The organism is Vibrio sp. 1641 (genome assembly GCF_033339995.1).
Lineage (GTDB): Bacteria > Pseudomonadota > Gammaproteobacteria > Enterobacterales > Vibrionaceae > Vibrio > Vibrio alginolyticus.
Genome location: NZ_JAWOVP010000002.1, coordinates 229,349 through 287,019, shown reverse-complemented (window position 1 = coordinate 287,019; position 57,671 = coordinate 229,349). Strand labels below are relative to the sequence as shown.

General features: G+C 45.0%; 54 protein-coding genes, 1 pseudogene and 1 riboswitch (2 of these 56 running past the window's edge). Of the genes and pseudogenes, 32 read left to right on the top strand and 23 right to left on the bottom strand.

Annotated features, from left to right (window positions below):
• The 9 genes from R7Z47_RS05340 to R7Z47_RS05300 form a co-directional block, all read left to right on the top strand.
• Positions 1-78: the end of a response regulator gene (locus R7Z47_RS05340; RefSeq protein ID WP_005373673.1), read on the top strand. The gene continues 636 nt to the left of window position 1, outside the view; only the last 78 of its 714 coding nucleotides appear in the window; its start codon lies off the left edge, out of view; its stop codon occupies positions 76-78.
• Complete coding sequence (locus R7Z47_RS05335) at positions 78-1,376, top strand: ATP-binding protein (RefSeq protein ID WP_017819858.1); 1,299 nt, start codon at positions 78-80, stop codon at positions 1,374-1,376. The genes R7Z47_RS05340 and R7Z47_RS05335 overlap by 1 nt, the downstream gene beginning before the upstream one ends.
• 119 nt (positions 1,377-1,495) lie before the next feature.
• Complete coding sequence (locus R7Z47_RS05330; protein ID WP_005385575.1) at positions 1,496-1,888, top strand: hypothetical protein; 393 nt, start codon at positions 1,496-1,498, stop codon at positions 1,886-1,888.
• A gap of 127 nt (positions 1,889-2,015) precedes the next feature.
• Positions 2,016-2,372, top strand: coding sequence for a diacylglycerol kinase (locus R7Z47_RS05325; RefSeq protein WP_017635149.1), 357 nt, complete (start codon positions 2,016-2,018; stop codon positions 2,370-2,372).
• Between the two features lie 21 nt (positions 2,373-2,393).
• Positions 2,394-4,049: a phosphoethanolamine transferase gene (locus R7Z47_RS05320; RefSeq protein WP_206957469.1), complete on the top strand. Its 1,656-nt coding sequence runs from the start codon at positions 2,394-2,396 to the stop codon at positions 4,047-4,049.
• 123 nt (positions 4,050-4,172) lie between these two features.
• Positions 4,173-5,105 carry a Gfo/Idh/MocA family protein gene (locus R7Z47_RS05315; RefSeq protein WP_262606693.1) on the top strand — a complete coding sequence of 311 codons (933 nt, stop codon included), beginning with the start codon at positions 4,173-4,175 and terminating at the stop codon, positions 5,103-5,105.
• A 218-nt stretch (positions 5,106-5,323) separates the two neighbouring features.
• Entirely contained in the window at positions 5,324-5,755 is a 432-nt protein-coding gene (locus tag R7Z47_RS05310) for a YccF domain-containing protein (protein ID WP_005373685.1), read from the top strand.
• Positions 5,756-6,445: 690 nt separating this feature from the next.
• Positions 6,446-6,784 (top strand): hypothetical protein, encoded by a 339-nt coding sequence (locus tag R7Z47_RS05305; protein ID WP_017635147.1) that lies wholly within the window; start codon positions 6,446-6,448, stop codon positions 6,782-6,784.
• 257 nt (positions 6,785-7,041) lie between these two features.
• Entirely contained in the window at positions 7,042-7,890 is an 849-nt protein-coding gene (locus R7Z47_RS05300; protein WP_262606694.1) for a patatin family protein, read from the top strand.
• A gap of 142 nt (positions 7,891-8,032) precedes the next feature.
• Here R7Z47_RS05300 and R7Z47_RS05295 read toward each other — a convergent pair whose 3' ends face one another.
• Entirely contained in the window at positions 8,033-8,881 is an 849-nt protein-coding gene (locus R7Z47_RS05295) for a pirin family protein (RefSeq protein ID WP_213972664.1), read from the bottom strand.
• 401 nt (positions 8,882-9,282) lie between these two features.
• Between R7Z47_RS05295 and R7Z47_RS05290 the strand changes: the two genes are divergently transcribed.
• The 5 genes from R7Z47_RS05290 (at position 9,283) to R7Z47_RS05270 (ending at position 12,176) form a co-directional block, all read left to right on the top strand.
• A complete protein-coding gene (locus tag R7Z47_RS05290; RefSeq protein ID WP_005373691.1) occupies positions 9,283-9,492 on the top strand; it encodes a cold-shock protein in 210 nt (69 codons plus the stop codon).
• Between the two features lie 240 nt (positions 9,493-9,732).
• Positions 9,733-9,942 (top strand): hypothetical protein, encoded by a 210-nt coding sequence (locus R7Z47_RS05285; RefSeq protein ID WP_005373692.1) that lies wholly within the window; start codon positions 9,733-9,735, stop codon positions 9,940-9,942.
• A gap of 50 nt (positions 9,943-9,992) precedes the next feature.
• Positions 9,993-10,133: a PA3496 family putative envelope integrity protein gene (locus tag R7Z47_RS05280; RefSeq protein WP_017633782.1), complete on the top strand. Its 141-nt coding sequence runs from the start codon at positions 9,993-9,995 to the stop codon at positions 10,131-10,133.
• A gap of 237 nt (positions 10,134-10,370) precedes the next feature.
• Positions 10,371-10,470: riboswitch (purine riboswitch) on the top strand.
• Between the two features lie 89 nt (positions 10,471-10,559).
• The gene (locus R7Z47_RS05275; protein WP_005373696.1) at positions 10,560-11,576 is read left to right on the top strand and encodes an adenosine deaminase; all 1,017 of its coding nucleotides are present in this window, start codon (positions 10,560-10,562) and stop codon (positions 11,574-11,576) included.
• A 126-nt stretch (positions 11,577-11,702) separates the two neighbouring features.
• Positions 11,703-12,176 (top strand): peroxiredoxin, encoded by a 474-nt coding sequence (locus tag R7Z47_RS05270; protein WP_005373699.1) that lies wholly within the window; start codon positions 11,703-11,705, stop codon positions 12,174-12,176.
• Between the two features lie 50 nt (positions 12,177-12,226).
• On the opposite strand, the gene R7Z47_RS05265 is transcribed toward R7Z47_RS05270, so the two are convergent.
• From R7Z47_RS05265 to yghU, 3 genes are all read right to left on the bottom strand, one after another.
• A complete protein-coding gene (locus tag R7Z47_RS05265) occupies positions 12,227-12,634 on the bottom strand; it encodes an SPOR domain-containing protein (protein ID WP_005373701.1) in 408 nt (135 codons plus the stop codon).
• A 211-nt stretch (positions 12,635-12,845) separates the two neighbouring features.
• Positions 12,846-14,015 (bottom strand): D-alanyl-D-alanine carboxypeptidase family protein, encoded by a 1,170-nt coding sequence (locus R7Z47_RS05260; protein WP_017819852.1) that lies wholly within the window; start codon positions 14,013-14,015, stop codon positions 12,846-12,848.
• A 1,183-nt stretch (positions 14,016-15,198) separates the two neighbouring features.
• The gene (gene yghU, locus R7Z47_RS05255) at positions 15,199-16,056 is read right to left on the bottom strand and encodes a glutathione-dependent disulfide-bond oxidoreductase (RefSeq protein WP_005373705.1); all 858 of its coding nucleotides are present in this window, start codon (positions 16,054-16,056) and stop codon (positions 15,199-15,201) included.
• 253 nt (positions 16,057-16,309) lie between these two features.
• On the opposite strand from yghU, the pseudogene R7Z47_RS05250 reads away from it, so the two are divergent.
• Positions 16,310-16,429, top strand: a pseudogene (locus R7Z47_RS05250) (dihydrofolate reductase); the annotation flags it as partial.
• 64 nt (positions 16,430-16,493) lie between these two features.
• Here R7Z47_RS05250 and R7Z47_RS05245 read toward each other — a convergent pair.
• The 3 genes from R7Z47_RS05245 to R7Z47_RS05235 all read right to left on the bottom strand — a co-directional run bounded on the left by R7Z47_RS05245 (position 16,494) and on the right by R7Z47_RS05235 (position 20,508).
• Positions 16,494-17,948 carry a sucrose-6-phosphate hydrolase gene (locus R7Z47_RS05245; RefSeq protein WP_042523221.1) on the bottom strand — a complete coding sequence of 485 codons (1,455 nt, stop codon included), beginning with the start codon at positions 17,946-17,948 and terminating at the stop codon, positions 16,494-16,496.
• 31 nt (positions 17,949-17,979) lie between these two features.
• Positions 17,980-18,903, bottom strand: a complete 924-nt coding sequence (locus R7Z47_RS05240) for an aminoimidazole riboside kinase (RefSeq protein WP_262606695.1) — start codon at positions 18,901-18,903, stop codon at positions 17,980-17,982.
• A 165-nt stretch (positions 18,904-19,068) separates the two neighbouring features.
• Positions 19,069-20,508, bottom strand: a complete 1,440-nt coding sequence (locus R7Z47_RS05235; protein WP_171344219.1) for a sucrose-specific PTS transporter subunit IIBC — start codon at positions 20,506-20,508, stop codon at positions 19,069-19,071.
• 235 nt (positions 20,509-20,743) lie between these two features.
• Here R7Z47_RS05235 and R7Z47_RS05230 point away from each other — a divergent pair, with 235 nt between their 5' ends.
• On the top strand, positions 20,744-21,730 hold the full coding sequence (locus R7Z47_RS05230; RefSeq protein WP_262606696.1) for a LacI family DNA-binding transcriptional regulator: 987 nt from the start codon (positions 20,744-20,746) through the stop codon (positions 21,728-21,730).
• A gap of 63 nt (positions 21,731-21,793) precedes the next feature.
• Here R7Z47_RS05230 and R7Z47_RS05225 read toward each other — a convergent pair whose 3' ends face one another.
• From R7Z47_RS05225 to R7Z47_RS05200, 6 genes are all read right to left on the bottom strand, one after another.
• Entirely contained in the window at positions 21,794-23,167 is a 1,374-nt protein-coding gene (locus R7Z47_RS05225; protein ID WP_262606734.1) for a carbohydrate porin, read from the bottom strand.
• 519 nt (positions 23,168-23,686) lie between these two features.
• A complete protein-coding gene (locus tag R7Z47_RS05220) occupies positions 23,687-24,415 on the bottom strand; it encodes a hypothetical protein (RefSeq protein WP_025767960.1) in 729 nt (242 codons plus the stop codon).
• A 312-nt stretch (positions 24,416-24,727) separates the two neighbouring features.
• Positions 24,728-25,447 (bottom strand): 3-oxoacyl-ACP reductase FabG, encoded by a 720-nt coding sequence (gene fabG, locus R7Z47_RS05215; RefSeq protein ID WP_033906346.1) that lies wholly within the window; start codon positions 25,445-25,447, stop codon positions 24,728-24,730.
• Between the two features lie 300 nt (positions 25,448-25,747).
• Positions 25,748-26,542: a metal ABC transporter permease gene (locus tag R7Z47_RS05210; RefSeq protein WP_137282790.1), complete on the bottom strand. Its 795-nt coding sequence runs from the start codon at positions 26,540-26,542 to the stop codon at positions 25,748-25,750.
• Positions 26,543-26,545: 3 nt separating this feature from the next.
• Positions 26,546-27,472, bottom strand: a complete 927-nt coding sequence (locus R7Z47_RS05205; RefSeq protein ID WP_262606697.1) for a metal ABC transporter solute-binding protein, Zn/Mn family — start codon at positions 27,470-27,472, stop codon at positions 26,546-26,548.
• Positions 27,462-28,604: a hypothetical protein gene (locus R7Z47_RS05200; RefSeq protein WP_258677753.1), complete on the bottom strand. Its 1,143-nt coding sequence runs from the start codon at positions 28,602-28,604 to the stop codon at positions 27,462-27,464. Before R7Z47_RS05200 ends, R7Z47_RS05205 begins: the two co-directional genes overlap by 11 nt.
• Positions 28,605-28,812: 208 nt before the next feature.
• Here R7Z47_RS05200 and R7Z47_RS05195 point away from each other — a divergent pair, with 208 nt between their 5' ends.
• Positions 28,813-29,484 carry a cupin domain-containing protein gene (locus R7Z47_RS05195; protein WP_137282793.1) on the top strand — a complete coding sequence of 224 codons (672 nt, stop codon included), beginning with the start codon at positions 28,813-28,815 and terminating at the stop codon, positions 29,482-29,484.
• A gap of 73 nt (positions 29,485-29,557) precedes the next feature.
• Here R7Z47_RS05195 and R7Z47_RS05190 read toward each other — a convergent pair whose 3' ends face one another.
• Positions 29,558-29,797 (bottom strand): YdcH family protein, encoded by a 240-nt coding sequence (locus R7Z47_RS05190; protein WP_005373737.1) that lies wholly within the window; start codon positions 29,795-29,797, stop codon positions 29,558-29,560.
• Between the two features lie 232 nt (positions 29,798-30,029).
• On the opposite strand from R7Z47_RS05190, the gene R7Z47_RS05185 reads away from it, so the two are divergent.
• Positions 30,030-31,067, top strand: a complete 1,038-nt coding sequence (locus R7Z47_RS05185) for a DUF4382 domain-containing protein (RefSeq protein ID WP_258677752.1) — start codon at positions 30,030-30,032, stop codon at positions 31,065-31,067.
• A gap of 80 nt (positions 31,068-31,147) precedes the next feature.
• On the opposite strand, the gene R7Z47_RS05180 is transcribed toward R7Z47_RS05185, so the two are convergent.
• Both R7Z47_RS05180 and R7Z47_RS05175 read right to left on the bottom strand, forming a co-directional pair.
• Entirely contained in the window at positions 31,148-32,044 is an 897-nt protein-coding gene (locus R7Z47_RS05180; protein WP_213867584.1) for a LysR family transcriptional regulator, read from the bottom strand.
• Between the two features lie 80 nt (positions 32,045-32,124).
• Positions 32,125-32,994: a GyrI-like domain-containing protein gene (locus tag R7Z47_RS05175; protein WP_005387011.1), complete on the bottom strand. Its 870-nt coding sequence runs from the start codon at positions 32,992-32,994 to the stop codon at positions 32,125-32,127.
• A gap of 124 nt (positions 32,995-33,118) precedes the next feature.
• On the opposite strand from R7Z47_RS05175, the gene R7Z47_RS05170 reads away from it, so the two are divergent.
• Both R7Z47_RS05170 and R7Z47_RS05165 read left to right on the top strand, forming a co-directional pair.
• Positions 33,119-34,267: a PLP-dependent aminotransferase family protein gene (locus tag R7Z47_RS05170; protein ID WP_213961041.1), complete on the top strand. Its 1,149-nt coding sequence runs from the start codon at positions 33,119-33,121 to the stop codon at positions 34,265-34,267.
• A 410-nt stretch (positions 34,268-34,677) separates the two neighbouring features.
• Positions 34,678-35,706 (top strand): hypothetical protein, encoded by a 1,029-nt coding sequence (locus tag R7Z47_RS05165; protein WP_213961040.1) that lies wholly within the window; start codon positions 34,678-34,680, stop codon positions 35,704-35,706.
• A 79-nt stretch (positions 35,707-35,785) separates the two neighbouring features.
• Here the strand turns inward: R7Z47_RS05165 and R7Z47_RS05160 are convergent, their stop codons facing one another.
• Complete coding sequence (locus R7Z47_RS05160; RefSeq protein ID WP_031778841.1) at positions 35,786-36,112, bottom strand: DUF4156 domain-containing protein; 327 nt, start codon at positions 36,110-36,112, stop codon at positions 35,786-35,788.
• A 224-nt stretch (positions 36,113-36,336) separates the two neighbouring features.
• Between R7Z47_RS05160 and R7Z47_RS05155 the strand changes: the two genes are divergently transcribed.
• Positions 36,337-37,047, top strand: coding sequence for a biotin/lipoate A/B protein ligase family protein (locus R7Z47_RS05155; protein WP_213961039.1), 711 nt, complete (start codon positions 36,337-36,339; stop codon positions 37,045-37,047).
• A gap of 285 nt (positions 37,048-37,332) precedes the next feature.
• Entirely contained in the window at positions 37,333-38,901 is a 1,569-nt protein-coding gene (locus R7Z47_RS05150) for a DEAD/DEAH box helicase (RefSeq protein ID WP_262606698.1), read from the top strand.
• Between the two features lie 103 nt (positions 38,902-39,004).
• Here R7Z47_RS05150 and R7Z47_RS05145 read toward each other — a convergent pair whose 3' ends face one another.
• Positions 39,005-41,884: an amylo-alpha-1,6-glucosidase gene (locus tag R7Z47_RS05145; RefSeq protein ID WP_262606699.1), complete on the bottom strand. Its 2,880-nt coding sequence runs from the start codon at positions 41,882-41,884 to the stop codon at positions 39,005-39,007.
• Between the two features lie 220 nt (positions 41,885-42,104).
• Between R7Z47_RS05145 and R7Z47_RS05140 the strand changes: the two genes are divergently transcribed.
• Complete coding sequence (locus R7Z47_RS05140) at positions 42,105-43,016, top strand: LysR family transcriptional regulator (protein WP_054577728.1); 912 nt, start codon at positions 42,105-42,107, stop codon at positions 43,014-43,016.
• On the opposite strand, the gene R7Z47_RS05135 is transcribed toward R7Z47_RS05140, so the two are convergent.
• Entirely contained in the window at positions 42,969-43,904 is a 936-nt protein-coding gene (locus R7Z47_RS05135) for a LysR family transcriptional regulator (protein ID WP_262606700.1), read from the bottom strand. The two genes, R7Z47_RS05140 and R7Z47_RS05135, sit on opposite strands and share 48 nt — an antisense overlap.
• A 199-nt stretch (positions 43,905-44,103) precedes the next feature.
• On the opposite strand from R7Z47_RS05135, the gene grxB reads away from it, so the two are divergent.
• A complete protein-coding gene (gene grxB / locus R7Z47_RS05130; RefSeq protein ID WP_029825713.1) occupies positions 44,104-44,733 on the top strand; it encodes a glutaredoxin 2 in 630 nt (209 codons plus the stop codon).
• A gap of 10 nt (positions 44,734-44,743) precedes the next feature.
• Positions 44,744-45,868 carry an alkene reductase gene (locus R7Z47_RS05125; protein ID WP_213901421.1) on the top strand — a complete coding sequence of 375 codons (1,125 nt, stop codon included), beginning with the start codon at positions 44,744-44,746 and terminating at the stop codon, positions 45,866-45,868.
• An 82-nt stretch (positions 45,869-45,950) separates the two neighbouring features.
• Here R7Z47_RS05125 and R7Z47_RS05120 read toward each other — a convergent pair whose 3' ends face one another.
• From R7Z47_RS05120 to R7Z47_RS05110, 3 genes are read right to left on the bottom strand one after another with little or no spacing between them, the layout of a single operon-like run.
• Complete coding sequence (locus R7Z47_RS05120; protein WP_213901420.1) at positions 45,951-47,009, bottom strand: zinc-binding dehydrogenase; 1,059 nt, start codon at positions 47,007-47,009, stop codon at positions 45,951-45,953.
• A 4-nt stretch (positions 47,010-47,013) separates the two neighbouring features.
• Positions 47,014-47,526, bottom strand: coding sequence for a 2,4'-dihydroxyacetophenone dioxygenase family protein (locus tag R7Z47_RS05115; RefSeq protein WP_132937007.1), 513 nt, complete (start codon positions 47,524-47,526; stop codon positions 47,014-47,016).
• 40 nt (positions 47,527-47,566) lie between these two features.
• A complete protein-coding gene (locus R7Z47_RS05110) occupies positions 47,567-48,328 on the bottom strand; it encodes an SDR family NAD(P)-dependent oxidoreductase (RefSeq protein ID WP_132937006.1) in 762 nt (253 codons plus the stop codon).
• A gap of 131 nt (positions 48,329-48,459) precedes the next feature.
• Here R7Z47_RS05110 and R7Z47_RS05105 point away from each other — a divergent pair, with 131 nt between their 5' ends.
• Positions 48,460-49,482, top strand: a complete 1,023-nt coding sequence (locus R7Z47_RS05105; RefSeq protein ID WP_132937005.1) for an AraC family transcriptional regulator — start codon at positions 48,460-48,462, stop codon at positions 49,480-49,482.
• Between the two features lie 20 nt (positions 49,483-49,502).
• Here the strand turns inward: R7Z47_RS05105 and R7Z47_RS05100 are convergent, their stop codons facing one another.
• Entirely contained in the window at positions 49,503-50,936 is a 1,434-nt protein-coding gene (locus R7Z47_RS05100; protein ID WP_081248204.1) for a PLP-dependent aminotransferase family protein, read from the bottom strand.
• 271 nt (positions 50,937-51,207) lie between these two features.
• On the opposite strand from R7Z47_RS05100, the gene doeA reads away from it, so the two are divergent.
• The 6 genes from doeA to R7Z47_RS05070 form a co-directional block, all read left to right on the top strand.
• Complete coding sequence (doeA, locus tag R7Z47_RS05095) at positions 51,208-52,395, top strand: ectoine hydrolase DoeA (protein WP_005373780.1); 1,188 nt, start codon at positions 51,208-51,210, stop codon at positions 52,393-52,395.
• A 54-nt stretch (positions 52,396-52,449) separates the two neighbouring features.
• Entirely contained in the window at positions 52,450-53,457 is a 1,008-nt protein-coding gene (doeB, locus tag R7Z47_RS05090) for a N(2)-acetyl-L-2,4-diaminobutanoate deacetylase DoeB (protein ID WP_005373782.1), read from the top strand.
• A 123-nt stretch (positions 53,458-53,580) separates the two neighbouring features.
• A complete protein-coding gene (locus R7Z47_RS05085; RefSeq protein ID WP_005373784.1) occupies positions 53,581-54,060 on the top strand; it encodes an Lrp/AsnC family transcriptional regulator in 480 nt (159 codons plus the stop codon).
• Positions 54,061-54,215: 155 nt separating this feature from the next.
• Positions 54,216-55,736, top strand: a complete 1,521-nt coding sequence (locus R7Z47_RS05080; protein WP_182039511.1) for an NAD-dependent succinate-semialdehyde dehydrogenase — start codon at positions 54,216-54,218, stop codon at positions 55,734-55,736.
• 41 nt (positions 55,737-55,777) lie between these two features.
• Positions 55,778-57,181, top strand: a complete 1,404-nt coding sequence (locus R7Z47_RS05075; RefSeq protein ID WP_318129878.1) for an aspartate aminotransferase family protein — start codon at positions 55,778-55,780, stop codon at positions 57,179-57,181.
• A 172-nt stretch (positions 57,182-57,353) separates the two neighbouring features.
• Positions 57,354-57,671, top strand: partial view of a DUF2058 domain-containing protein gene (locus tag R7Z47_RS05070; RefSeq protein ID WP_033906326.1) — the 5' portion only. The gene runs 204 nt beyond the window's last position; the window shows 318 of its 522 coding nt (coding positions 1-318); its start codon is at positions 57,354-57,356; its stop codon lies off the right edge, out of view.

Below are 57,671 nucleotides of genomic sequence, written 5' to 3'. Positions count from 1 at the left end.
GCTTCTTGCTCACCACAAAAAATCATTACCGTTCGCGGCAAAGGCTACCTATTTATGCCTGATGCATGGAATGAATAATGAGACGGATTTATCTGGAAAGCTTTGTTGGCCTTATCATTCTGTTTATGGCTAGCTTGTGGGGATACGAGTTCTTAGTTTATGAGATCAACACAGATTATGACTACCTATTACAAGAGCATGAGGGTCAAGCTTTTCACGATCTGATCTACCCTATCTATAAAGAACACGGATTAGAATATACTCAACAACAGTTGGAACAATTTGCCACATCAAGCCATCGTTTGTTGGTGCCTCATACGCTTGAAGAGCTTCCAACAGACATCAAAAAGGCGTTTGAAAGTGATACCTCCGTTAACGTCGCTTACGATGAAGAAAGGGATATCTGGTTCCGCCTAGATGCGAGCACGCCTATCTTTAAAATGAGCGATAATCCGAATAGTCCTGTGGTTAAAGCAGCCAACTTTGATGACAATATCGTTTGGTTGTTCTTTTTAGCTGGATTTGCTCTGTATTGCATATTGTTGATCTGGTTCTTAAGCCGTCGGATTCGAGAGCTAGAGAGAGTGACCGTTGAGTTTGCCTCAGGTAACTTCAAGGCTCGAGCTAGTACCTCAAGCGCTAAGTCTGTTGGGACGTTAAACAAAAGCTTTAACACGATGGCCGATAAAGTATCTCGCTTGATCACTAGCAATAAAATGCTAACTAACGCCGTTGCACATGAATTGCGTACCCCAATCTTCCGCTTACAATGGCAAGCAGATTTGTTATCGGATTCAACCTTAACTGAACAACAGAAAAAGTATGTTTACAGTATCGTCGAAGACATTGACGAGATGGAAGAAATGGTTGAAGAATTGCTTTACTACGCAAAGATGGAGCGTCCTGACACAGCATTACAAACTCAAGAAGAAGTCGTCCTATTCAACTTAGTCAAAGAATTACGACAGAGATGGCAAAAAGAGACTACGCTCGGTATTTCGCTTCAAGAAGTAAACTCAGAAAACGTTCTCGCGTTTGCTGACCCAAAATTGTTAAAGCGAGCCTTAGATAACTTGCTGCGCAATGCAATGCGGTACGCGGATAAGCAGATTTTAGTAGAGATAAAACACGATCAGCACCGCTGCTTCATCAATGTTCATGATGATGGCATAGGTATTGAAGAAAAGCATTGGCCTCATCTATTCGAACCATTTTACAGCGCGGATGAATCTCGCAACAAAAAGACGAGCGGGTTTGGGCTCGGTTTGGCGATTGTCAGACAGATAATGGAGCTTCAACGTGGAGAAGTTTCGATTTGCCATAGCCCACTTGGAGGAGCTTGCTTCACACTTAGCCTCAAAAAATCAGACAGTTAACTTAACCTTCCTACCCCATTTACAGAAGACGACACTTCAATACACTCAAGCGACAGAGCCCAACAATAAAACAGTGTACATTTAATCCATAAGATTCACACACTAAATGGATAGTACTCATGTATAAATCTTTTATCCTGATTATGGCGCTTACTTCTACGCTTACAGCTTGCGCCTACAACCAAAAACCTGTCGTCGACATGACCAATGTTGACCCTAGTACATATGAACAAGACTTTCTTTACTGCCAAGGCTATGCAGAAAATGTCGACAAATCAGAGGCAGCGAAATCTGAAGCCACTAATGGGGCAGTTACAGGCGCATTGATCGGCGCAGCTGCTGGTGCGCTAGAAGACGGATTAGGTGGAGCGGCTGTCGGTGCTGCTGCCGGCGGTGCTGTAGGAGCTGGAGCTGGTGCTTTGAGTGGAACAAATGATTCAACCAAAACTCAATCTCTCGTATTGCGTAAATGCCTCCAGCACAAAGGCTATACCGTCTACGATCTTGATTAAATAAGCACTTTTCTTAAATTATCGCGCGATGGATTCTATTCACAAATGTTTCACGCTGTAACGATTAATCTCGTTACCTCTCTGGGATATGTGTTCCATCCCAATGCTTAAATAGTAAGGTCATATTTTGAAGCCAGGTAAAACAGGTATACGCCGTGTCATGGATGCGACCGGCTATTCATTTCAAGGATTGAAAGCCGCATGGACACACGAAGCCGCTTTTAGACAAGAACTGATTCTCGCCTTGGTGCTTTCCGTCTGTGCTTTTTTCCTTCCTGTCACCACATACGAAAGAGTGCTGATGATCAGTAGCCTGTTCTTGGTATTGATCGTCGAACTCATTAATTCCGCCGTAGAAGCGGTTGTCGACCGTGTTAGCGATGACTGGCACGAGCTCAGTGGTAGAGCCAAAGATATTGGCTCAGCAGCAGTATTTGTTGCGTTAACTCTTGCCCTTTTTATTTGGGCTTCGTTCTTGCTCTAATTTTTATTCAAGACACTCATTATGAAGACACATGATTTACAACAGAGAGGTATCTCTTACGTTACCTTTACTTTCCTGTTGGCGCTGTATTTCGCTCTCGTCGTAAATATCCCTATTTATAAAGAACTGATCGGCATCTTTACACACTTAGATAATGTCAAGATTGGATTTATTATCACAATACCAATTTTCTTTCTTGCCGCGCTCAATTTCCTTTTTAATTTATTTAGTTGGCCTTGGATCGGCAAGCCGTTCTTTATAATTTTAATCATTGTTTCAAGTATGGTGAGCTACGCAAGCTATAACTATGGCACACTTTTCGATTCTGGAATGATTGCCAATATTGTTGAAACCGATTCGAGCGAGGCGAGTTCTTACCTGAGTGCTCACTCTGTAATTTGGACGCTGATTATGGGAGTTATCCCATCGATAATTGTCTTTAAGGTCAAGCTGCAATCTCAACGTCACCAATTACTGTACTTCTCTGTTACCAAATTAGTATCGATGCTGTCGTCGCTAGCTGTCATCGCCGTCATTGCCAGCGTGTACTATCAAGACTACGCATCTGTAGGGCGCAACAATAGCCACCTAAAAAAAATCATCATACCCACCCAGTTCGTTTACAGCGCGACCGGGTATGTGAAGGAGAAATATTTCACCACGCCAGAGCCATATCGAGAAATCGGCACAGATGCAAAGCAGTCAAATAGCGCCGTACAGCAAGCACAGAGCAAACCAACACTACTGGTTTTTGTCGTAGGAGAAACCGCTCGAACTCAGAACTACCAACTCAATGGCTATACACGAGAGACAAACCCTTATACTAGTAAATTGGATGTTATCTCATTTCAAGACGTCGCATCTTGTGGCACCGCGACTGCTGTATCTGTGCCTTGTATGTTTTCACAGCTCACGCGAAACGAGTTTGAACGCGCCAGAGCGGATAACCAGGACAATGCTCTCGATATAATGCAGCGCGCCGGGGTTGACCTCATTTGGAAAGAAAATGACGGTGGGGATAAAGAAGTAGCCCACAAGATCAAGAAAATCGAAGTGGATCGAAAGCAAGTAAGCCCTATGTGTAATGGCCAAACTTGTTACGACATGGCGCTATTAGATCATTTTGATCAGGAAGTCGCGGATATGCACGGTAACCGAGTGGTCGCCATGCACCTTATAGGAAGCCACGGTCCGACCTACTTTCAGCGTTACCCAAGAGACAACGCCTTCTTTAAACCAGACTGTCCACGTGCAGATATCGAAAACTGTAGCATCGAACAAATAGTGAACACATATGACAATACAATACGCTACACCGATCTTGTATTGGCAGAAACCATCAAAAAACTTAAAGCGTTAGAGTCTGAGTATAATACCGCGCTAATTTACATATCGGATCACGGTGAGTCACTAGGCGAAAACGGATTGTTCTTACATGGTATGCCTTATGGCCTTGCACCAGATTTCCAAAAACGCGTTCCTTTGATTATGTGGCTGTCTTCGGGCTTTAAACAAGCGAAGCAGATCAATACCGACTGTTTGTATATACAAGCACAGAATGCAGGCCAATACTCACATGATAACGTGTTCCACTCTTTATTAGGCATTATGGATGTACAAACTCAAGCCTACGATAGCAAGTTAGATATATTCAAAGCCTGCCGAGCCGTTTCCTAAATCATTCAATAAAGCCTGGCTCAAAGTGTGAATCAGGCTTTTTCTAACAAGGTATTTAAACTCATCGCCGCGCCAAGCGTTATACTGACAGTCCGCGATCCATACATCGAGATAAGGACTAGGATGAAAATTGGTATTATTGGTCTAGGGGATATCGCTCAGAAAGCATACCTTCCTGTTATCACTCAGCTTCCAAATATCGAACTTGTATTTTGTACCCGCAACCCAAACACACTTGAGAGCCTGGCTAAGCAGTATCGAATCTCAGAGATCTGCCAAGACTACCAGCAACTTCTGCACTTTGGCGTCGATGCCGTCATGATTCATGCGGCAACAAGCGTACACCCTCAAATAGCGGCATTTTTTCTGCAGCATGGAATTCCAACCTTTGTCGACAAACCATTAGCGAATAGTGCTGATGACGTGGAAAAGCTGTACGACATTGCCGAAAAAGAGAGACAGCCACTCTATGTGGGCTTTAACCGTCGTCACATTCCACTTTACAACCAACATATGCCACAAGTGCAGCAAGGCAACATATCTGACTTAAAGTCGCTACGCTGGGAAAAGAACCGTCACCAACTACCGGGGGATGTTCGTACCTTTATATTTGATGATTTTATTCACCCATTAGACAGCGTTAACGTCACAGCCAAAGCCGATCTAAAAGATGCTTATGTAACTCATCAACTTGAAGGTGGTCAGTTGGCGCGTTTAGATATTCAGTGGCAACATGGAGATACTTTGCTCCACGCCTCGATGAATCGCCACTTCGGTATCACTACAGAGCGCGTTCAAGCTTGTTATGCAAACAAGGCAGTTGAGTTCGACTCCTTCGTTGAAGGCAAACTATGGCAAGCTAACCAAGAGCAAAAAATCAATTTGAAAGACTGGACGCCAATGCTAACGAGTAAAGGTTTCCATTCGATGTTGCTCGATTGGTTTGGCGTCGTTGAGTCTGGAAATATTGCTGATGAAGTAGTAACACGCAACATTGCTAGCCATCGATTGGCAGAGCAAGTTTGTCAATATCTCGAGAAAGTTGTCTCTAGATAATGCGATTCTTGGCTATATGCTTGATTGAGTATTACGCTCTATACTAAAAAGACTTGCCTTAAGGAAGGCATTCATTCTCTGTTAAGACTACGGCGATTATTCTATCAATCAGGTGAATGAGGGCACAAAAGCACACATCGACAAAACAGACGGTTTAGATTTGTTTTACGGTGCTCTCAGGTATCTGAATCATCACATTCAAGAATAAAGGAAATAGAATGAGAACACTTGGTAACATCATTTGGTTTGTATTTGGTGGCGTATTTATGGGGTTGCTATGGTGGTTTTTTGGTATTTTGGCCTTTATTAGCATCATCGGAATACCTTGGGGGCGTGCGTGTATCGTTATGGGTAATTTTTCCTTTTTCCCATTCGGTAAAGAGGCCATCTCACGCGATGAATTGACCAATGAAATGGACATTGGCACGAGTCCGCTCGGCGTTATTGGTAACGTCCTTTGGTTTGTATTTGCAGGCCTTTGGTTAGCTATCGGTCACGTACTTTCTGCCGCAGCATGCTTTGTCACCATAATCGGCATTCCGTTTGCGCTCCAACACCTCAAGCTAGCGGTTATTTCACTCGCACCAATTGGTAAAACGGTTGTATCGTCAGAAGAAGCTGCAATGGCTCGATACAACATCAATCGTTAGCAAAAAGCTAATGCGCTTTCTATCCTCTGGGCAGTCATGCTCAGAGGGTAACGCCCGTCAAAAGTAAGCCTATAATCGCTATCGCATATTCAATAATGGCTGATTGTATATTCATACCGTCACCTTTACGTTGAAGTTTATCCTAGCTCAGCACTGCTTTACTTTTATAATTAATTAATACGCCCAATCGAGTTCAAGATGCTAGACTCATAGCGTCGTCACTGACTCAAACTCCAAGAACGACGTAACGAAAAAGCGAGCTATCCTATGCTCGAAATATGGATTCTTTCCCCCTCGAAGTAGAGTTCAACAACAAAAAGACGAACTATAATCATAGCCAAAATTAATGCTTTTCGACCTAAAATATCTCACATCAATCAAAGAAAGCTTCTAAGATTTTCTCTTTTTGAGTAAATATAGAGAGTTACAGTAGCGAAATTCTTCTCGGTAAAACTCCCCACTCAATCTCATGATCAGTTTTTTTAAAAAACAACAAAAATTCGTTGTTATCTAGAGTAATTATTTTATTTGTCGCAGAGCAATTCCATCAATATCATTTGCGACATCGGAGTGCTAGAGCATTGAACTTTTTAGCATTTATCACAGGTATAGAACGTAAAAAACCTTTTATTACTTATTTTTCTTTTTACATATGTTCTAACTCAACGTCTATTCAGACAGGAATATACCGTGGATAAATATCAAGCAGCTTATGCTAAGCGTCTAGAGAAACTAAATGGGGATCCATCTCCTAAAACGATAGCCCGCCTTTCGGCTTGGGATGCGTTTTTTAACAAGGAGTACGAGCTCCAAGACTTGGAATACCAGCTATCGGACGCTGCGCACCAGCACTATGAACAGTCGCATGCGAAGAGCGACATTAGCTTCAAAGAATTCAAACGAGCGTTCTATAATGAATCCATCAAAATTTACAATTTAACTGATGGCGCTTCTATCCAGAAAGTATTCACCCCATTACTTTTGCTTACAACGCTCTGGATAGTGTTTGTATGCCTATTTAACAAGTGATCATCAAACTATTCCAACAACGATCAGTATGGGACTACAGGTATGGCTCTATGTAAGGGGGCTAATTCGCTCGGTCTCCTTCACTAAATTAGCGACTCAATTACCCGCAATTCCATAGGCTAAAAGTGACAAGGGCATCCGTTGATGCCCTTTTTATTCAAAGGAACGCAACCTAGACCTTTGGCCCACTTGGGTATAAAACCATTATGCGTTAAGCTGCACGCTATTATCCGATTGATAAAGAGTGGAGCGAAGTGATGGAAAAAGTAGGCTCTCGAGCATTGATTGTCGAAGGTGGAGCCATGCGAGGCGTATTTTCATGCGGCATACTCGATCATTTTCTTGCTAGCGAGTTCTCTCCATTTGATAGCTTTTGGGGAGTGTCTGCGGGTGCTAGCAACTTGGCTGCCTACTTAGCTAAAATGCCCGGACGTAACTTAAAAATCTACCTCGATTACAGCTTAAGAAAAGAATTTATCTCTCCATCTCAACTTCTACGTGGTGGTGATATGATGAACTTAGACTGGATGTGGAATGTCACCCTCGAAGAACTTGGCATCGATAAATCTGCGCTCAAAGCTGATTCACGACCTTTCTTTTTAGGCGTGACGCGTCAAGACAATGGGCAAGCGGAGTACCACCTTCCTGATGTCGACGACTTGGCAGAAACAATGAAAGCCAGCAGCGCACTGCCTGTACTTTACCGAAATGGCGTATCACTGAACGGAATTAGATACGTTGATGGTGGCGTCTCAGACGCACTTCCTGTTGCAGAAGCAATAAATCGAGGAGCCAAAAAGATTATGGTTTTACGCAGTCAGCCCGCAAGCTATCAAAAGCCAAGAGGAAGATTCAGCGCCCTAACTAGGAAGATGTTGAAAGAAACGCCCGGATTAATTGAACCGATGTTGACACGTGAAGTTCGCTACAATCAGACCTTAGCGCTGATCAACAACCCACCACCTGGTATCGAAATCATTCAAGTGTGTCCTCCTGAAACATTCAAGTTGAAACGGCTGAGTCGATCGCCAGCACCACTGCGTCATGCTTATGAGTTAGGAATTGAAGCAGGAAAGGAAGCCATCATACGCTGGAGTCAGAAGTAGAAAAAAGCCACGTGGATTAAACGTGGCTAACGCAAATTCGATGGCAGTGGATTATCGTATTTGCTTCTGGTCGAGCCCAATATTCAGGCTCAAAACTGTTTTAATTTGCTCGCTAACTGAGAAAGCGAGTAGACTGTCAAAACTAGTAAGTTTCAAACAACCCAGAGTTGTAGTCTTGGATGGCTTGTTCTATCTCTTCCATGCTATTCATGACAAAAGGGCCATAATGCACCACGGGTTCATTAATTGGCTCACCTATAAAGATCAGTGCACCACTCTCTTTTTCGGCCTGCAATTCAACCCATTCACCTTTCGATAAAATGGCCATTTCGCCTTGATTGATCTCACGACCTTTTAATTGAATACGACCTTTATAGACATAGAGCATCATGTTGTTGTCTTGATCCGTGTTCAAATTCAAAGCTTGACCACCCATCGCTCTCCAATCGGCTACCGTGGCAGCAACACCTGTCTCTGTTAGCGGCCCCTGAATTCGTTCGTTGTTTATAGTCATATGACCCGCAATCAAACGTACAACCCCCGTATTCGGAGTATCAAACTCAGTGATCGTTTCAGGTTGAAAGTCATGATATTGAGCTGGCTGCATCTTATTTTTCGCAGGCTGGTTAATCCAAATTTGGAAACCATGCAGTTCGCCTTCCCTCATAATAGGCATTTCGCTATGGATGACGCCTCTTCCTGCTGCCATCCACTGTGCGCCACCGGAACGAAGCTCGCCAACATTATCCATATGATCACGATGCTGGAAATGACCTTTCAACATATAAGTAAGCGTCTCGATACCGCGGTGCGGATGCGGAGGGAAACCGCCGATATAGTCAGCACGGTCTTCTGATTTGAGTTCATCCATCATCAAAAATGGAGAAAAGCTAGCATGATTGAAACCCGCTACTCGGCGAATTTTCACTCCATCACCATCAGCAGTAGGTTGCGCAGGAATAAGCTGACGAATTTCTCTGAATGTACTCATACTAGTTCTCCTAGTTTATCTTTGTGACCGCTTGCAAATCGCATGTTCAATCTATGGCTATCGATAAGGTTCTATTTTAGGTTGATGAGCTAAAATTATGAGCCATACTATTCGTTCTACTTATTCAACTTTTTCGAACAATACAATTTATCGAGTTAATAATGAGCACATTTAATTTATCTAAAATAAATGTAGCTATTTTCTAAACAAGGTGTATAGTGTGCCTTGGCTCTTAGAAGAGAGCTGTTAATGCAACATTTAGTTTAAGTTTCCTCTCAGTAAAATCTTGAATCCCCAATTCAGACACCTGCGTACAACTTCCTCTTGATTGAACATTCAATAGCTTAGAAAAGATCCACAAAACAAATCATAATTTTAATGTTTAATTCAAAGGTATTTTTATGTCTAAAGTAACTGGTTCAGTAAAATGGTTTAACGAAACTAAAGGCTTCGGTTTTCTATCTCAAGACAACGGCGGCCAAGATGTATTCGTACACTTTAACGCTATCGTTTCTGACGGTTTCAAAACACTGACTGAAGGTCAGAAAGTAAGCTTCAATGTAGAGCAAGGTAAAAAAGGTCCTCAAGCGACTGAAGTAACTCCTCTATAAGACTGCTTTTCTTGGTGTAGCATGCCCATGCTGCACCAAACCTCTCTCCTTCAAAAATATTCTTTCATCAATCACTCAGCCTAATTTTAGGCATTGCTTTGTGCTATCTAAAATAAACTGAATAGTACTGCTTAATTTATTATTTATAGGAAAAATCATGTCCTCAAAAAGAACTGGCCGTCAAAGGCATTGGTATCAATTACTTAACAAAGAGAAAATCACTAAAAAACAGGAGAATAAATGTTAGAAATTGAATTTAATTTAGAACAACCTCAAACCTCTTGGAACGCTAAAATACATCAATTAAATGGTGATATTTTACGAAGGCACGTATTACCGAAACTTCTTTCTCATAGCTTCATGATCGATTTTGAATATTGTGAGAAAACGCAATCTGGAACTATTCTCTGTGATTCAGGTTCAAAGTTAGGAAGTTTTACTGTTAACTGATTCAGTTTTCATGCATTAATGGATAATGCAACTAATTTGGAAGGTATCCAATGGCTAGAAAAAGTAAGAAGCAGTCAGAAAAAGACAAAAAAGAGTCTGAACAAAACGCGGCGGCGGTAAAGCAGAAAACTCGACGCCGCATAGAAGACATTATGGAACAAAGAGAATTTGATAAGTTATTCGATCTATAAATGCTCTCTAGTGCTTTCTCTGCCTTTATCGTTGTGCAAGGTACCGCCACCTACCTTTGCTCAAACGAATCTCCACTCTTTTAGACTACTCTTCTAATTACACGTGCCTCTCACACACGCAAAAACAACTGGCTCCTCTATACTCAAGTGACTTGCAAATAGTCGTTTCGCTCACAGGAAACCCCGTGACTAATGACAGTTAGGTTATTTGCGTATAGCCAAAGCGATATTTTTGCGTATAATCCCTCTCGTTTGCTTCGTATAACCCCAATGATATGGTTTGGGGGTCTCTACCAGTTCCCGCAAAGTGCTGATTACGAAGAGTTGAGATCATCGTGGGTCTTACTCTTTGTGATAGCGTTCGATTTATTTCTATCTATACCTATTCTTAGAGTAACTGCATCCACAATACACATAAGGTGGAATATGAACGCATTTATTCAAGGTCTTCCAAAAGTAGAGCTGCACTTACATATCGAAGGTTCACTTGAGCCGGAACTCTTATTCAAATTAGCAAAACGAAACGGCATCGAGATCCCTTACTCTTCTCCGAGTGAACTACGCAGCGCATATCAGTTCACAGACTTACAATCATTTCTCGACCTCTATTACCAAGGAGCGGGAGTTCTGCGTACGGAGCAAGATTTTTACGATCTCACTTGGGAATACTTACTGCACTGTAAAGAAGACAACGTTGTTCATACCGAAATCTTTTTTGACCCTCAAACACACACAGAACGCGGCATAGACTTTGACACTGTTATCAATGGAATCGCTCGCGCGCTAAAAGATGGTCACGAAAAACTTGGCATTACCTCGCAAATTATTGCGTGTTTTCTCCGTCACCTTTCAGAAGAGAGCGCCATAGAGACCCTACAGGCTATTCTGAAACACCGTGATAAGATCATTGGTGTTGGACTAGATTCTTCAGAACAAGGTCATCCGCCAGCTAAATTCAAGCGCGTATTTAAACAAGCAGTAGAAGAAGGCTTACTTACCGTTGCTCACGCAGGTGAAGAAGGCCCCGCACAAAATATTAGCGATGCAATTGAAATGCTTTACGTGAGCCGCGTGGATCACGGTGTTCGCTGTGTTGATGATGAAGCATTAGTTGAATCCTTAATCGAAAGCCAAATGCCACTGACAGTGTGTCCGTTATCGAATCTTAAGCTATGTGTATTCGACGATATGAAAGATCACAATATTGTGGATTTGCTACGAAAAGGTGTCGCCGTAACGATTAACTCAGACGATCCTGTGTACTTTGGTGGCTACATGACGGATAACTTTCTGGCCGTCAACAACGCACATCCAATGAGTAAGAGTGAACTTGCCCAATTTACAATGAACGCGATTGATGCCAGCTTTATCGATAACGAGTTAAAGGCGAAATATCGTCACCTTGTTAGCCAATACGTAAACCAGCACGAAGCGTTGCAATAAAGGCATCAGTACCACGCCTTAGGTCAAACGCGTAGGTATTAAAACCCTACAAAGACTCTGTGGTTAACCGCATTTATAAACGCTAGACTGAGAAAGCTAAACTAGCACACAAAAAGGAATAGAATCATGATTCAACAAGGCCAAGCTCTACCAGTTGCAACTCTAAGTGAGTTGACGGCCGATGGTATGGTTAACCACGACGTTACAGAACTGTTTGCGAACAAGAAAGTCGTACTCTTTGCTGTACCTGGCGCATTCACCCCTACCTGTTCAGAAGCCCATCTACCAGGCTATGTAGTATTAGCTGATGAGCTAAAGGCAAAAGGTGTTGATTTAATTGCGTGCGTTTCTGTAAACGATGCATTTGTGATGCAAGCGTGGGGCGAAGCTCAAAACGCTTCTGAGATTCTGATGTTGGGTGATGGCGACGCTAGCTTTACTAAAGCATTGGGTCTTGAAATGGATACAGGCGGCTTTGGTGGTATTCGCTCACAACGTTACGCAATGATCATTGAAAACGGCACAGTGACTAAGCTAAACGTTGAAGAGCCAAAAGAGTTTGAAGCAAGCAAAGCAGAAACGATTTTAGCGGCGCTTTAAGCTTACTCCTAAATACAAAAACGGAAGCCATCGCTTCCGTTTTTTGTTGGCTAACGCATTCTCACAACACTCGTTTGTTGCTTACGCTGCATTTCCGCAAAAGTCAGCACAAACGGGGATGACTGCTTTACACGGCTTGGTAATGAAGAAAGCGCATTGTAGGCATCCTGTTTCGTTTTAAAATCACCAACAGTTACCGTATACCAACGCGTGCCTCGGCTGTTTTTCCAGTTAACCCAAACCGGATGCTTAGGATCGATATAGCGAATATAATCTTTCACATCTTTTTCTTGCTTTAGCGCGAGTACCTGCATCGTGTAATGGTTTGGGTTTAAATAACCATATGCATCCTGAGAGGTCATGACTCCAACACATTGGCCGCTATCGACCTCCTGCTGGTAAGGCATAGCGCAGCCCATGAGCGATAAAATCAATGTCAAAGATAAAATCTTGTGCACGTGTCACTCCATTCTTGTTCTAGTTTCTTTTCTCTCGCACCCAAAAACACAAAACGCTCTTGGTCAGGTAAAACACACCCTTACAAGAAGGCCTGCGTTTTAACGCAACGAGTATTCCAAAAACGTAAGGCGACCACGTTGGTCGCCTTAGTAAACTGATTTAATAGAAAATTAACAAGATAGAGTGATATAGACAGAAGTTTGCTACTGTTTAGAACCAGCTAGCGACCAATTGCTTAAACCAGTCTAAAATTCGCTTGAATAAACTGCCTTCCTCCACGGACTCCAATGCAACGAGCTCGGCTTCATTTACGACCTTACCGTCGACTTTGTAAAGCACTTTACCAACCACTTGTTGCTCAGAAATTGGCGCAACTAAATCACCGTTGTATTCAACTTCCGCTTGCAGATTTTTTACATCTCCTTTTGGCAAAGTGAGATAAACATCGTTAGCTACGCCGACAGTAAGCTCGTCTTTTTCGCCCATCCAAACTCGAGCTTTCGCAAGTTCCGCACCCGCCTCAGTCGGCATTACCGTATCGTAAAAGCGGAAGCCATAACTCAACAGCTGCTTGCTTTCTGATTCACGAACATTCTCACTCTTCGCTCCCATCACTACGGCAATCAAACGCATATCACCTTGTGTTGCAGAAGTCGCTAGACTATAACCCGCGCCGCTTGTATAACCAGTTTTCATGCCATCGACATTCATACTACGATCACGAAGCAAGCCATTACGGTTGTATTGAGTGATGCCATTGTAAGTAAACGAGGTTTCGCTATACAGCGGATAGATATCAGGTAAGTCACGAATAATCGCTTGGCCCAACTTGGCAATATCATAAGGTGTCGAATATAAACCGTCACTGTCTAGGCCGTGAGGGTTGGTGAATGCCGTGTTAGACAATTCAAGCTTGGCGGCCCAACTATTCATCAAACTCACAAACCCTGATTCACTTCCCGCAACATGCTCAGCAATAGCGACACTGGCATCGTTACCAGATTGAACAATCAGACCACGGTATAAGTCAGACAAAGAAACGGAAGTATTGACTTCAATAAACATTTTTGAAGAATCTGGGAAATTTTTTGCCCAAGCATTTCGGCTGATGACAACCTCATCATTCAACGTAATATTGCCTGTATTAATTTCTTGACCAGCTACATAAGCAGTCATCAACTTCGTTAAACTCGCGGGGTTTAAACGTTTGTGGGCATCACGTTCAACCAGTACTTTCCCCGTATGGAAGTCCATCAAAACATAACCACGAGAACTGAGTTCCGGCGCATTTGGCACAACTGAAGGCGCAGCATAAGCCAACGAGGATACAGCAGCGAACCCTGTAATTAACACTGTGTGTAATATAGTACTTTTTCTCATCATGACATCTTATCTTAATAGCATTTAAGGCTTACAAACGGTACCCGAATGAATTCAAAGCGCGGGATTACCTAGTTAAAAAACGAGTATATTGAAACGGCGCTCAGTTACAGCCACCTTGTTACGATTGGTTACTTTTACTCAATGTTTGTCGAAAATAATGAGAGGTAGGTAGAGGTTTCGTCTTGAAGAATGAAACAGGAGCGAAAATAATTCCGTAACGCTATGTTTTTTGAGAGGAGAGAAAAAGCGCACAAGTCAATTCAGGGAGTAAGTTGGTATAGGAAAAGTAGTTGAGCTTTTATCCATATCTAAATAGGAAACAACAAAAACAACCAACAATAAGTCCAGTTAATTACTTACCAAGAAAACATATTGAAAACGCATCATAAAATCGCAATTAATTATCGATAAATTTAAAAACCTCAGATTATAATTTATGTAAATTTCATTTATTATTAAATCGGAGAAAAATACAGCTTTCCTTTCTTAAAACTAAGAGACGATTTTTTCGATGTTTTTAGGTTTATCTCATCAGAGAACTTGGTATAACAGTGAGGGATAAGGCATCCGGACTTAGCGCGAAAGGATAACCCACTGTTATTTAAGTTCACACGCTGCTTTTTAATTACTAGAGACTTTAAACTGCGGTTACCTTCGGTTTGTGCGGCTATTCTTTGACGTATCCCAACCCAGTACGACTCAAACGACGACATCATACATATCCTCTTTCATGATATAAGCATTAATAATTAAACATCGCTAAAAGCTAAGCTTGTCTTAAATAAAAGTACTAGAAATTAATTTTATTTCTTCAAAACAAATCAACCCGCATATTCCACATAAATTTAGTGGTTATGTCAAATATTAATTATCATTAATTTTATTTATAATGGATATAAAATCAGTTTATAATTTTTAAATAATTTAATTATTAGAAAGCAGTATGACCAGTCCATATTTAACATGGAAATATGAGCTTTGTTTTGCATCATAATATATAAATACATTAAAGATTCATCTACGAACTAAATGCTCTTCAAGAGGTGATATAAATTAGCATTTCGAGACTAAATGAGAATAAAAATAGCGCACCGTATATGGTGCGCTATAGATTTGATTAAGGTCACTGTATAAGCATAGATAAAACTAAACTCATTTGACGTAGCTAGGCCAAGATTGCTTATGGTTTAAGTTTCAATACTTTATCAATATCTTCTGCGCTGTGGCGCTCAGGTAACTGCTCCCATTCTTCACCCCATGAACGGTTCACAATTCGACCACGTTTTACCGCTTCACGCTCATCAATTACTTTTGCCCAACGCACAACGTTTTTGTAGCTTTCTACGTCTAAGAATTCAGCCGCATCGTAAGCACGACCCAACACAAGGTTGCCGTACCATGGCCATGTTGCGATATCAGCGATGCTGTACTCATCGCCACCTAGGAATTCATTGTTCGCAAGACGCTTGTCTAATACATCTAACTGACGTTTTGCTTCCATTGTAAAGCGGTTGATTGGGTACTCGAACTTCTCTGGTGCGTACGCGTAGAAGTGACCAAAACCACCGCCTAGATATGGCGCAGAACCTTGCAGCCAGAATAACCAGTTCATTACCTCAGCACGCTTAGCGCCTTCTTTTGGTAAGAAATGATCAAACTTCTCTGCTAGATAAAACAAGATGTTGCCAGATTCAAACACGTTCACTGGCTCAGAACCCGAACGGTCAACCAATGCCGGAATTTTAGAGTTTGGGTTAACAGCCACAAAGCCAGAGCCAAACTGGTCGCCATCGCCAATCTTAATCAGGTATGCATCGTATTCTGCTGCCGTTACGCCAGCCGCCAAAAGCTCTTCAAACATGATCGTCACTTTCTGACCATTTGGGGTACCCATTGAGTAAAGTTGGAATGGGTGCTCACCAACTGGAAGCTCTTGCTCATGACGTGCGCCAGAATCCGGACGGTTGATGCTCGCCCACTGACCGCCGTTTTCATTATCGTTTGTCCAAACTTTTGGTGGAATGTATTCGTTAGCCATTGTTTTCCCTTATTGTGTTTGAATGCATCTTCAAACTGACGGGTCTTACGCGCCAGCAAGCATTATTAACATCACCTCTTCGCCAACTGCGATTAGGCATACTCAAGATATTAGGTCGAATTCGCTAAATAAAAGTCCTGTAATCTCTTTTAGTTAGAACCTTTGGTTATGGGATTTTCTTTCACGCTATAAGTAAAAACGTCACGGTAATGTGAACTAGGTTCGAGATGCCAACGATGAGTAAGCTACACTCGGCGGCGCACCTCTATTTGGGGATTTAGAACAACCGCTAAACTTCAAAGTCACCAAGAATGAAGTTGTTCTGGATACCTTAGTTCAAACAACTTACGTGCGTGATAGGCAGTTAAGTTAGATAGTTAGAAAGAAAAACGCCCTTCACTAAATCAATGAAGGGCGTTTTAATGTATTCGAAACCGTTACTTAGCTGATTCAAACAAACCAGAAATACCTTTCAAAGGGAAAAGCCTTGCTTGCTCCAACCCTCTCAACGTTACCGTATTCAGGTCATCAATAAAGAAACGACTGGTCATCGTGTGTTTGCCACCATTAATGAAAATCTCGATGACAGAATTGTCGATATATATATCAATCGTCTGCTTAGCGTCCAATCTTGGTGCTTTTCGAATGCTACCAAATTCTTCTGCGTACAAATGAGACATGTGACGACGGTCCAGCATAAACTCGTGCTTTGTCGCACTAAAGACGATGTTGTCACCTTTGAGGTTACTCAGCTCAAGTTCAAAGCCATCGCCCTCAAGGTCTAATTGGATCAAACAACTTGTGCTTTCCAGTGTATGGGACTGTGCAAAGACTACCTCTTCTTTTCTTAAACTCTCCAATTCAGGGAGTGGAGTTTGAACAAGAAAACCATCTTTCAACGTTAGTTCTCTAGGAAGAGACAACATTCCTGCCCACTGGTGTGTGACCGATGGCGTGTCGATTTCTGGCAACCCTATCCATGCAATAAGAATGCGACGCCCATTCTCATCTAAATAGGTTTGTGGGGCGTAGAAATCAAACCCATAATCTGGCTGTAAAATATCTTGGTGGTTTTCTAAAGTCATCGACTCTAGGTTCAACTGATCACCCACGATATACGCGACAGAATAGATGTTTTTGAAATCATAAGGATTACTACTGCTCACGCCCTGTGGAGAAAACAGCATCACCGATTGACCATTAATCTCAAATAAATCAGGACACTCCCACATGTACCCAAGGTCAGAGAACTTGGTCTTGATAGGACCTTTATGCTGCCACGTTTTCAAATCTTTGCTTTGATAGAGCGCCATAGAACCATGCTCGGTTTTGGTTTGAGCACCCACCACCATCAAATAGTCGTCGCCTTTCTTCCAAACTTTTGGGTCACGAAAGTGCTCCGTGTAATGTTCGTTCTCAATGACTACACCGTGCTTTTCAATGCTGCCGTCTGAATCCATGGTGGCAAAACACTGTGTTGGGATTCGATTCCAGTTTTGGTCACGCTTGTTGCCAGTAAAAAACAGCAAAGCCTTGTTGTTTTCCACCAAAGCGCCGCCCGAATAGACACCATGTGAATCGTAGTCTTGGTCGGGATGAAGACCCACGCCATGATCAGTAAAATGGATGAAGTCTTTAGTAGAAAGGTGATACCAATACTTCATTCCATGGACTGGTCCCACAGGCGTCCACTGGTAAAAGATGTGGTGCTCACCATTGAAATAGCACAACCCATTTGGGTCATTTAACAGCCCAAATCTAGGGGCGATATGAAAACTAGGAAAGCCTTTATCTTGCTGACGTGAAAGTGTCATTTCTTCGATATCACACTGAGGGATTTGCTCAAGTCGACGATATCTTTGCTCTACAGTCCAACGGTTGTTTAAGCTCATAATTTTTCTCAACTGAAATTGGATCTGAAGATCATTGCCCAATAAATTGCAGCAACTCTGTCTGGGTCGGAAGCGCGGTCATTGCGCCTTTTTGCGTCGTCGCTAATGCACCACAGCCATTTGCCCATTGAATCGCAGAGCTAACAACAGGATGATTTTTCCAATCGTCATGCCGAGACAGGCATGCCAGTAGCCCTCCGACAAAAGCATCACCCGCACCTGTGGTGTCAATCGGACTAACGACTTGACCTGTGATCAGTTCACTCTGACTTTCAAAGACGCGCCAAACACCTTTCGCACCTTGTGTCACCAAGACCAAAGCAATATTCAAAGAGGCTATTTGTTGTAAACCTTGCGCCATCGACGTTGAGTCAGTTAAGAACAAAAGCTCTTCTTCAGAGAACTTAACCACATCGGCCATCGCTACAGCCTTCATCACGACAGCTTGGATTTCTGATTGATCTTGCCACACTTCATCACGCAAGTTAGGGTCAAAGCTAATGAAACCACCAGCGGCTTTTGCTCTTTTGATCGCCTCAAATGTGCTGCTTCTACTTGGCTCCTTTGCCAGTGAAATTGAGCAAACGTGTAGCCAGTCACCTTGCTTAAAGTTTGGGATGTCTTCAACAGACATAAACTGATCAGCGCTCGGTTTTACCATAAACGTAAAGCTGCGCTCACCTTGCTCGTCTAAATCCACCACCACTGTTGATGTTCTTTGCTCAGGATCTTTAACGAGAAATTCCGTGCTCACGCCCTCTTGATCGAGCGTTGATTGCATGAAGCGACCAAATGGGTCATCACCTACACGTCCAAAAAACGCACTCTTACCAGATAGACGAGCAATTGCTACGGCGACATTCGCTGGTGCACCACCGGGACATTTGAGTAAAGAAGTCTCAGATTCCGGTATTAGATCGACAACAGCATCACCAGTTACCCACACTTGATTCATCTTGCTTACCTTGAAATTAAAGCCCTGATAGTCCAACGTGTTGAACACCTTCACTACCAAGTAAAAATTGAAAAAGGCTAGCCAAGCCATTAGTGCTTGGCTAGCACCCCAAACATTTAGGAAAAGAAGTGGATTTTGGGGGACTCCACCCTTAAGGAGTTCAGATTAAGCCGCTGCTTTTCTACCAACTTTAGCGCGGTCACGCATACCAAGAACAATGGTGAGAACAAATGCGGTCAAGAACGCGATCACCATACCCGCGATGTAGTATCCAATCTTCTCTGGCGTAATAGAAATGATGCCTGGAAGACCTGCTGCACCCAATGCCTGAGCTTTCACATTAAACATTGTAATGAACGCGCTCGATAACGCCGCAGCGCAAACTGCCGCAATAAATGGGTAACGTAGTTTTAGATTAACACCAAACATGGCTGGCTCTGTAATACCCAGCAAACCCGTAACACCCGATGGAATCGCAATACCTTTCATCTTCTTATCTTTGCTCATCACGCCCACCGCCAACGCTGCCGCTCCTTGAGAAACGTTAGACATCGCCGCAATAGGAAAGATAAAGGTGCCGCCCGTCGTCGCAATATCCGCAAGAAGTTGAGTTTCAATCGCAATGAAGCTGTGATGCATACCAGTAATAACAAACGGAGCATAAATAAGACCAAATACCGCACCACCAACAAAGCCAGCAGTGTTGTATAGCCAGTTCAGACCATCACCCAATAGGAAACCGATATCACGCGTGAACGGACCGACGACAGTAAACGTCAGCAAACCCGCTATGAAAATCGCCAGTAATGGCGTTAAAAGGTTGTCTAAAACAGAAGGTATGACTTTACGTAAGCCTAGCTCAACCTTCGCAAGAATGAATGCCGATACCAAAACCGGTAACACCGAACCTTGGTAACCCACTTTTTGGATTTCAAAGCCAAGAATATTCCAAACCGGAATGTTGCCAGACACAGATGCGCCGCCGAATCCCCAACCATTCAGCAAGTCAGGGTGAACCATCAACATACCTAGCGCCGCCCCTAAATATGGGTTACCGCCAAACTTCTTACTGGCTGAAAATGCCAGCAGAATAGGCAGGTAAACAAACGGCGCGTTCGCAAACGTGTTGATCATGTTCGCCAAGTCTGTCAGTCCTGGGTTGGCATCAATCAAAGATTTGCCATCAATGAACAAGCCTTGAGCAGTCAATAGGTTATAGATACCCATCAACAAACCACCAGCGACGATTGCGGGAATGATTGGGACGAAAATATCAGACAGCCCTTTCACCGCGCGCTGAACAATGTTTTGTTTCTCTGCGCCAGCAGACGCAACGTCGTTGGTGGACATTTCATTCATCCCCGTCAACTTCGCCATTTCTGCATAAACTTGGTTTACGATGCCTGATCCAAAAATGATTTGGTACTGACCCGCAACTTTGAACTGCCCTTTTACTCCTTCAAGGTTATCAATCGCTTGTTCATCTATTTTTTGCTCATCTGCAACGGCAAGGCGTAAGCGTGTCGCACAATGCGCAAGTGCGGTGATGTTGCTTTTACCACCTAATAGAGTTAACAACTCTTTTGCTACTGCCGGATAATTCATTTCATACCCCATTGGATTATTATCTGAGCTTGCGAAATTTTCGGGAACGTTTGCAAAACAGATTTTTGCTCAATAAAACCAAATGATCAAAGATAAAGCAGAGAGAATGTGAGAATGATCGTCAAATTCTCTCCCTAAGAGCAGTATAGGAGGTTAGAATCGCTACTTATCAAAGAGCTTTTCATCTTCTCTTTGCAAACAATCCCAAAAACGAAAAACAGAATGGATAGGAACAATGGCGAGTCTGCATGATGTCGCCCGTCTGGCTGGCGTATCAAAATCAACAGTGTCACGGGTTATAAACGATGAGTATGGCGTAAAAGAAGCGACAAAACAGAAGGTCCGCCAAGCAGTAGCGGAGTGTGGCTATGTGCCGAACCAAGTCGCTAAAGATCTAAAATCTCAAAAGACCAATCTGGTTGGTGTCATTGTTCCTCGGGTTTCCTCTCATGCCACATCCCAAGGTGTCGATGGATTAACCGATGTCCTTGAAAAAGCCGGGAAACATGTCTTACTTGCTAGCACTCACCAAGCCCACGAAAAAGAACTGGAGTACATTCAGATCTTTAACCAAAAACGGGTTGAAGGGATCATTCTTTACGCCACCCACCTCGATTCCAAACTGGTAAAAGCAATTCAAAACTCAGCCGTTCCAGTTGTGCTCGTCGGTCAAGATGGTTCCATGTTTAATATTCCAAGCATCATTCATGATGACGCACGAGTAGGGTTTGAAGCGGGAAATAGACTGGTTGCAAAAGGTTGCCAAACTATGGGTTTTATTGGTGTGCAAGGTGACGATATCGCGGTAGATAAGCAACGCTCTGAAGGATTTGTTCAAGCGCTGCAACACCATGGTTTTGAGATCGCCTTCCATGCTCGTGGTGACTTTACAATCGATTCTGGCTATTCATTGGCAAAACAACACTTAACAAAGAACCCTAAGCTAGATGGCTTGTTCTGTGCGACAGACCGTATTGCTATCGGTGCGATGAGAGCGATTCAAGAGCTCGGGTTAACACCGGGTAAAGACGTTTTAGTGTTAGGAGTTGGTGATGATGAGCTCGCATCAGTGTGCACCCCAACCTTATCAACGTTTAACTATGCATTTGATAAAGCAGGGGAAAATGGTGCGAAACTGTTACTAGATAGAATTGCCAACAAAAGTTTTGAAATGAGTAAGATGGTACTAACCTTCAAAACAATTGAGCGTCAGTCCTGTTAATGAAAAAGCGCCAACTGATTTCAGTTGGCGCTTTTCTTATTACTCTTTGTCGGTTAGATCCCTTTAGAACCAAGTTTCCATTTGCAGTGCAAACAGAACTTCACCACCATCACCCATCGTTGCAGCGCCCGCATCCTGGCTAATCGAGTAGCCATTTAAGTCTTCGCTCCAATCAACGTAGCTAACAGCAAAACGTAGCTCCGGACGGTCAAAGAAACCTGCTGCGGTAGACATCTTAAGCGTTGGTGCAATTGTCGCTTTGTAAAAACTGCCACTTGCTTTATCAATCGCATTGTCTAGGTCCATGTATTGGTATGAGCCTTCATAAACCATCTCAAAGTTCTGCGTAAACTCTTGCGCTAAGCGGATGTTGAACGATGCCCACGTAAATTCATCATTTTTAGCAAAGCGATCTTGGCTGTGTTCTGCTAGCAACGCAGGTGCTACACGCCAGTTGTCGCTGATGCGTGTTACACCATAGCTAAACAAGCGTACGGCTTTTGCGTCTTCTAACAAATCTCCGTTTGAACCGATGCCTTTAAGTTCCGCACCCAATCCATCACCCATCAAAATACCGGTTTTAGAGAAGCCTTCACTCATGCCAAAGAAGTTATCGCCATGGTAGGCAAACATCGCATGTAAACCTTTGTCCGCTGCTCCTTCTACGCGATCATTGTTATCAGCTGACGTCATGCCGCTCAGCATCAATTGCCAATTACCGAAGCGGTTGTTCATTGTCGCGATATAGTTTTCAACATCCGTTGACGAGCTATCAATCTCACCAAAATCACGACCATAGATCGAGAAGTTTGCTTTCCATGATTCGCTCATTTGGACGTCATACACACCAGCACCAGTGCCAGATAAGAAAACAATATCCGAGTCAAAGAAGTGAATGTCAAAGTTATCACGGTCAAATCGTTTACCAGCCCAAAACGTCGCGTCAGCAGACGCACTTGATTCAGAGAACATGCTCAACTTGTTTAGCTCAGCATATACCTGACGAACGTTTAATTGACTCTCACTCGCTGTCCATTCGTTATTGGTTTCCGTACTATCTGCCAACATGATTCGGAACAATGCGCTGGAACCATCATCTGCAAAGCGTTTGTGAATAAGGTTTGCTTCCACATAATGATCATCCTCTACCCCTAATCGCCCAACTGGAGCGCCAATAGCACCAGCTGCCGTCATGTAAGGACCAGTGCCCACTGCACCATTCAGATCGTCATTAATCAGTAGCCCGGAACGAGCGTAGCCATGAAACTCAAAGCTTGAGGCTTTCTCATTTGCTTCTGTGGATGCTTTTTCTGTCTGCTCAAGTCTCTGTTCTAATTCATTAATTCGCTTTTCAAGAGCGTCAACATCTGTTGCTGCGAATACAGGTGCAGTAACCAGTCCAAGCGCTACTGCCATCGTCAAAGTGTGTAGTTTCATTTCCATAGTCTCACGTAAATTTATACTTAGGCATATTGCAAACGTTCCCAAGAAAAATCGCAAACTTATGGTGACTTTAAATGTCCATCTAAAGCCTGAATTTGAGAGCGCTCAGACTCAGAGCGTCTCTACTACTTGTATCAATGAGGGCGATAATATATAAACTTTTCGGGAACGTTACCGTTAAAAGGCCATTTTGTTACTTCTATCACGTTCAATTGTGTTACTTACAGAAAAATCATTAACCAGCGCACATTTGAATAGTAATGAGAAAGAGGCATTGAAAGCCTTATTAACAGGTGGCATTGTGGCAAAGACGTTGGCTCAACGTCTTTTATAGATTGTCTTGTGGTTAGAGCGCACAAAAACTTCATAGAATCAGTGAGAGAATTTGGCTCCATGCATTTTAATATCTACAAAACTCATTTTTTGAACATAAATGAGTTTTGTAAAATCTAATAATCTTGCTCATGGTCACTTCGGCTTCGAAAAGCCACTCATTACCAAAAAGTAATCAAGCTAATGCATCTCAACGTTATTCTCTTCGACTAGTAAGTATTTAATTTGATGTTGAAAATCTGCCTCAATTATATCTTCTCGACCTTTGGACATAACGGTGTCGTAAACCATGTTTACATATTCATACGACAGATATTTATCAAAAACATGAACTATATCGTCGTTAATTAAAATTTCACCGTAACAAGCTAAGTCTTCATCAAACGTATTTTGGTAACAAGATATTTTAGAACTATCCCATCCAGAGTAAAATTCGACACTCTTGACATCGTCATACATCGCAATTACTAACTTTTCGATTCCAAGCTGTCCTTCAGCCTCAAACCTCGACTCAAAGTTAACATAACCGATAGCAATACCTTCATTAGAAGCTGAGTAATCTTTATTAACTCCGTAGTGGACTTGATTTTCTCTAAGTTTAGCATTGCCAATAGCTTTCCAAGTTAGGCGGTTTCCGTCAATATTTTCACCAAATGTAAGCTCTTCTTTGACCTCAATAATTTGGTTCGCTAGTTGGTAAGTTAAAGGCAGGTCAAGATCCGGAACGTTAGTGGCAAGACTTAGACCTTTCCTGCTATGTTTTTCGTAAATTACCTGATGCTTTCTTGGCTCGGAGTGAGAGCTTACAACTATCCATCCGCTTTCTTCAGTAGATGGGTTAGTTGATTCGGAGTTACAACCCAAAATAAGAAGAGTTGACGCGCTAAACAGTACAGTTTTTAAGTACATAGTGAGTATTCAAAGTTAATTATTTCTTGGCATTATCATTTAAATTAATACCATGGGCAACAAAATCATACTTTAATACCTCAACAGCTATTCTATTTCGAAGTTAATATTTTTGATTAGCTACATATCTAGGTTAATAACAGAGAACGATGTAAAAGTGAATTATGTGTACTCACTCTATACTTAATCATACAAGTCCGGCAGTGAGAAACGAATAAAGTGAAAGTGTCAAAAGCCCGAATAACATTCCTCAAACAAAAAAGCCCTTTACATAAGTAAAAGGCATTTTTATTTTAGATTTTGATTAACGAGCTATAATACCAACCCACCGTCAATCTTGAGCACTTGGCCTGTGATGTAGGCGCTCTTGTCTGAGGTTAGGAAAGAGACGCCATTGGCAATATCTTGCACTGAGCCCATGCGCCCTAAAGGGGTTTTGCCTTCCATCATTTGAATGACTTTCTCTGGCAGGTTCTTGGTCATATCGGTGGCGATAAAGCCTGGCGCGACACAGTTGACGCGTATCTGTGCACCCTTTCTTGACAGCTCTTTCGCCCAGCCTTTGCTCATTGAGATGACGCCGCCTTTACTTGCGCCATAGTTGCTCTGGCCGATGTTACCATCCGTTCCCACTATAGAAGAAATGCTGACAATACTACCTGCACCCTGCTCTAGCATGACAGGAGCAACACGTTGGGTGAGTAAGAACACCGCTTTTAGGTTCACGTCGATCACGCTGTCCCAGTCTTGCTCTAACATGTCTGGCAACAATGCATCTCGAGTGATGCCCGCGTTGTTAACCAGAGCATCGATTCTTCCGTGCTGCTCTACAACACTTTCTACTACTTCACTGACGGCTTCGGCATCACACAAGTTGACTTGATAACTGCTTAGCTGCGCCGACTGACTCCATTCCACGGGAGATATGTCTAGCCCGATTACGTGGAATCCATCCTCCAGTAATTGCTCACAAATCGCTTGGCCAATACCACGAGCCGCACCAGTGACTACTGCTACTTTTTCCGGTTTCATCTTGGTCTTCCTTAAATGTTGAGATTACAAATTAGCTTGTATCCCTAGCGTTTTTTGTTTTTATGCCTAGTCGCGTTACAGCTGCGCTTCTCATACGCAGGGTCTTTTATATCTTATAAAAACTATAGAAACAGTCTGGGAGTCGGATGTGAACTAATCAAGGCAACTTGATGACTATGGCAAGAACAACGTAAGAAAGTGTGTTGGAAGGCGCAAAGTTACACGATTGGAGGGCTTGGATAGAAAAGTATTGGTCTGATTACTCAAATACTACGTCATCAGACCAATATTACTTGTCTCTTAATCTCTTACAAAAGCTGGTTTTGTTATTTTCACCAGAAAAGGCTGAAGCAAGAGATTAAACAACATGCCAGCAATAAACAGGGTGATCACAATACTCGCACCACTCGGTAAGTCATAGCGAGCCGATGCGGCAATACCCGATAAGATCCCAATTATACCAATGCTGATACTGGCGACAAAGAATCGAGTTCCCTTCAATGCTGCCGCACATAAAGCTGGAATCACCAACAAAGCAAATTCTAAATAAATGCCGGTTAACTTGACCGTAATGGGCATCAGAATAGCAAAGATCAGATAAAAACCACTACCGCGCATAAACGCAGGTTTTAACCAAACTAATAGCAACATCGCAGCGGTAATGAGTGCCAAAGGCCAGACGTCTGCCCAAGTCGCCCATAACAGTTGCCCATTAAGAATGCCTTGAATAAAGTCTCCGCCGTGTGGGTCTTTGCTCACCAGCAGGATTGCCAGCGATGCAGACACGACAAACAAGCTGCCAATCATGGGCTCTAAATGCTGCTGGTATCGTTTCTCCATTAAGGCGATCAAACCGCAAAGCATCAAAGACATCACCCAAGGGCCAATCATTTCGCCAAAGAATGAGCCTGAGAACAGCGCGTATTGGCTCAACCAGTAGTGGCTTAGTGCTGCCCCCAATGCCGCGACTTGCGCCACCGCCAAATCTATAAAGATGATCTGACGATTAAGAACTTGTTGCCCCAGAACGATGTTGCCAACTAACGCAATTACACCACACAAAACCGCAGGTAAAAGCCATGCATAATCAGCCATGGCTTAGATCTTCACAGGAACGGGCGGCACTAACACATCCAGTAAATCATCAATGACCTGATCGTACATCTCATCCAAGTTTTCACCCTCAGAAACGGTCAATGGCAGTTGAATCACAGGTTTGTCAGTATGATCTTGCAACCAGTTCGCTGGACGCTGATCCTGATGAGAGGAGTAAACAATCGCATCAAAACTGTCAGCATCTAACTTGGTAAGTGATTGCAGGTGAGATGTGGTCGGTGAAATGCCCGGTTTAGGTTCGAGATCGGCAATCTGCTTCATTCCGAGCCAATCGTACAAATAACGATACGTCGCGTGATAACCGACAACTTGCTTACCCTTTAAAGCAGCCCCTTTCTCATTCCATTCTTTAAGCTTTTTACGCCAATGAGCACGAAACTTCATACCATTCACTTGGTAACTTGGTGCGTTCTCGGGATCAATCGCTTTTAGGCGCTCTGTGACTTTACGAGATAATGGAATCATGTCATTTGCCGCAAATTGAACATGTGGGTTACCGTGAGCGTGTATATCTCCCATGCTACGGTCAACGTGAGCATGAGTATCTAACATGCGCACGAAGTCCGTCGCGTAGATCATGCTCGGCGCACCATTTTGCACCGCCGCATTGCTGCTACGAACTTGCAGCATAGGTAACCACCCCACCTCTAGCTCTGCGCCCGAACACATTGCCATGTCCGCTTGGCGCATCTTCGCAATCAAAGAAGGACGAGCTTGTACGTAATGTGGGTCTTGCTTAGCCGTTGTCGCTGAATAAATACTGGCATCTGGCGCGTGGCTTTCAAGAAAGGCTTTCCATTCTGGCTCACAAACGAAAATGTTTAGAGCCGAAGCAGGCGAAGCAATGATGGCAGCTCCTGCCGCCATCATCACCAAACTACATTTATTTAATGTCAGCTTAGAACGCATGAGCACCGTGCGCTCCAAATGTCATCACGTATTGCAGAGTGAACACGTTGTCTGTCTCACTGTCTTGGTTATCAATGCGAGTGTATTGCGCACGGATAGTACCGAAGTGAGAAGAATCCCATGCGATCATCGCATCCATTTCTTTATCATTCAGCTCAGTAAAATGCATGTGGTCGCCATGTGCATGACCATCGTAGCTTTCTGCTTCGCCGTAACGTAGACCTGCTGACCAGCTTGGGTTGAAGCGATAAACACCCGAAACATAGTAAGCGCTTAAGTTGTCTGGTGACTCTGCATCGTTTTTATATTTGCTATCTACCACACCGTCTAACAGCATGTATTCAGCCGATAGCGTGAAGTTGCTGTATTTGTAATTACCGTCTGGTGCCCATTTCCAAACAAAATCAGCACCGTAAAGGTTCGCACCTGTCACTGCTGCGCCATGATGGTGATCGTGCTCATGCTCTTCTTCATGACCGTGGTCGTGATCTTCGAATTCTTTAACCTTGCCGTTTTCGTTGCGCAGGTAACTTAAACCAAACTGCCAACTTGAAGATTCGGAGAAGTCACTACCAAGCTTCAGCGTCGTGGTGTACACGCCAACTTCAGAACTATCTTCGACAGAAGACATTTTGCTACCACTAAGCGCTTCTACACCAAGTTTTACATAAAGGTCGGTTGGCAACACGATGTTTGCACGTACACCATCATCGTAGTAGTGCGAGCCAAGGAAAGTACGATAAGCAATTGGACGCTCAACAAAGCTATCGGTGTGCATGTGTTGGTTGTTCAGGTAACCAAAGTCAGATAGGAATCGGCCAGCGCGCACGTTTACACCATATGGCAATGCCAAAGTTTCGATGAATGCCTCTTCAAGCTCTAATTCTGTATCATCACCATGACTTTCAAGAACCGCGGTCAATGCGCCGTAAAACTTGTCGTCGATATTTGATGAGAAGTTTAATTCCGTATGACCTAGACCAAAGCCTTCTTCGCGCTCAGAATTATGACGTTGGCCATCTTGGTAGTAGCCATCAACAACAACACCAATCTGTGGGTTCGATAGTGTGTCGGCAAAAACAGGGGATGCAAAAATGCTACCGATCACGAGAGACACCAATTTCTTATTCACTACTTTTTCCTTTTTGTTATGTTATAACATTTAATTTTGCGATGTTATAATATAACAATTCTCATTACACAAGCAGAAATTTAAATTAGGCTCCGATTTCATGTTCGTACTCAATCCATGAATTGGGCTATCAACAAATGAATCAATTGATGTTTTTTATACGTATACTAATGAGAATTAGTAATTAAATAAGTAACGGAATTTCAATATGTTGAATATGGATTTTTCAAAAAGAATCGTGATAGATACTGCTCAACAGGAATGGATCGCCAGCCCTTCCAAAGGTGTGTGGCGCAAACCTTTGGAACGAGAAGCCAAAGAATCAGGGCATACCACCAGCGTCGTTAAGTACGAGCCAAATTCGCAGTTTTCGACTCATCCTCACCCTCAAGGAGAAGAAATATTGGTGCTCGAGGGGGTATTCTCTGACGAATACGGTGACTACCCTGCCGGCACTTACCTTCGTAACCCTCCAGGAAGTCAACACGCACCATTTAGCAAAGAAGGCTGTGTGATTTTAGTTAAACTAAATCAGTTCGAATCTGAGGATCTTGAAACAGTTCGCATTAATACAAACCAAGCGAGCTGGCAGAGTGGTGTCGGTGGGTTGCAAGTCATGCCTCTGCATGATTTTGAGCATGAACATGTCGCATTGGTTAAATGGCCGAAAGGCGAGAAGTTTCAACCACACCGTCACTTTGGTGGTGAAGAAATTTTTGTGTTATCGGGGGAATTTAAAGACGAGCTAGGAACCTATCCTCCCTACTCTTGGATCCGAAGCCCACATATGAGCGAGCATTTTCCTTTTGTAGAGCAAGAAACGATCATTTGGGTAAAAACTGGTCACCTGCCGCTCCAAGCTCCTGCTCAGCACTCCTAATGTTTGCACACTTGGCATCGTCCATTGGAACTAAAATCGGCCCGCTATTTACGAGCCGATGATCATTTCGTCACTAAGAACCCATTATTCGCGAGTGGAGCCAGTCTTTGAGCTCAGCCCGGTTATGTTTTAATACGTTCATTTCGTGATCATCAATCGGGCTTCCTTGAAGTTCTAGTACGCGGATTTCCTTATCTAAAGCATTGTAGTTTTTAACGGTTTCAGCAAATGATGCATCGTTTTCGGTAAGCTGAGTAATGGTATCCAAATGTTCTGGGAATTCATGAGTTAATGAGTGATTTTCACCTAACATAGAGACCTCTTGGCTAGAGTTGTTGATGTATTTACCCGCTCATTTTTTGAGCGACACATTTCTAACCATAGCACTTCAAATAGCACAATATCGTCGATTTGAGCACACTTTTACTGAACTTCTTAGTCATGGTTTATCACTCTTTTAACCGCGCGACTCCGCTCGTTATTATTCTGTGTTTTATCAATAATCGACTACATTTAATACACTTCTCATAAAAAGGTACATCTAAATGAACAGCATGAAAATTGGCTTGATCAGTGCGTCAATAACAGTTGCGTTGATTGGCTGTAATTCAGACAGTGACTCTGTCAGCACAATGACTCCGGTTACCTTGTCTGTATCAGATGCCCCTATTGATGACGTATCAGAAGTGGTTATCGCATACAACAAAGTGGCATTTCTCCCTTTGGATGGTGGTACACCACAAGTTTTCGATGTGTATAAAACCGACGAAGACGGAAATTTCGTTGACGAAAATGGTAATCCTCTGCTCGATAATGAAGATCCAATACCATTAAGCGTTAACTTACTCGACTTCCAGGGCAGTGACGCTCAAGAGTTAGTGGACGACGAGCTGATACCCACTGGCAATTACAAACTCTGCGTGTTTGCGAATGATGGCGATCATCCGGATTATCCATCCTATGTTGTTGATGAAGCGACCGGCAATCAAATACCACTGACCGTAAAAGGTAATGGGGCTTGTCCGCAGGGGGTCGGAAAAGATCCGAGTTCTGGGGTACTGTTCTTTAATAATACCTTCGCAGTCAACCCTGACAACAACGAATTTGTGGTGGAGTTTGACCTGCGCCGTGGCTTAAAAGACGGAACAGGCCAAAACGAAGGCTACAGCATTCAACGCACCTCCGTCACTTTAATTAACACGGTTACAACGGGTGAAATTCAGGGAGATATCGCAACATTAACCTACCAAAACTGCGAAACGGATACCCCAAGCGCAAATGGGTATGCACACGCGGTCTACCTATATGAAGGAAATATCGCCGAAGAGAACATGGGGCCATTTGCAGGCGCAGAAGGCCAAATAATGCCAATCGCAGCGGCGAACGTAGTGGAAGACATTGATGAAGCAAATTACGAATATGAATTTGGCTTTGTAGAGCCCGGTACGTACTCCGTCGGCTATACCTGTACCGCAAATGACGATTCTGTAGATGGTATTGTTGCAGGTGAAACCTTTAGCATTTATCAATCTACCAGCGGAATTAGCGTCTTTGTTGGTACCGATACAAACGCAAACTTTTAATCTCTCTAACACTGCAGACCCTGCATGGGTCTGCTTTTTTTGCTATTCCAACTGAGCACGGATTATGGTCTTTGTGACTTTTAAACCTCTTCCCAATAAGGTGGCGTGCCATAGTATTCAGCAAAGTAATCAATAAAGGCACGCACCTTAGGCGCAATTAAACGAGAGCTTGGGTACACAGCCCAAATCCCAGCATCCATCGCTAAAGGGTGATCTTCGAGTACTTCCACTAGCTGACCACTTTGTAATTCTTGATAAACACTCCAAACCGAGTTGATAGAAATACCTAACCCGTTTACCGTCGCGTCTCTCATCGCATCACCATTATCGGTTTTAAAACGACCAGAAGTTCTTACATTGAACATTCCATCTTTTGTATTGAATGACCAATTATTCATTCCAACTAAGTTAATACATTCATGATTCGTCAAGTCTTGGGGCTTGTTAGGTCTCCCAAATTGTTCAATATAATCTGGTGATGCAACGATAATACGACGATCTGGCGCAAGCTTTCTTGCGACCAATGAAGAATCTTTCAACTCAGCGACACGAATGGCGACATCAAAACCTCCCTCAACCAGATCAATAATGGAATCAGAAAATCGGCAGTCCACGGTTAACCCTGGGTAACGCGCCATAAAACCTTTTAATGCGGGCACAATATGCAAGCGACCAAAAGTTGCAGAGGCGGTTATACGTAATACTCCTGTTGGCGCACTCTGCCCTGATCCAACAGCTCCCCTTGCTGCCTCCACTGTTGCAAGGACCTCCTCCGCGTGAGGTAAAAAAGCCTGCCCCTCTTCAGTTAAGGAAACTTTGCGTGTGGTGCGATGAACTAAACGAACTCCTAAGCTATCCTCAAGTTTGTTGATGTGCGCACTAGCGACAGCAGGAGAAAGTCCAAGCTCCTGACCAGCCATGCTGATGTTGTGTGTCGAAGCCAAACGGACAAATAGCTTTACATGATCGATGTTCATTTAATTTTCAATTATTTGTAAAAAATCATCATATAGAGCTTAGCATTTTATTCCTTACGGATAGTAAATAAATACTCCAGTTAGAAAAAGCTGATGGGCAGATAGAAGTCCAGCTCAAACGCCTCATCATGGCTAAGGAAATGGTTTTTATGATAGTGAACATAAGCGGGAGTAGAACGCTGCTTAAAGCCTGAATTCGGCAACCACTTCTCTAACACCATACTCAATTGAGGAAGAAGCTCTCCATATACCCCTGTTAAGCGAAAAACAGCATGCAAACCACCCGGAATCGTCATTTGATTCACGACACCGCGTACTTTAAGCGGCTTATCAATCGCCATACAAGCCACATAGCGACACTTATCGAGCTCGACCCAAGCGGGGTTGGAGTGATGCAAACCGTATTGAACCGAAAAGTCCCGATTCTCAGAGCTTGCCCACGCCTTCAAAATCAGCCACGCATTGCGAATGGAACGGCTATAACCCTCATGCCGCACATAAGCCGCAAAGCGTTGTGGAACCTCCATAATTTTAGGTTCTGGCAACTCGCGTTTAGCAACCCGATGATAACCCGCAGCCACTTCCGGATCTTTTAGATACGGCTTTTCTGCGACTTGTAAATCATGCTTTCGCCACGCGCCAGGAGACATAGCGAACGTTGCTTTAAACGCTCGGCTAAAAGAAGATACCGAGCTAAAGCCGCACTTGTTAGCAATGTCTAACACCGACGAGCTGGTATCAAACATCAGTTGATTGGCGGCGTATTCCATTCTTGTGCGACGGATATATTGATGGACAGACTCCCCTACCACATCTTTAAAAATACGATGGAAGTGCTGTTCAGAATAGGCTGCTACATCTGCTAGCTCTTTAGCCGATAAATCTCTGCTAATGTCCTGGTGAATGTAAAACAGCACGTCATTGATTCTGGAAACTTGTTGATGGCTCACGGAGTAAACTTTCGCTTAAATAGCATAAATGGACATGTTTAACAGCATAAATGGACACACCAAGCTTGGCAATTTACCTATACTATTTCTGACATAAAAAAGACAATTACGAGAAGCACAGCACATGGAAATCGCACAGTCATTACAACAAACTAAGTCATCCTACATCCGAGAAATCCTCGCAGCAGCGAGCGATAAGAACGTCATTTCTCTTGCAGGTGGCTTGCCGGACGAAAAAACCTTCCCGATCGACTTAATGAAACCGACGCTCGAAAACCTCGCTAATATGCCAGAGGTGTTTCAATACGGCGCAACAGCAGGCTACGCCCCGCTACTTAACTTTTTGACCGATTATTACCAGCTGCCGGAATCTCATTTGGCTATGATCACAACGGGCTCTCAGCAAGGGCTAGATTTGATTGCGCGTGCGTACGTAAATCCGGGCGATAAAGTGGTGATGGAAGCACCGAGCTACCTTGGTGCTATGCAAGTACTCGGTCTAGTGCAAGCCAACATCGTGACCGTTTCACAAACCGAGTGTGGCCCAAACCTTGAAGAACTCGAACAATGCTTTGCCACGCAGCAACCAAAAATGTTCTACGCCGTACCCGATTTTCACAACCCAACGGGCGTATGCTGGGCGCTAGAGACTCGCCAAAAAGTTGCCGAGCTTTGTATCCAATACGACGTTGCATTCATTGAAGACGCACCATACCGTGAGCTGCGTTTTTCTGGTGAAGCACTGCCGCTAGTTTCGGATTTCTGCCCGCAGCACTCCATCGTATTGCGCTCTTTCTCCAAAATAGCTTCACCAGGCTTGCGTATTGGTGTAGTTACGGGCAAGAGTAGCTACCTTGAGCCACTCATCAAAATTAAACAAGGTGCCGATCTGCACTCTAGTATTCCTATGCAAGCTTTGCTGCATGGTCTACTGCAACATGACAACTTCGAAACGCACATTTCAACCATCTGTGCGCTTTACAAATCACGTTACGATGTCATGTTTGCTGAACTGCAAAAACAGCTGCCAGAAAGTTGCGTACTCAAACCCGTCGATGGTGGTATGTTCGTTTGGGTCGAAATTCCAGAATGTGACACCTTCGAACTGGCGAAAAACCTTCTCGCAAACTGGGTTGCTGTAGTGCCGAGCCCGGTCTTTTATCCAGAAGGTTCAAAGGTAAAAGCCGCTCTGCGTCTTAACTTTACCAATGCTACACCAGAAGAACTGACGACAGCTGTCTCTCGACTCGCGGATGTCCTCAACACGTTGTAATTGAGCGCGAGTGTAAGAACCTGCCTTTGAGATTCGAAAAAGTCTCAAAGGCAGCATCAAAAAAGTTCCCCAAAAAATTTATATTTTTCCTTCAAATCAACTCTCTACAGTAAGTGCCTGTTTTCTCTTGAACCTCTCACTCATATAAAAATGAGAACTCAATCACGTATTTGATGGTTAGAAAAGTTACGTCTATCTTTCAGTCAAAGACATCAACTTCGCAGCGTTAATGCTCTCAATTTCAGACACTTTATCAATCGTGGCTTAGCGGTTGATAAACGACTAAAAAAGCATCTGTGGGCATACCCACTACGAAGGGTTGACCAGAACCATTCTGAATGTCGCGAGCCAATCTTTTGATTGGCAATTACGTCAGTGAATCGCACCAAATGACAGAGGGGGTTATCAGGATGAATACTCAAACCACGACAGGACTCGTCACCATCGGCTGGTCCGTTACACTTTCACTTTTTACCGCATTCGCCGTGTATGCCAATACGTCGCCAAACTGTAGTGACGTATTAGCGGGCAACACAACCGCCGCATCGCAAAAAATGATGGTTTTATTGGGCGAAGACATCACCAAATCCAACCGTATAACTACGGTGATTCCAGCCGAAAACAATCCATTTGTGACCGAAGAACTGGTTTCGGTTTCTAACGACGTATCGCCAAACGGTCGTCTTTCACAAAAGAGTTTGGACGAGATTCGGAAAGTCCGCTCAAATCTAGAGAAAGCAGCACAGGAAGTAAGCCGATTACAGGGCACTTTTGAAGTGGCTTTCATCAGTTTGATTGATGGTTACTGCCAATTTTCTAATCATAAACGTACTCAACATGCCAAAATCGACTTTGACCATTTGGAAGGCCTCACTTTGTATTCAATCCCCGCTTTAATAGCAATGGTCGATCAGTCGTACTCCATGGCAAAGAATCGAATCGCTAATGAGCAGAAACAGTTAAGCAACATTGAAAAAGAGAAACAGCGGCAGAAACAACAAGCAACCGCGGCAGCAGCCGCTCGTTACCAAGACGGTAACGTACTCGTAAGAGTCGAGAACTTTGATGGCGCTAATGTGACATTTTCCGTTACTAACATTGGATCACAAGGATCATTACAACCAAATTTCAACACGTTTAATGCCTATCGCACAGAAAGTGGAGAATTAATCTACAAGTCAGAATCTTTACTACACCTGGCGGATACTGCAGGTAACACACTTGAAACAATGGGTATCGCTGAGCTCTCATCACAAGGTGGAAGTGACATATCGATCTCTCCTGGAGAAACCCGAAAATTCGTTACTAGCATTGCTTCAGAAGTCGCGCCACATACACAGTTGAGCTTAGAGTTTCCAGCCAAAGTACTTAATACCGAGCGAGACTTTACGTTGTCGTTTTCTGATACATCAGCGGTGGCGACAGCAAACGTCAATTAACGCAAAGTCTCCAGTATTTGTAGAGCGCATCAAAGACAGGCGAGCAGCGCCTGTCTTTCAATTATGATCAAGCCAATAGCTACTGTTTGCACTTGTAAGCATTTGCAAACATCGTCACTGACGTAGAAAAGCTCAACGGTTGATATAAGTACAAGGTATCTGCGCCTAAATCTGCCGCCTTGAGGCGCATTTGGTTTAACGTACCCCAAACCATGTCTTTATCGGCGTGAAGCCAATAGTCGTAAAAGTGTCCTTCTGAGCCGATCACGGTACCCATTAGCTCACAGTTTTCAATCGCATTCACATTGTCCCAAAGCACCTGTACTTGCTCAGATTCTTGAGTTGGGAACGTCACACATCCCGTTAATGATGCCGCTAACGCGAGAGTCATCACTCGCTTTTTCATACTTATATCGCCAAAAATTTTCATAGATGGCAGATTTTATGAATGGCTGATGTGATGACTAGCAAAAACTTTTTATCGCGTGTTCAAGCAAACTTAATGGACAACGGAAAAGACTCAAAAGGTGATCATGCAACTAGCGAGCAAAAACCTAATCACTCAAACCTAGCAATAAAGCTGTATCTGAGATACAACAGTAATGATTAAATAGCCGCGAGGGATAGAGTTTGGTTGCTAAAAATAAGCTAATTCGCTACACAGCTACGGAAGTCGCTGATGCATTTGACAAAGAAGATGAGCTCATTAAACAAGTTCAGTCCAACCAACTCTCGCAAGTGCTATTGCTTTGGCAAGTAAAAAGTCCAACGCTCGTGCTTCCCGCGGGTAAGAAATGGCCAGTGTCTAATGAGTTAGAACATGCGTTAAATACGTCTGGCTGGAAGCTCTTTTCTCGTAAAACCGGTGGTGCCCCAGTCCCTCAGGTGCCAGGTATTATCAATCTATCCCACATTTACCACTGGCCAGAAGGCGAGCCTTACAACATCAAAAAAGCGTATCTCGATTTATGTGCGATATTAACGGTTTTCTTTAAACAGCTCGGCGTGAAAGTGGATGTTCATGCTACGCCTTATTCCTACTGCGATGGCGAGTACAACCTCAACATTGGCGGGCAAAAAGTCGTGGGAACCGCGCAGCGTGTTTTACTTAAAAAAGGCGGCGGACAAGTGGTATTGTCACAAGCATGCATTCTGATTGATGCCGACGTCGAGAAGATTGTCGAACCAGTACGAATGTGTAATCAGTTTTGCGGTCACAGCGATGATATTCGTGGTGATGTCCACACACCGCTCTTCCATCATATATCCGGCCGTCCGTCGGTAGATTCACTCTTTCAGCAATTAACTAGCGCGTTTTTAATGCATGCAAAAGCGGAGTAATGAAAGGATCAAGCGTCCCCCTTGCTCCGAAAAGCATTCGATAAACTCAAACTGCATGCCGTGATAACGATGTAAGAATGGGCATCGCCAACGTAAAACCATTCAATCGATCGATCAAACCAGTTATCAGTTTTGCCTGCCAAAAATAAATGAGATCCAGTTCAAATATTTATCCATGACGGAATTAGTTGAAGCCTGCGCGCAAAAGCCTCAGAATGTCGCACTTTTCGCACCGATTTATTTTCGGCGCGTTGTTATCTAACTCTACAATTGAGAATCATACATATGGGTTTTACCTCGTTAGGTCTATCTGCTCCAATCCTTAAAGCTATTCAAGAGAAAGGCTACGACACCCCTTCGCTAATTCAGGCAAAAGCAATTCCTGCTATTTTGGAAGGGAAAGACGTAATGGCAGCAGCGCAGACTGGTACAGGTAAAACTGCAGGCTTTACGCTACCGATTCTTGAGCGTTTATCGAACGGCCCTCGCGTTCGTGCTAACCAAGTTCGTGCACTTATCCTGACGCCAACACGTGAGCTTGCGGCTCAGGTGCAAGAAAACGTGTTTATGTACAGCCGTCACCTTCCACTAAGCAGTGCAGTTGTTTTTGGTGGTGTGAAGATCAACCCGCAAATGCTGCGTCTTCGCAAAGGTGCGGATGTGTTGGTCGCGACACCAGGGCGCCTGATGGATTTGTACAACCAAAATGCGGTGAAGTTCGATCAACTGGAAGTGCTAGTGCTGGATGAAGCAGACCGTATGTTGGATATGGGCTTTATCCGTGACATTCGTAAGATCCTAGCTCTGCTACCAAAACAGCGTCAGAACCTACTTTTCTCGGCAACTTTCTCGGATGAAATCCGCGACCTTGCGAAAGGCTTGGTGAACAACCCGGTTGAGATTTCAGTGAACCCGGCGAACTCGACGGCGAGAACGGTTGAGCAAAGCATCTACCCTGCAGACGTGAAGAAAAAAGCACCGATGTTGGTTAAATTGATCAAAGACGGCGATTGGAAGCAAGTGCTGGTGTTTACGAAAACGAAACACGGCGCAAACCGTCTGGCGAAGTTCCTGATCGAACAAAATCTACCGGCTGCTGCCATCCACGGCAACAAGAGCCAAGGCGCGCGTACCAAAGCACTGGCGGATTTTAAATCGGGTGAAATTCGTGTATTGGTCGCGACGGACATTGCTGCGCGCGGTATCGATATTCCTCAATTACCACAAGTGGTGAACTTTGAGCTACCTAAAGTGGCAGAAGACTACGTTCACCGTATTGGTCGTACTGGCCGCGCGGGCGAAGTAGGTAAAGCGATTTCACTCGTGTGTGCACTAGAAGCATCTGAGTTGTTTGCGATTGAACGTTTGATTCAAGAAGTACTACCACGTAAAGAGCTGGAAGGTTTTGCGCCAACCAATGTGGTTCCTGAATCCAAACTGGATACGCGCCCAATCAAACCGAAAAAACCTAAGAAACCGAAAAAACCAAAAGCGCCAAATGCTGCGGGCGAAAACGCTCCGGCAACCGAAAAGAAAGCGGGCAATGGTGCAAACAAACCTAAACGTCGCTTCAACGGTGGTAACAACGGCAACAAAAACAGCACCAACCAAGGCGGTGCGGGCAAGCCTAAAGGCAACCGTGAAGGCCAAGGTCGTGCACACAGCAAACCAGATGACCGTAAACCTAACGGCAACAAGCCAAATGGCAATAAACCGAGTGGAAATAAACCAAACGGTAATAAGAGTGGCAACGCTGGTAAACCGTCTGGTAACCGCAAGCCAAACAATGCTAAACCTGCAGGAAACAAACCATCAGGTCAGCGTCGTAAGCCTCGTCCACAGGCCACAAACTAATCTGCAAACAGCCCGATAGAAAATACAACAAAGCCGCTGATAATCTCAGCGGCTTTGTCTTTCTTAGAACACAGTTTTTAGAACACAGCTTTGTTAAAACAGCCTACATTAAAGGTGTGATTCGAATATCTGCGATTTGCGCTTCGTTCTTTTCACCCTCAATACCACCAGCGTAGATGTAGGTTTCATTCGATTTGAGGTAACTCATATTGAAGTGGTCCTTCAGCGCGATCTGATAGGTTTTTCCCTGCTCCAACGCCACTTCAATTGGCGTTGAGTAACGCATACCTTGGTTTTCACCAATATGGCCCATCTGCAAGTAACCTTGACCAACCACTTTACCTGCATCATCCAGTACCTCTAACAATTTCACGGTGTTCGTGATGCCGGTATTAAGTTGTCCTAGGTTATTGTTGTACCAAGCATCGAACTGGTAAGTGCCCGTTACAGGAGCTGTAAACGACTCTGCACCTTTTACGATGCCACTGTCTTTGCTCACCGTAACCACTGAGACATTGTCTTTGAGTGGCTGATATTCGCCATCAAGTTTGATGCGGCTCTCTTCACCGACACAAACCGGTTGGCTTGGGTTAGAACGGAAGCCTTTATCGTTAATGCTTTCAGCCAAATAACAAGCAAAACCTGTTGGCGTATCGGAATAAGATTGAGCAATCACGTTCTTTTGAATCAGCTCGCCATTGCGATACAAGTTCACGTTGTACTTGCTCGTCACGTCAATCGAAACCGAATTATCAACGCTTTTTACCACCAATGTTGGCTCTTGCGGAGAATAAACGCGACTGTCTTCACTCACATACGGTTTCACCCCAGAAACTAAAGTAATGCTGCTATCTACATTCACAAACGCGCCCAGTGTCACGTGGAAATGCCCCTCTTCGTCCATCGTGACATTTTCAACTGGGTAGTAACCTGTTTCATCTTTGCTTACTTCAGGCAAGTCAATCGTTACCGAGTAGTTCTTTCCTTTGAAGGCAAAGTTTTCCAACGTGATTTGTTCAGACTGAGCCAACAAGTTATTGCGCACCCAACTTGTGATAAATGGCTTCACTTCCAAATTACCCGTTTCGGTATGGATGCCGAATAGGGTCTCTATCACCATGTTCAAGTAGCCACCCACAGACCAAAGCTGACGCTGAGAGTTAATAACTGGGCCATCCATGCTTGGATCTTCACCATGATCACTATGGATGATGAATGACTTACCAGAAAGCCACTCTAAGTTTTCCATGTTGGATAAATTAGTTGCCGTGCCACGAACCAACGATTGAATCGCATTGTTCGCCGCAGCCACGTTTTGTGTTTGATGCGCGGCGCGCAAGCTGTACGCGGTAACAAATGGCCAAATTGCGCGATTATGGTACACAGGCACGTCCGGTTGTTGAGGGAAGTAAACCGGCACGCCAAACTCACTGTGTGGGTAATTGGCCATGATTTGTTTCGCCTGCGCATCACTTGCCACGCCACTGATGATCGCCAACGCTTCGCCCAACATATCGTATTTGTCGACCGCGATGTCTTTGCCATTGTCAAACAAATAGCTTACGTACATACCGCGTTCGGCATTCCAAAACTGATCGTTGATAGCGGTTTTTAACTGCTCAGCCCACTCGGTGTATTTGACCGCGTTGGTTGAGTCGTACTTCTCTGCCAACTTAGCCGCGAGCTGAATCGCGCGATAGTGAACCACGTTTGTCGATAACGCTTTGCTGCTACCAATCGCATTGACATCGTTTGGCGTCCACGTTGAATACGTTTGCTCACGCCAATCGAGGAAGGATTGTTCACCAGTGTATAAACCGGATTTCGCATCAAAAGCCGCCAGGCGATCGGCTTCAAGTGTATTGCTGATAGCTTTATATGCGCGCTCAGCAAACTGGTTGTACTCTTCTCCATCCAATGCCGAAAGTAAGCGTTCTGCACCAAGCGCCCAAGTCGTGCGGTCGGTACTGATTGGCCAACTGCCGCCAGTGCCCGTGTCTTGCACAATCTGCTCGCCATCGTATTGCTGATCGGTCGTGTCGCGGAAAGCAGACAATTTGAAATTCAAACCATTTTGCACCCGAGTTGGATTCATCAATGCAAGCGAAAGGTCTGCTGCGTACGCCAAATCACGCGTCCACACGTAATGCCACTTCGCGCCCGTCTCAAAAACTTCCGCTTTGATTGGGTTGTTGTAGTTGTAATTGCCGTCTTTGATTTCAGAAACAGCAAGCTGGTCTAGCTCTTTCATCGTCAACGCAAACAACGCGTCAAACGCGACATCATCCGACACCACTCGCGGCCCTGCTTGCTCATTAATCACTAAGCCTTGGTCGAGCGCATCACGCAATTCTGTCGTCGTTGAAATACCAAATTCACGCAGTTCAGCTTTAGGATCTTTCACCGAGAAAATCACGGTATCACTCGAGTCATCGTAATTGGCGAACAGTTTCACTTCTCTGCTCTGATGCCCTTCATGCACCATTGCAGGGTCGAGAATCGCATCAGAGTAGTATTTTTCCGCTTCTTCTTGCGTTGCTTTCGTCACAGTCATTGTCGCGCGACTTTCATCGGCAAAGCTCACAGAAAACTTGTAATACCCTTTGTCTTCAAACGTGATCTCAGAGTTGCAATCATCGTTCATACACGCTTCATTCGTGTCCGGTTTTGGCAGGTACTCTTGAGCTTTATCGAACGCCGCGGGCTCCTCAAAATAGGTGTATTGGATCTGCCAACCCGGATCAGCAATCTTGAACTGATTGCTACCTCGAGCGACGCGCAGTACGGTTTCGTACTCGTTATTACCCAAATAGTTTAGCTTGGCATGCTCTGCCGTGCCCCAATCCCCATTTAAACCACGTAAATATAAGTCGGCTGAAATAATTGGTTTGTCGACCGGCACAGGCGCATCAGAGGAATCTGACCCACATCCAGCAAGACCAATACAAGACGCGACAGCAAGCGCAATAAAACTCGGTTTCATGTTCATCCCTTAGATTGTTGTTTTGGCGACAGTCTAAAGAACACCCTTTTGATGGGAAAATAGGAAGTCAGGAGCGAGCTATAGATAACATCTATACGTCAAACCCCAACAGTGATGTAGATCTATGAAATGCGCATAATTTCAATCAAATGAGATTACAGATTTGTGATTTATAAATGAAATTGTGCAAAATACCCCTCGTTCTTAGAGGGGAAAGAAAATGGACAAATCTCTGCAGCAATTTTTACTGGTTGCACGCTGCCAAAGCATCAGTGCTGCGGCAAGAATGGCAGGGTTAAGCCAGCCAACGGTAACAAGCAATTTAAAGAAGCTGGAAGAGAATCTCGGCGTGACGCTGTTTGAACGTCATCCTAATGGCATGGTGTTGACCGAATACGGACGCATCCTCTATCGCCATAGCAACGCGATGCAGCATGAATACAACCAAATGATGCAAAGCATTGATGAACGGAAACAGTACCAAGTCGGAAAAATTAAAATGGGTACTGGCGATGCGTGGTGGCCGCTGTTCGTCAAACAAGCACTCAATGACCATCTGACCAAGCAACCATCGGCATCTACGCACGTCGAATTTGGCAACCACTTAGGCTTGATGGATTCATTAATCAACGAACAGATTGAATTCTTCATCGGCCACGAGATTGTCGGCTTGTCGTCTAAATGCGATGTTACGTTTATTCCACTATTTCAAACGGTTGATGCCTATTTTGTTTCCCCAAACCACCCACTTCTAGGGAAAACCGTCACCGAAGATATGCTGCACGAATACCCAGCTCTTTCGGTCACTTATGATGCTAAGAAATTCGCTCACGTCATCGATAACCCAATCCCGAAGCAAAATGAACGCGAAAGGCAGCAACTGGATGACAGACCGACTTACGAAGTGGATTCTCTGCTCGCCAGTATTGATGTACTGAAAGAAAGCGTCGCGGTGATGTCTTATACCGGGCACCTCAAACCGTATTTGGAATCCTTTGGCTTACGATGCTTAACCATGGAAAACGAACCAAACCCTGGCACCGTCGGGATTTATCGCCACCGCCGAGAAACCTCTGAATCGCATCTAGATCTGATTGCTGGCATCACTCAGCGCGCTAAATTGCTCAACTAGAAAGTCCAAAAACAGGCGAACTCTTTTCGGTTGATATTGGCGGCTCTGATAAATGACATGCAGATCCGCTTCAGCGCCTTGCGAGAAGGCGCTGAAGTTTTTCATATACCCATCCAAAACCGTTACTAAACATTGTTGTTTGAGGTCTTGCTGAATATCTAAAATCGATTTCAACGCAATCCCCGCACCGTCCAACGCCCATTGTCGAATCACTTCACCATCATCAGAAAAGCGCTTTGGCGTGACCGTGATCGTTTGGTGAGACTCTTCATCTTTAAAGTGCCACGTTTTTAATTCTTCATTGCTGCGCACCATGGCTAAGCAGCGATGATCCGCGAGATCTTGTGGACAGTTTGGGACACCTTGCTTCGACAAATAATCAGGTGACGCGCACAGCACGCGTTGACTCGACGCCAGCCTGCGCGAAATGAGATTGCTGTCTGCTAACTCGCCGTAACGAATCACCAAATCGAGCCCCGATTCAGCCAAGTTCGATAAATTGTCATTAAGATAAAGATAAGGCGTCACATCCGGATATTGCTCAGAAAAAGCCGACACCATCGGCGAAATAATTTGTTTGCCAATATCTCGTGGAGCTGAAATTTTCAACGTTCCGCGCACTTCCGAAATACCCGTTTGCAGTAAGTTTTCCGTCTCTTTCACGCTATCAATGATGTTCAGACAAGCTTGATGGTACATTGCCCCTGCGTCCGTGAGTGATACGTGGCGTGTGCTTCGGTTGAGCAGCTTTACGCCATAGCGTTCTTCTATCGCTTGCAGCCTTGCCGTTACCGTCGCCGGAGACAAACCTAACTCCCTTCCCGCCGCTGCCAGACCTTGATGTTGAACGATGCTGACAAACAACGTCATATCCGAAAACTTATCCATCTTCGCGCCCTTATTATTTGGAAAAACTGAATAATCAATTCAGATATAACCCAATTATCAAATTAAGTCGAATCCATATACTGACCCTATCAACATTGTTTAGACCCAGAACGTTATGTGACAGGGCAAAGTTAAACGCCGTAACGCTGTTCAACGCACAACAACACGCCCTGCCCAGCCAAGAGATAGGAAACAAAAAATGAAACTGTACATTTATGAACATTGCCCCTTTAGCGCCCGCGTCCGTTTTGTTGCAGGCATGCTGAATATTCAACTCGACGTCATCAACATTGCTTATGACGACGAGAGCACCACCACAAACATCATCGGCGCAAAACAAGTTCCTCTTTTGATCAAAGACGATGGTGAAGCCATGGCGGAAAGCTTAGACATCATCAACTACTTCCTTGAATTGGCATCTTCCAATGAAAGCAGCCAACCCTCAGCACCGGTTTTAGACTGGCAAAAACAAGCGTTTTTACCGCTACAAAAAGTCGGATATCCGCGTTGGTCAAACATGACGTTACCGGAATTTGCAACAGAAACCGCTAAACAAGCATGGCGTGCAAAAAAAGAAACCGAAGCGTTAAATTTTGAAGCCTTGATTAACGATACACCAGCGATTGCGAAAGAAGTCGCCGCTTTGATAGAACAAACCAAACCCTTGCTCAACCTAAGTTCAGAAAAGCAAACGTCACTGGTTGATCAAGCCATTATGTTTTCCATTCTACGCGGCTTTTTCAGTGCGCCCGAAGTGCAATGGGATCCAGCCGTACTTCACTGGATGGCAACCGCTCGTAAAGCGACCAACGTGCCAGTACTTATCTAAGGAGCGCAACATGAAACAAAGAACAAATAAGCTGTTTGAACCAGCTCAACTGAAAGCGTTGTCACTACAAAACCGCATTGTCATGGCACCAATGACCCGCGCACGCACCACTCAGCCGGGCAACATCCCGAATGAGATGATGGCAACGTATTATCAACAGCGCGCTTCTGCCGGGCTGATCATTTCCGAAGCCACACAAATTTCGGACGATTCTCAAGGCTATTCGTTCACACCTGGCGTTTACACCGATGCGCAAGTGGCGGGCTGGCAAGGTGTGACCCAAGCGGTCAAATTACAAGGCGCAGCGATGTTTTGTCAGCTATGGCATGTGGGCAGAGTGTCTCACCCAACATTCCAAAATGGTGAACAGCCTATCGCACCATCTGCGCTCGCTCCGGTAGAGACGCAAGTTTGGATTGCAGATGAACAAGGCAACGGCAATATGGTCGATTGTGTTGAGCCACGCGCAATGACACAAGCGGATATCAACCGAGTTGTCGGTGATTTCGCGAACGCAGCCAAACGCGCCGTTGAATCGGGTTTTGATGGTGTAGAAATCCACGGCGGGAATGGGTATCTGATCGATCAGTTCTTAAGAACCAACTCAAACCATCGAACAGACAACTACGGCGGTTCACGAGAAAATCGTATCCGTTTTCTTATCGAAGTGGTGGATGCAGTTATCGCCGCTGTTGGTGCGCATCGAGTTGGAGTGAGATTGGCACCATTCATTACGTTTAAAGATATGGACTGCCCAGATATCGTGCCAACGATCCTAGAGGCATCAAAACAGCTACAGGAGCGCGACATTGCCTACTTGCACTTGTCCGAGGCCGATTGGGCCGATGCACCAACGATTCCTGAGACGTTTCGAATCGAACTTAGAAAGCGCTTTCGCAACGCTATTATTGTTGCCGGTCGCTACGATCCTCAACGAGCAAACGAAGTATTAGAGAAAGGTTACGCGGATCTTGTCGCATTCGGACGGCCATTCGTAGCAAACCCAGACTTAGTCTCTCGCTTGCAACATCACCATCCGTTGGCAGAACTCGATGGCTCAACGTTGTTTGGCGGAAACGAACGAGGCTACACCGATTACCCTGCTCTGCAACAGGAATGCGCAGAACAGGCCTAACAAAAAAGCCCCAACCTAGCTGCTACGGTTGGGGCTGTCACCAAACTAAAATTGGTTTTAGCTAGCTTAATCTGGCTAAGAGTTAAATCACTTCTAACGCGCCGCTGCGCCAAGGTTCGATAACGACTTTGATGTGATCATTTGGCGTCATTAACTTTGTAAATGCGTCTTCGACACCATCGATTCCCACTTTGGCGGTGAGCATTTTCTGCCAAGGCAACTTATGTTCGGCAATCGCTTGTAGGCATTGCTCAAACTCGTGCGGTTGGTAGTAGTAAGAGAATCTCAAATCGAGCTCTTTTACCGTCGCGTACGCGTAGTTGATGATTGCAGGTGTAGTATGGATACCCGAGATGACGATTCGCGCTCGGGCAGGGGCGCGGCGCAGAAAATCGTCAATCAAGGTATGCTTGCCCACACACTCATAAATGACCAGACGTGAGTTCATCGCGTACTGCTCACCAACGGCGATCTCGTCTTCCTTGGTCGGGTTGATCAATCGATTTGCGCCAAACTCACTAGCAAGTTGCAGTTTCTCTTCCTGAAGATCGACCGCAAGAATATTGCTCACGCCACGTTGTTTCAGTGCAGCAATCACCGCCAGCCCTATAGGGCCGCAACCGACAACCAGCGCGGTTTCTTCCGTTTCGATTTCACTGCGATTGACCGCGTGCAAACCGACCGCCAGCGGCTCGGTTAACGCCGCCGCCTCAGACGGCATTTCGTCTGGGACAGGCAGCAATAACGCTTCATCAAGCAGGAAGTACTCAGAGTAAGCACCATAAGTACCCGGAGTAACACCAACGCCTGCGCCATTTTGACTGAGCAACATCGGCACAGAGGTGACTCGGCTACCAACGGACAACGTTTGCTGCGTACCGGCACCGTATTCGACAATTTCCGCACAGAACTCGTGCCCTAACATCACTTGAGCGTGCTCACCGGATTCATCAGGCATCAACCCGAGCTGGTGGAATACATCAAATACCTCATCCGCGTGTCGAGTAATGTGAAGGTCGGAGCCACAAATGCCACAGGCAAGGCTGCGAACCAACACTTGTCCCGCTTCGGGTTGAGGGATTTCGACTTGCTGCAGGCGGACTCGGCCATCCTGCATTACAATACTGTTCATCTGTTGCATGGGGTTACTCCGCTAGCTCATCGCTTAGGCCAGCAATCGCACCCGGTTTGATATAGCGCGCAGTGAAGCCTTGCGCTTTGGCAGCGGCAACCACCACTTGCTCAATCCAACCTGCATCCATAATGTTGATGAAGTTACCCTCTTCGTCAAAGTTAATGTTCGCACCTTGGATCACCATAAAGCCATCAGCACCACCCGACTCTTCTGGACAGTGAAAGGTATGAATCGAACCACCTGGCTCATACAAATAACTACCAGCGGTTTGGGCTTGGTCTGGGTATTCAATGTAGTGCCAAGCGCCACTCAGTGTATAGAAATGCACCACACCAGTATGGAAGTGCTTAGGTAAAGTCACGCCCGGCTTGAATTTGGCACGAATCACCCAAGTACCGTTTTCTGGGTCAAGAAACAACGGGTAAACATCCACACCCGGTAACGCGTCTTTGATGAGCGACTCCTCATTGGTATTAAGAGTTAATAAGAAATCTTGGTGCTGAATAACTTCTGGTAATGACATAACTTACATCCTCGCTATTGCTGTAATGTGGCGTACTCGCCTATCCCATAAGTGGGTACTTAAAATTCTCGAAACCGTCAGATGCGCTAATGGTGCAGCCGTTGATACAGTTGGCTTTCTCGCTGACCAGAAACGCCACCACATCAGCAATCTCTTCTGGTTGTGTGAAGTTTTGACGCATCTGTTCTTTGCGGATGTGGTCCCACAGGCCAATCTCTTCGTATTGCCTTAACATCGGAGTATCAACGCGTCCCGGAGCGACAGCGCAAACACGAATACCCAATGGTGCGAGTTCTAATGCGGCGCATTTGGTCATCATATCGACTGCGGCTTTACTGACGTTGTAGGTAAAGGTCATCTCAGACGCCATTCGTGCGTAAACAGAAGAAGTATTGAGGATCACGCCCGGCGTGCCTTGCGCTTGGAATTGTCTTCCAGAGGCAAGAATGCCGTAGTAAACGCCATTTTGGTTGACCTTAGAGATCGGCTCAAAATCGGCAATTGGGTCGTGGTCAAGCAGAGGTTTCGGTGCACCGATGCCCGCGTTGTTAACCATGATGTCAAGCAAGCCAAACTGTTCAACCGCGTACTTCACCATAGCTTCAACTTGTTGGTAATCGGTGACGTCCGCGACAAAGGTTCCCAACTGCTTTGGGTCAAAACTTGTGTACATTTGCAGTGATTGTTCTGAAATATCGACAGCAAGCACTTTGGCTCCTTGCTCTCTCAGCTTTGCAATGATGGCTTGGCCAATTCCACCAGCTGCCCCAGTCACAATGGCCGTTTTATTGATAAGTTCCATACACCTTCTCATCCACGCGTTGTTGTTATCAAAATGTAACCTAGATCAACTCACTGACACTCACTTGACCTTTTGCGAAGTAAATTTGATACATTACGATTTACAACCTGTTAACATTTAAAAATCGAGACATGTATATCGTACGAAGTGGCGCTGCCGATAAATTTGATAGCTTGGTTTCCGAACTGGGGCAGAATCCGGTTGAGATTATGGCTGCCGTCGGGCTGTCTGCGGCGCAGTTTCGCAATCCCGATACGTATCTCGCCTACCCTAGGCTGGCTGAATTGCTGGAGGAAGCGGCTGCTCGTTGTCAGCAACCGCTGTTTGGCGTGTTGCTCGCCGAGCGTCAAAACCTACAGAGCTTGGGAGACTTGCCAATGCTGGTTTCCCGGGCGCAAACGGTCGGTGAAGCCTTGGCGCGGGTGAATGATTTTCTCTATCTGCATTCGTCAGGGGTCACTCTCAACATGACGCCACAAGATGATTGGGTACGGTTGTCGCTCAATATTGATGTGCACAGCGAACGAGGTATCGCACAGCTGATGCAGCTCAGTGTGTCGCATCTGGCGATGTTTATTGCCAGTCTGCTTGATATTGAAGCAAGTCACTTCGCGCTACATTTGACTCAACACGCAACATTGGAAGTAGAAAAAAGCAAGTTTGCCCAGCAGAACAAACTGCGTTTCAGTGATAAGTTTGACGGTATCCTACTTAAAGCGACTCTGCTTAACGCTAAGAACCACCAAGATGAAGACGCACTAGAGCGCCATTTTCAACAGCACCTCAAAGAGCTGCAAACCCGTTACCCCAACAATCTCAGTGACCAAGCAGCAAACATGATTGGCCGTCTGCTCTCAACCGGAGAATGCAGCGTTGAGCGCGTTGCAAGAGCATTGGACCTGCATCCGAGAATGCTGCAAAACAAGCTGAAACAACAGGGCACAAATTATCGGCAGCTTTTACAACAAGTGCGTCAGGATTTCGCCGAACAGCGATTGCATGAGAATATTCAGAGTATTACCGATATCGCGTTGCAACTGGGCTATGCAGAAACTGCGGTCTTCAGCCGCCACTTTCGCCGTTGGACGGGGAAATCGCCGAGACAATGGCGACAAGAAAAAACTCAGTTACAAACGTTTAAGCCCATCAGATAAAAGCATAGATAACCTATCGCTCAGACCAAAAAGTGTGAGGTGGGAGGGTTGGTATCGAGAATTTCAGCAATCACAGATAACCCGTGTTTGATGTAGCCTCGGTTTGTTTCTGCTCCCAAGCTGATTCGCACGTAAGGCATTGGCTGATTAGTATCGAGAACAAACGGTTTATATCCAGTGATCTGCACCCCTGAACGCTTTGCCGAAGCAACCAGGTCATCGCTATTCCACTGCTCGGGTAGTCTCAACCAAATGTGCTGTCCATTCGGGTGCGAGCTATAAACATGCCCTTCTAAAGCGGCTTTTGCTATTCGCTGTCGCTTAGCAAACTCATTGACTTGAAAGCGAATAAGTCGATTTAACGTACCGTTTTCGATCCACAAATGAGCGACTTCAAATGGTAATGGAGTCGCAGACCAACTCGTTGCCGCTAAACGACCAATCGCGTGCTGCAAAAAATGACGTGGGACCGTCAGATAGCCAGTGCGCATGCCTGGCGCTACAACTTTGGTTAAACTGGTGACATAGAAAGCTTGTTCGGGTAACAATGTGGCAAGGGGTGGGACACGGTTAGGTTCTAGTGCTCCATACACGTCATCTTCAATTACATAGATGTCGTATTGCTGCGCAATATTCGCTATCGCCTCTCGGCGTGCAACATCCATATGCGCACTAGTCGGGTTAGCCATGCTCGGTGTGCAACACAATACCTTGATTGGTTTGTGTTTACATGCCCATTCAAATGCATCCGGCGTTATACCAAACTCATCCATTTCAAGTGGTTGCAACTTAAATCCAAGCATTCTCGAGCGAGAGATCAAGCCATGATCAACCAAGTGACCACAAGCAACTACATCACCGTGTTCAACAACGGTGCTTAAAGCCAACGTTAAACCATGGCATGCACCATTTGTGAGTAATATTTGATCGGCACCTACATCCAGCCCTTGGCTACTTAGAAATCGTGCTCCTGACTCAATATGATGAGGCTGACCTGTTACCGGCTTTGCTTTACTGATCAAACCACGATTGTTTGTTTGCCCAGCAATCTCCATTAACGCCTGATTAAAAAGCGTAATGTGGCGATCGGTCACCACTGGATGTGCAATCGACATATCAATTTCATCCGGCGTTTCTTTCATCTCTTGTGTCAGCATGAACTCCGTGTCCGTACTTTCATCCACAAAACCTGATTTGACAAAAGTACCATTCCCAACCCAAGACTCGATCGCCCCTTTTTTCTCTGCATAACCATATGCATGGCTCACCGTTTGTACGCTGACGCCAATTTGCTCTGCAAACTCACGATGTGTGGGTAATCGAGTCCCCGGTTTTAGATAACCACTGCGGACACATTCGACAAGATAGTTACCAATGGAGATGTATTTAGCGGTGCCTGGCCGAATGATCGGGTTCAAAGAAATTGTCATGACACAATATTTTAATTGATTCATTTTTAACGCTCATTGTAACTTCCATTTAACAAATGGCGAACTTTAACTCACAAAACGAGGTGAAATGCACAAAAATAAACCACAATTGTAATGATTGACATGAAATGTATGGGTTAAACAAACATGTTAAACAGCATCGTTCAATCCAAATACAACCCCAGAGGTAAATTGCAATCATTTTTAACGCAGATCTGGCTAGCTGGTAGAAGGTAGAAATACCTCAGCGTCTCCGAAGGCCCATAAGGCGTCGGATTTCTAACAAGGAGAAAATATGAGAGGCGTTGCTTTGCATTTTACACTGGATGAGTTCCAGGATCGGTTAACGAAAGTTCGGCAATCGATGGAAGAAAGAGAATTGGATGTCCTTATCATTCATGACCCTTCTAACATGGCGTGGCTGACAGGCTATGATGGGTGGTCTTTTTACGTGCCACAATGTGTCGTTGTTGGTCCATCTGATGAACCCGTTTGGTTTGGACGCTGCCAAGATGCCAACGGAGCATACAGGACTGCGTATATGTCGGCAGAAAACATCACCTACTATCCAGACCATTATGTAATGAATCCGCCGCTACACCCGATGGATTTCCTGGTCGAAGCCGTACTGGCTCCGCGCCTTTGGGATCGTGGTCGTATCGGTGTAGAAAAAGATAACTATTACTTTAGCGCCACCGCTTACGAATCACTCACTACGCACCTACCGAATGCTCAACTTCTCGATGCAACCGGACTAGTCAACTGGTGCCGCGCCGTTAAATCCGATCAAGAACTGGCATACATGTACCGTGCCGCTCGCATTGTTGAAAATATGCACCGCGTCGCGTTCGACATGATTGAACCAGGATTACCGAAACACCACCTTGTTGCCGAGATTAACCGCCAAGCCGTGCTCGGGCATGAAGACCACTTTGGCGATTACACCGCGATTGTGCCGCTTTTGCCATCAGGTTCTGATGCTTCCGCACCTCACCTGACTTGGGATGACAGACCCTTCAAGAAAGGCGAAGGGACGTTTTTTGAAATTGCAGGGGCGCACCGCCGTTACCATTGTCCACTCTCACGCACTATTTTTCTTGGCGAGCCTGACGACAAGTTCAAACGAGCCGACGAAGCCCTAACTTTAGGACTTGAAGCAGGCCTAAAAGTGGCAAAGCCCGGAAATACCTGCGCCGACATCGCCAATGCACTAAACCAGGTTCTCGATAAAGCGGGATTCTCACGCGAAGGTGCCCGTTGTGGCTATCCAATAGGTTTGAGCTACCCGCCAGATTGGGGGGAACGAACCATGAGTTTGCGAGACACCGATAAAACCATCTTGAGAGAAGGCATGACATTCCATTTTATGCCGGGGCTGTGGTTCAAAGATTGGGGGTTAGAAACAACGGAAAGTATCGTCATTACCCATGATGGAGCAAAAACATTGTGTGACTTTCCACGCCACTTATTTGTTAAACACTAATTTTTCAAACCTTAAGCTCTGTTGAGCCAGGTCTGAGAACTAAAAGGACTTGATATGCAAAAAAGCTCGATCACAGCCACCATAGACTTTGACCGAGAAGGTGTACAGCACGGCTTTTTAACGCTGCCCTATTCACATGACGACTCCGCTTGGGGCAGTATTATGATACCTATCACCGTGATCAAAAATGGTCACGGACCAACCGCACTGCTTACTGGCGGTAATCACGGAGACGAATACGAAGGCATCACCAGCCTGCTAAAATTGACGAACTCGCTTCAGGCAGATCAAATCCAAGGTCGTGTCATTATTGTACCCATGATGAACTTACCTGCGGTACAAAATGCCTCACGTACGTCGTTTATCGATAAAGGGAATTTAAATCGCAGCTTTCCCGGCAACCCCATAGGCACAGTGACCGAGAAAATTGCGGATTATTTTACTCGTTACCTAGTTCCTAAGTGCGATTTTGCGTTAGACATTCACTCAGGTGGTAAAACGTTAGATATCGTTCCGTTCGCCGCTGCCCATCGTCTCGACAATCTCGATCAAGAAGAAGCCTGCATATTAGGTGCAAAACTGTTTGGCGCACCTTACACCATGATCTTGCTCGAAATGGACGCCACCAGCCTGTATGACACTGCCGTGGAGTCTCAGGGAAAAATCTTTGTTACCACCGAACTAAGAGGAGGCGGAACCAGCACTCCAGAAACCATCGCTTATTCCGACCGTGGCATTCGCAACTTCTTACGCTTCTCAGGCAACTTGCCCGGTGACTACGAACAACCAACCCAACCAACTAAGTTATTAGATATGCCTGATGCAAGTTGTTATGTGCAAAGCCAGCACCACGGCATCACAGAATACTTATTTGATCTTGGCGATACCGTCAAAAAGGGAGATGTATTAGTGAGAATCTTCTCGACCGAGCGCACAGGTACCGCCCCCGTTGAGTACAAGTCACAGCGCAATGGTATTTTCGCGGCGCGTCGTTTTCCTGCTATGGTGAATATCGGTGACACTATCGCAGTTATAGCCGAAGACTGCGGCGAGATAGGCTGATTGAAAAGCCAACTAAAGAAATCAAAACAAATGGCATACCAGAAGCAAACTGGAAAGCACCTTATAACAGCGACCAGTCATCAGCCTTTATGAAATGATTAGTATTCAACAGGGAGACTCATAATGCGCCTCGATCGCTACGACGTAAAAATTCTACAAATACTTCATGATAATGGTCGTATCACCAAATCTCACCTTGCCGAGGCCATCAACCTATCCGTGAGCCCTTGCTGGGAGCGCGTCAAAAAACTGGAAGAAGCAGGCATCATTGAAGGCTACGGAGCAAAAGTAAATACCGATATTTTGTTCAAACGAACGTCAGTTATGGTTGAAGTTACGCTCAAAGAACACAACGCCCAAGCGTTCAAACGCTTCGAGCAACTGGTTCAACATTCACCAGAAGTCACTGATTGCTATGCCACGGGCGGTGGTGTCGATTACATCCTTAAAATTCAGTCAGAAGATATCGACCAATATCAGCGGCTTATCGACAACTGGTTAGACTCAGATGTGGGCATTGAGCGCTACTTTACTTACATTGTGACAAAAACAATCAAACGTGATGCGGGCACATTCGAAGTAAACCAAAACGCTTTGTTATAAAAGGGAAAATGCGCATCAGGCGTTAACAGAAAAAACACCATATTTAACGGCACTAAAAAGAAAGTTCTGACGTTTTAAACCTCGGTATCAGAAATTATTTCGGTCACTTCTCCATTACAGTTTCATTATGGACAACGATGCTGGGAGAAGGACTCATGACAGCACTGCACAGCTTACACGCTGAAGAATTAAAAGCCTCGCACGACATGATGGCGATAATGAAAGACGTACGTTTGGTGAGAGGTTTAGCGTACGTGAATGGCAAATGGGTAAGTGGTGATCAATTTCATCCGGTGGATAATCCAGCAGATGGCACGGTCATCGGTTACATCACTAAGCTATCTCAGCAACAACTCTATCAAGCGATTGATGAAGCCGACCAAGCCTTTCGTCAATGGCGAAAAATGCAAGCAGAAGAGCGCGCTGAAATTCTCATGCGTTGGCACGACCTGATTCTAGAATCAAAGCAAGATCTTGCTCATTTGATGGTGATGGAGCAAGGAAAAACACTAGGTGATGCTGTAGGTGAGATTGACTACGGCGCATCCTTTGTTCGTTGGTTTGCCGAAGAAGCACGCCGCTGTTATGGCGAAACCATCCCAAGTCATATTCCGAATGCGCAGCTATCAACGGTGCGCGAGCCAATTGGTGTCGCAGCACTGATTACGCCATGGAACTTTCCTAATGCCATGATCACACGCAAAGCCGCAGCCGCACTAGCAATAGGCTGTCCGGTGCTCATTAAGCCCGCCAGTGAAACGCCTTTTTCTGCGTTAGCGTTGGCAGAGTTAGCAGACCGAGCTGGCTTTCCACCTGGTGTATTTAACGTGATCACTGGCGATGCGGTGATGGTGTCACAAACCTTGTGTCACTCCGATAAAGTCAAAGCGCTCTCGTTCACAGGCTCAACTCGAGTAGGCAAACTGTTGCTACGCGACGCGGCACAAACCGTGAAGAAGTGCAGTATGGAGCTCGGTGGTAACGCTCCTTTCATCGTGCTGCCAGATATGGATGTCGAGCAAGCAGCCAAAGCCGCCGTGGATGCGAAGTTTCAAACCGCAGGACAAGACTGCTTGGCCGCAAACCGTGTTTTCGTCCCTGACGATAAGTACGAAGCGTTTTTGGAAGCGTTTGCCAAAGAAATGAGCCACATCGTTTTGGGCAATGGTTTAGACGAAAAAACCACCATGGGACCACTTATTAATCGCACTGCGGTGGATAAAGCGCATGATTTGGTGCGTGACGCGCTCGACAAAGGCGCACGATTGGTAGCGGGATACCACCAGCCCGTACCAGGCGAAAACTTCTTCGCGCCGACATTGCTAGCCGATGTCACCCCTGAAATGGCGGTGTATCGCGAAGAGAATTTTTGTCCTGTGGCAGGCGTATTGCCTTACCAAGACTTAGATACCGTGATTGAAATGAGCAACGACACTGAATACGGCTTAGCTGCCTATGTTTATGGTCACGATATCCACCAAATTTGGCACTGCATGCGCGGTTTGGAGTTTGGCATGGTGAGCGTGAACTCCGTCAAAATGACAGGGCACCCTATCCCATTCGGCGGCGTGAAACAGTCTGGTCTTGGACGAGAAGGAAGCCGTCACGGATTTGAAGAATACAGCGAAATCAAATACTGCTGCTTAGGCGCTTTACCAACCGTCAGTGGCAGTTGAGACACGAAATATGGATATCCAATTATTCGAGGAGAAGGATCATGAGTAACAAAACCCAACAACTTTTAGAGATCGATCGTCAGAGAGTATTTCATGCCTCAACCCACCTGAAGCAGTATGCGGCCGGGGAGCTTCCGGGAAGAATGATCTCGAGCGGAAGCGGAATACGCATCACCGATTCAGAAGGCATCGAGCTGATAGACGGCTTTGCCGGGTTGTATTGTGTAAACATTGGCTATGGCAGGACCGAAATGGCCGATGCGATTTATGAGCAAGCCAAAGAACTGGCGTACTACCACACGTACGTCGGTCATACGAACGAAGCGCTCGTGACACTGTCAGATCGCATCATCAAAATGGCGCCTGAAGGCATGAGCAAAGTTTACTACGGCATGTCAGGCAGCGACGCGAACGAAACTCAACTTAAGTTGGTATGGTATTACAACAATGCTCGTGGTCTACCAGAGAAGAAAAAAATCATTTCGCGTAACCGCGGCTACCATGGTTCAAGTATCGCGTCCGGTTCAATGACAGGTTTGCCGCTGTTCCACGCCCATTTTGATTTACCACTTGAGCGTATCAAACACACCATCGCGCCATATTATTATCGCCGTGAAGACGAGAGTATGTCTGAGCTAGAATTCTCTCAATATTGCGCAGATCAACTCGAAGCGATGATCTTGGAAGAAGGCCCAGAAACGGTAGCAGCAATGATTGCAGAACCAGTGCTCGGTACTGGCGGTATTGTGCCACCACCAGCATGGTACTGGCAGGCGATTCGCAAAGTGCTCGACAAATACGATGTGCTCTTGATTGCGGATGAAGTGGTGTGTGGCTTTGGTCGCCTCGGCTCCGATTTTGGCTCACTGCACTACGACATGAAACCAGATCTCATCACGGTAGCGAAAGGGTTAACCTCAGCGTATCAACCGCTGTCTGGCGTGATCGTCGGTGAACGAGTTTGGAGTGTGCTAGAAAACGGCACCGACCAATGGGGCGCTATCGGACACGGTTATACCTACTCTGGTCACCCAATGGGAGCGGCAGCCGCGAACTGCAACCTCGATATCATTGAACGTGAAGGCTTGGTAAAAAACGCGGCCGAAGTCGGCGCTTACTTGCAGCAACGCATGGCGGAGACGTTTAACGATCATCCATTAGTCGGTGATACTCGTGGCGTTGGCTTGTTGCATGCGTTGGAGTTTTCTTCAGACAAGCTTCGCCGAGCACACTTTGATCCAAACTTGAAAGTAGGCCCGCAAATCGCGGCGGCCTGTTTAGAGCAAGGCTTAATCGCTCGCGCTATGCCACATGGTGACATCCTCGGTTTTGCTCCACCGCTTATCGCGAATCGCAACGATATAGACACCATTGTCGACAAAGCGCATCAAGCGGTAAACAAAGTGATGGATAACCTCGTCACATCTAAACAGTGGCAGCCATAACCCACCTAGATTTCAGTAATGCTCGCGGGCTTTGGAGAAGGCCCGCTTTGCACTTTCCATTAAAGAGATAACAAGCCAACCAAACATTTTAGACCCATAGAAAGCACTATTATTTACTACAAGTGGCAATAGTGGGTAAAATGCCCAAAATTGCGCACTAACTGGATAAAACATGGCAAAACTTACCCTTCAAGAACAAATGCTGAAAGCTGGCTTAGTTAATGAAAAGAAACTAAAGAAAGCGAAGAAAGGCTCTAAAAAATCACGCGTTCAAGCACGCGAAGTAAAAGCGGCGGTTGAAGAGAATAAACGCCAACAGTTAGAGCGTGATAAACAATTGAGCGAGCAGCAAAATGCTGAGCGATTAAACAAAGAGATCAAAGCGCAGATCAATCAATTGATTGAGATGAACAAGATCGACTTAAAAGATGGCGACATCAAATACAACTTCACTCACGGTACGCTAGTGAAATCACTTTATGTAGATTCA

Bases quoted from the DNA above. Each gene is read 5' to 3' on its own strand.
- R7Z47_RS05335 (WP_017819858.1), top strand. From the start codon at position 78: ATGAGACGGATTTATCTGGAAAGCTTTGTTGGCCTTATCATTCTGTTT.
- R7Z47_RS05330 (WP_005385575.1), top strand. From the start codon at position 1,496: ATGTATAAATCTTTTATCCTGATTATGGCGCTTACTTCTACGCTTACA.
- R7Z47_RS05320 (WP_206957469.1), top strand. From the start codon at position 2,394: ATGAAGACACATGATTTACAACAGAGAGGTATCTCTTACGTTACCTTT.
- R7Z47_RS05315 (WP_262606693.1), top strand. From the start codon at position 4,173: ATGAAAATTGGTATTATTGGTCTAGGGGATATCGCTCAGAAAGCATAC.
- R7Z47_RS05310 (WP_005373685.1), top strand. From the start codon at position 5,324: ATGAGAACACTTGGTAACATCATTTGGTTTGTATTTGGTGGCGTATTT.
- R7Z47_RS05300 (WP_262606694.1), top strand. From the start codon at position 7,042: ATGGAAAAAGTAGGCTCTCGAGCATTGATTGTCGAAGGTGGAGCCATG.
- R7Z47_RS05295 (WP_213972664.1), bottom strand. From the start codon at position 8,881: ATGAGTACATTCAGAGAAATTCGTCAGCTTATTCCTGCGCAACCTACT.
- R7Z47_RS05290 (WP_005373691.1), top strand. From the start codon at position 9,283: ATGTCTAAAGTAACTGGTTCAGTAAAATGGTTTAACGAAACTAAAGGC.
- R7Z47_RS05285 (WP_005373692.1), top strand. From the start codon at position 9,733: ATGTTAGAAATTGAATTTAATTTAGAACAACCTCAAACCTCTTGGAAC.
- R7Z47_RS05280 (WP_017633782.1), top strand. From the start codon at position 9,993: ATGGCTAGAAAAAGTAAGAAGCAGTCAGAAAAAGACAAAAAAGAGTCT.
- R7Z47_RS05275 (WP_005373696.1), top strand. From the start codon at position 10,560: ATGAACGCATTTATTCAAGGTCTTCCAAAAGTAGAGCTGCACTTACAT.
- R7Z47_RS05270 (WP_005373699.1), top strand. From the start codon at position 11,703: ATGATTCAACAAGGCCAAGCTCTACCAGTTGCAACTCTAAGTGAGTTG.
- R7Z47_RS05260 (WP_017819852.1), bottom strand. From the start codon at position 14,015: ATGAGAAAAAGTACTATATTACACACAGTGTTAATTACAGGGTTCGCT.
- yghU (WP_005373705.1), bottom strand. From the start codon at position 16,056: ATGGCTAACGAATACATTCCACCAAAAGTTTGGACAAACGATAATGAA.
- R7Z47_RS05245 (WP_042523221.1), bottom strand. From the start codon at position 17,948: ATGAGCTTAAACAACCGTTGGACTGTAGAGCAAAGATATCGTCGACTT.
- R7Z47_RS05240 (WP_262606695.1), bottom strand. From the start codon at position 18,903: ATGAATCAAGTGTGGGTAACTGGTGATGCTGTTGTCGATCTAATACCG.
- R7Z47_RS05235 (WP_171344219.1), bottom strand. From the start codon at position 20,508: ATGAATTATCCGGCAGTAGCAAAAGAGTTGTTAACTCTATTAGGTGGT.
- R7Z47_RS05230 (WP_262606696.1), top strand. From the start codon at position 20,744: ATGGCGAGTCTGCATGATGTCGCCCGTCTGGCTGGCGTATCAAAATCA.
- R7Z47_RS05225 (WP_262606734.1), bottom strand. From the start codon at position 23,167: ATGAAACTACACACTTTGACGATGGCAGTAGCGCTTGGACTGGTTACT.
- R7Z47_RS05220 (WP_025767960.1), bottom strand. From the start codon at position 24,415: ATGTACTTAAAAACTGTACTGTTTAGCGCGTCAACTCTTCTTATTTTG.
- fabG (WP_033906346.1), bottom strand. From the start codon at position 25,447: ATGAAACCGGAAAAAGTAGCAGTAGTCACTGGTGCGGCTCGTGGTATT.
- R7Z47_RS05210 (WP_137282790.1), bottom strand. From the start codon at position 26,542: ATGGCTGATTATGCATGGCTTTTACCTGCGGTTTTGTGTGGTGTAATT.
- R7Z47_RS05205 (WP_262606697.1), bottom strand. From the start codon at position 27,472: ATGCGTTCTAAGCTGACATTAAATAAATGTAGTTTGGTGATGATGGCG.
- R7Z47_RS05195 (WP_137282793.1), top strand. From the start codon at position 28,813: ATGTTGAATATGGATTTTTCAAAAAGAATCGTGATAGATACTGCTCAA.
- R7Z47_RS05190 (WP_005373737.1), bottom strand. From the start codon at position 29,797: ATGTTAGGTGAAAATCACTCATTAACTCATGAATTCCCAGAACATTTG.
- R7Z47_RS05185 (WP_258677752.1), top strand. From the start codon at position 30,030: ATGAACAGCATGAAAATTGGCTTGATCAGTGCGTCAATAACAGTTGCG.
- R7Z47_RS05180 (WP_213867584.1), bottom strand. From the start codon at position 32,044: ATGAACATCGATCATGTAAAGCTATTTGTCCGTTTGGCTTCGACACAC.
- R7Z47_RS05170 (WP_213961041.1), top strand. From the start codon at position 33,119: ATGGAAATCGCACAGTCATTACAACAAACTAAGTCATCCTACATCCGA.
- R7Z47_RS05165 (WP_213961040.1), top strand. From the start codon at position 34,678: ATGAATACTCAAACCACGACAGGACTCGTCACCATCGGCTGGTCCGTT.
- R7Z47_RS05160 (WP_031778841.1), bottom strand. From the start codon at position 36,112: ATGAAAAAGCGAGTGATGACTCTCGCGTTAGCGGCATCATTAACGGGA.
- R7Z47_RS05150 (WP_262606698.1), top strand. From the start codon at position 37,333: ATGGGTTTTACCTCGTTAGGTCTATCTGCTCCAATCCTTAAAGCTATT.
- R7Z47_RS05145 (WP_262606699.1), bottom strand. From the start codon at position 41,884: ATGAAACCGAGTTTTATTGCGCTTGCTGTCGCGTCTTGTATTGGTCTT.
- R7Z47_RS05140 (WP_054577728.1), top strand. From the start codon at position 42,105: ATGGACAAATCTCTGCAGCAATTTTTACTGGTTGCACGCTGCCAAAGC.
- R7Z47_RS05135 (WP_262606700.1), bottom strand. From the start codon at position 43,904: ATGGATAAGTTTTCGGATATGACGTTGTTTGTCAGCATCGTTCAACAT.
- grxB (WP_029825713.1), top strand. From the start codon at position 44,104: ATGAAACTGTACATTTATGAACATTGCCCCTTTAGCGCCCGCGTCCGT.
- R7Z47_RS05125 (WP_213901421.1), top strand. From the start codon at position 44,744: ATGAAACAAAGAACAAATAAGCTGTTTGAACCAGCTCAACTGAAAGCG.
- R7Z47_RS05120 (WP_213901420.1), bottom strand. From the start codon at position 47,009: ATGCAACAGATGAACAGTATTGTAATGCAGGATGGCCGAGTCCGCCTG.
- R7Z47_RS05115 (WP_132937007.1), bottom strand. From the start codon at position 47,526: ATGTCATTACCAGAAGTTATTCAGCACCAAGATTTCTTATTAACTCTT.
- R7Z47_RS05110 (WP_132937006.1), bottom strand. From the start codon at position 48,328: ATGGAACTTATCAATAAAACGGCCATTGTGACTGGGGCAGCTGGTGGA.
- R7Z47_RS05105 (WP_132937005.1), top strand. From the start codon at position 48,460: ATGTATATCGTACGAAGTGGCGCTGCCGATAAATTTGATAGCTTGGTT.
- R7Z47_RS05100 (WP_081248204.1), bottom strand. From the start codon at position 50,936: ATGAATCAATTAAAATATTGTGTCATGACAATTTCTTTGAACCCGATC.
- doeA (WP_005373780.1), top strand. From the start codon at position 51,208: ATGAGAGGCGTTGCTTTGCATTTTACACTGGATGAGTTCCAGGATCGG.
- doeB (WP_005373782.1), top strand. From the start codon at position 52,450: ATGCAAAAAAGCTCGATCACAGCCACCATAGACTTTGACCGAGAAGGT.
- R7Z47_RS05085 (WP_005373784.1), top strand. From the start codon at position 53,581: ATGCGCCTCGATCGCTACGACGTAAAAATTCTACAAATACTTCATGAT.
- R7Z47_RS05080 (WP_182039511.1), top strand. From the start codon at position 54,216: ATGACAGCACTGCACAGCTTACACGCTGAAGAATTAAAAGCCTCGCAC.
- R7Z47_RS05075 (WP_318129878.1), top strand. From the start codon at position 55,778: ATGAGTAACAAAACCCAACAACTTTTAGAGATCGATCGTCAGAGAGTA.